Origin of the sequence: Paenibacillus sp. FSL H8-0260 (assembly GCF_045040625.1) — a bacterium.
GTDB lineage: Bacteria > Bacillota > Bacilli > Paenibacillales > Paenibacillaceae > Paenibacillus_AQ > Paenibacillus_AQ odorifer.
Genome location: NZ_CP150298.1, coordinates 403,700 through 461,370, shown reverse-complemented (window position 1 = coordinate 461,370; position 57,671 = coordinate 403,700). Strand labels below are relative to the sequence as shown.

At 46.2% G+C, this 57,671-nt stretch carries 47 protein-coding genes (2 of these 47 running past the window's edge); 7 read left to right on the top strand and 40 right to left on the bottom strand.

The window, feature by feature from the left end; translation table 11 throughout:
- From MHI51_RS02035 to MHI51_RS01990, 10 genes are all read right to left on the bottom strand, one after another.
- Window positions 1-517, bottom strand: the 5' end (the start) of a protein-coding gene (locus MHI51_RS02035) for an extracellular solute-binding protein (protein WP_076124659.1). The gene continues 1,094 nt to the left of window position 1, outside the view; only the first 517 of its 1,611 coding nucleotides appear in the window; the start codon lies at window positions 515-517; its stop codon lies off the left edge, out of view.
- Window positions 518-894: 377 nt separating this feature from the next.
- Window positions 895-3,144, bottom strand: coding sequence for a helix-turn-helix domain-containing protein (locus MHI51_RS02030; RefSeq protein ID WP_405173533.1), 2,250 nt, complete (start codon window positions 3,142-3,144; stop codon window positions 895-897).
- Window positions 3,145-3,425: 281 nt separating this feature from the next.
- Window positions 3,426-4,322: a myo-inosose-2 dehydratase gene (gene iolE / locus MHI51_RS02025; RefSeq protein ID WP_405173532.1), complete on the bottom strand. Its 897-nt coding sequence runs from the start codon at window positions 4,320-4,322 to the stop codon at window positions 3,426-3,428.
- Between the two features lie 39 nt (window positions 4,323-4,361).
- A complete protein-coding gene (gene iolD / locus MHI51_RS02020; RefSeq protein ID WP_405173531.1) occupies window positions 4,362-6,326 on the bottom strand; it encodes a 3D-(3,5/4)-trihydroxycyclohexane-1,2-dione acylhydrolase (decyclizing) in 1,965 nt (654 codons plus the stop codon).
- Between the two features lie 26 nt (window positions 6,327-6,352).
- On the bottom strand, window positions 6,353-7,813 hold the full coding sequence (locus tag MHI51_RS02015; protein WP_339246029.1) for a CoA-acylating methylmalonate-semialdehyde dehydrogenase: 1,461 nt from the start codon (window positions 7,811-7,813) through the stop codon (window positions 6,353-6,355).
- Between the two features lie 115 nt (window positions 7,814-7,928).
- Window positions 7,929-8,939, bottom strand: a complete 1,011-nt coding sequence (gene iolC / locus MHI51_RS02010) for a 5-dehydro-2-deoxygluconokinase (RefSeq protein ID WP_341165186.1) — start codon at window positions 8,937-8,939, stop codon at window positions 7,929-7,931.
- 262 nt (window positions 8,940-9,201) lie between these two features.
- A complete protein-coding gene (locus MHI51_RS02005; protein WP_076124669.1) occupies window positions 9,202-10,212 on the bottom strand; it encodes a LacI family DNA-binding transcriptional regulator in 1,011 nt (336 codons plus the stop codon).
- 181 nt (window positions 10,213-10,393) lie between these two features.
- The gene (gene iolB / locus MHI51_RS02000) at window positions 10,394-11,224 is read right to left on the bottom strand and encodes a 5-deoxy-glucuronate isomerase (RefSeq protein ID WP_076219003.1); all 831 of its coding nucleotides are present in this window, start codon (window positions 11,222-11,224) and stop codon (window positions 10,394-10,396) included.
- Between the two features lie 42 nt (window positions 11,225-11,266).
- Window positions 11,267-12,313: an inositol 2-dehydrogenase gene (iolG, locus tag MHI51_RS01995; protein ID WP_405173530.1), complete on the bottom strand. Its 1,047-nt coding sequence runs from the start codon at window positions 12,311-12,313 to the stop codon at window positions 11,267-11,269.
- 128 nt (window positions 12,314-12,441) lie between these two features.
- A complete protein-coding gene (locus tag MHI51_RS01990) occupies window positions 12,442-13,557 on the bottom strand; it encodes a glycoside hydrolase family 105 protein (protein ID WP_076275971.1) in 1,116 nt (371 codons plus the stop codon).
- A gap of 190 nt (window positions 13,558-13,747) precedes the next feature.
- Between MHI51_RS01990 and MHI51_RS01985 the strand changes: the two genes are divergently transcribed.
- Window positions 13,748-14,659, top strand: a complete 912-nt coding sequence (locus MHI51_RS01985; RefSeq protein WP_405173529.1) for an AraC family transcriptional regulator — start codon at window positions 13,748-13,750, stop codon at window positions 14,657-14,659.
- A gap of 606 nt (window positions 14,660-15,265) precedes the next feature.
- On the opposite strand, the gene MHI51_RS01980 is transcribed toward MHI51_RS01985, so the two are convergent.
- The 3 genes from MHI51_RS01980 to MHI51_RS01970 all read right to left on the bottom strand — a co-directional run bounded on the left by MHI51_RS01980 (window position 15,266) and on the right by MHI51_RS01970 (window position 18,978).
- Window positions 15,266-16,510: an OFA family MFS transporter gene (locus MHI51_RS01980; RefSeq protein WP_076124755.1), complete on the bottom strand. Its 1,245-nt coding sequence runs from the start codon at window positions 16,508-16,510 to the stop codon at window positions 15,266-15,268.
- Window positions 16,511-16,648: 138 nt separating this feature from the next.
- Entirely contained in the window at window positions 16,649-17,377 is a 729-nt protein-coding gene (locus MHI51_RS01975) for a LytTR family DNA-binding domain-containing protein (protein ID WP_076275969.1), read from the bottom strand.
- Window positions 17,374-18,978 carry a sensor histidine kinase gene (locus tag MHI51_RS01970; protein WP_280513476.1) on the bottom strand — a complete coding sequence of 535 codons (1,605 nt, stop codon included), beginning with the start codon at window positions 18,976-18,978 and terminating at the stop codon, window positions 17,374-17,376. The genes MHI51_RS01975 and MHI51_RS01970 overlap by 4 nt, the downstream gene beginning before the upstream one ends.
- A 261-nt stretch (window positions 18,979-19,239) precedes the next feature.
- Here MHI51_RS01970 and MHI51_RS01965 point away from each other — a divergent pair, with 261 nt between their 5' ends.
- Complete coding sequence (locus tag MHI51_RS01965; protein ID WP_076220146.1) at window positions 19,240-19,755, top strand: nucleotidyltransferase family protein; 516 nt, start codon at window positions 19,240-19,242, stop codon at window positions 19,753-19,755.
- 75 nt (window positions 19,756-19,830) lie between these two features.
- On the opposite strand, the gene MHI51_RS01960 is transcribed toward MHI51_RS01965, so the two are convergent.
- On the bottom strand, window positions 19,831-21,345 hold the full coding sequence (locus MHI51_RS01960; RefSeq protein ID WP_076220144.1) for a methyl-accepting chemotaxis protein: 1,515 nt from the start codon (window positions 21,343-21,345) through the stop codon (window positions 19,831-19,833).
- Between the two features lie 234 nt (window positions 21,346-21,579).
- Here MHI51_RS01960 and MHI51_RS01955 point away from each other — a divergent pair, with 234 nt between their 5' ends.
- Window positions 21,580-22,674: a GGDEF domain-containing protein gene (locus tag MHI51_RS01955; protein ID WP_076275968.1), complete on the top strand. Its 1,095-nt coding sequence runs from the start codon at window positions 21,580-21,582 to the stop codon at window positions 22,672-22,674.
- A 119-nt stretch (window positions 22,675-22,793) separates the two neighbouring features.
- On the opposite strand, the gene MHI51_RS01950 is transcribed toward MHI51_RS01955, so the two are convergent.
- Complete coding sequence (locus MHI51_RS01950; RefSeq protein ID WP_405173528.1) at window positions 22,794-25,916, bottom strand: EAL domain-containing protein; 3,123 nt, start codon at window positions 25,914-25,916, stop codon at window positions 22,794-22,796.
- Window positions 25,917-26,221: 305 nt separating this feature from the next.
- On the opposite strand from MHI51_RS01950, the gene MHI51_RS01945 reads away from it, so the two are divergent.
- Window positions 26,222-26,365 carry a hypothetical protein gene (locus tag MHI51_RS01945; RefSeq protein ID WP_167348483.1) on the top strand — a complete coding sequence of 48 codons (144 nt, stop codon included), beginning with the start codon at window positions 26,222-26,224 and terminating at the stop codon, window positions 26,363-26,365.
- 175 nt (window positions 26,366-26,540) lie between these two features.
- On the top strand, window positions 26,541-28,823 hold the full coding sequence (locus MHI51_RS01940) for a TPM domain-containing protein (RefSeq protein ID WP_405173527.1): 2,283 nt from the start codon (window positions 26,541-26,543) through the stop codon (window positions 28,821-28,823).
- Window positions 28,824-28,916: 93 nt separating this feature from the next.
- Here the strand turns inward: MHI51_RS01940 and MHI51_RS01935 are convergent, their stop codons facing one another.
- The 20 genes from MHI51_RS01935 to MHI51_RS01840 all read right to left on the bottom strand — a co-directional run bounded on the left by MHI51_RS01935 (window position 28,917) and on the right by MHI51_RS01840 (window position 48,890).
- A complete protein-coding gene (locus MHI51_RS01935) occupies window positions 28,917-30,533 on the bottom strand; it encodes an ATP-binding protein (protein WP_405173526.1) in 1,617 nt (538 codons plus the stop codon).
- Between the two features lie 192 nt (window positions 30,534-30,725).
- Window positions 30,726-31,514, bottom strand: coding sequence for a formate/nitrite transporter family protein (locus MHI51_RS01930; protein ID WP_076124688.1), 789 nt, complete (start codon window positions 31,512-31,514; stop codon window positions 30,726-30,728).
- Window positions 31,515-31,974: 460 nt separating this feature from the next.
- A complete protein-coding gene (locus MHI51_RS01925) occupies window positions 31,975-33,075 on the bottom strand; it encodes a toxic anion resistance protein (protein WP_036687432.1) in 1,101 nt (366 codons plus the stop codon).
- Window positions 33,076-33,086: 11 nt separating this feature from the next.
- Window positions 33,087-33,794, bottom strand: coding sequence for a hypothetical protein (locus tag MHI51_RS01920; protein ID WP_405174033.1), 708 nt, complete (start codon window positions 33,792-33,794; stop codon window positions 33,087-33,089).
- A gap of 34 nt (window positions 33,795-33,828) precedes the next feature.
- Complete coding sequence (locus MHI51_RS01915; protein WP_076185601.1) at window positions 33,829-34,884, bottom strand: ATP-grasp domain-containing protein; 1,056 nt, start codon at window positions 34,882-34,884, stop codon at window positions 33,829-33,831.
- Complete coding sequence (locus MHI51_RS01910; RefSeq protein WP_036687429.1) at window positions 34,881-35,714, bottom strand: HAD family hydrolase; 834 nt, start codon at window positions 35,712-35,714, stop codon at window positions 34,881-34,883. The genes MHI51_RS01915 and MHI51_RS01910 overlap by 4 nt, the downstream gene beginning before the upstream one ends.
- Window positions 35,711-36,862, bottom strand: a complete 1,152-nt coding sequence (locus MHI51_RS01905; protein WP_076101184.1) for a cysteine protease StiP family protein — start codon at window positions 36,860-36,862, stop codon at window positions 35,711-35,713. The genes MHI51_RS01910 and MHI51_RS01905 overlap by 4 nt, the downstream gene beginning before the upstream one ends.
- Entirely contained in the window at window positions 36,843-38,285 is a 1,443-nt protein-coding gene (locus tag MHI51_RS01900; RefSeq protein ID WP_081386325.1) for a phosphoribosyltransferase family protein, read from the bottom strand. The genes MHI51_RS01905 and MHI51_RS01900 overlap by 20 nt, the downstream gene beginning before the upstream one ends.
- Window positions 38,230-39,438 (bottom strand): HpcH/HpaI aldolase/citrate lyase family protein, encoded by a 1,209-nt coding sequence (locus MHI51_RS01895; protein WP_232061116.1) that lies wholly within the window; start codon window positions 39,436-39,438, stop codon window positions 38,230-38,232. Before MHI51_RS01895 ends, MHI51_RS01900 begins: the two co-directional genes overlap by 56 nt.
- A gap of 225 nt (window positions 39,439-39,663) precedes the next feature.
- Window positions 39,664-40,404, bottom strand: a complete 741-nt coding sequence (locus MHI51_RS01890; protein ID WP_036687425.1) for a TerC family protein — start codon at window positions 40,402-40,404, stop codon at window positions 39,664-39,666.
- A 27-nt stretch (window positions 40,405-40,431) separates the two neighbouring features.
- Window positions 40,432-41,712: a TerD family protein gene (locus MHI51_RS01885; RefSeq protein ID WP_405173525.1), complete on the bottom strand. Its 1,281-nt coding sequence runs from the start codon at window positions 41,710-41,712 to the stop codon at window positions 40,432-40,434.
- A 133-nt stretch (window positions 41,713-41,845) separates the two neighbouring features.
- Window positions 41,846-42,427: a TerD family protein gene (locus MHI51_RS01880; protein ID WP_076275963.1), complete on the bottom strand. Its 582-nt coding sequence runs from the start codon at window positions 42,425-42,427 to the stop codon at window positions 41,846-41,848.
- Window positions 42,428-42,484: 57 nt separating this feature from the next.
- A complete protein-coding gene (locus tag MHI51_RS01875) occupies window positions 42,485-43,060 on the bottom strand; it encodes a TerD family protein (protein ID WP_076134803.1) in 576 nt (191 codons plus the stop codon).
- 29 nt (window positions 43,061-43,089) lie between these two features.
- Complete coding sequence (locus tag MHI51_RS01870; RefSeq protein WP_076134802.1) at window positions 43,090-43,686, bottom strand: TerD family protein; 597 nt, start codon at window positions 43,684-43,686, stop codon at window positions 43,090-43,092.
- Window positions 43,687-43,809: 123 nt separating this feature from the next.
- Window positions 43,810-44,256 (bottom strand): tellurite resistance TerB family protein, encoded by a 447-nt coding sequence (locus MHI51_RS01865; RefSeq protein ID WP_076134801.1) that lies wholly within the window; start codon window positions 44,254-44,256, stop codon window positions 43,810-43,812.
- Between the two features lie 156 nt (window positions 44,257-44,412).
- On the bottom strand, window positions 44,413-45,135 hold the full coding sequence (locus MHI51_RS01860; protein WP_076276053.1) for an amino acid ABC transporter ATP-binding protein: 723 nt from the start codon (window positions 45,133-45,135) through the stop codon (window positions 44,413-44,415).
- 10 nt (window positions 45,136-45,145) lie between these two features.
- The gene (locus MHI51_RS01855) at window positions 45,146-45,796 is read right to left on the bottom strand and encodes an amino acid ABC transporter permease (RefSeq protein ID WP_076124698.1); all 651 of its coding nucleotides are present in this window, start codon (window positions 45,794-45,796) and stop codon (window positions 45,146-45,148) included.
- 93 nt (window positions 45,797-45,889) lie between these two features.
- On the bottom strand, window positions 45,890-46,705 hold the full coding sequence (locus tag MHI51_RS01850) for a transporter substrate-binding domain-containing protein (RefSeq protein WP_076275962.1): 816 nt from the start codon (window positions 46,703-46,705) through the stop codon (window positions 45,890-45,892).
- Between the two features lie 227 nt (window positions 46,706-46,932).
- Window positions 46,933-47,808, bottom strand: a complete 876-nt coding sequence (gene aguB / locus MHI51_RS01845) for an N-carbamoylputrescine amidase (RefSeq protein WP_076107380.1) — start codon at window positions 47,806-47,808, stop codon at window positions 46,933-46,935.
- Window positions 47,809-47,861: 53 nt separating this feature from the next.
- A complete protein-coding gene (locus MHI51_RS01840; RefSeq protein WP_076302297.1) occupies window positions 47,862-48,890 on the bottom strand; it encodes an agmatine deiminase family protein in 1,029 nt (342 codons plus the stop codon).
- Window positions 48,891-49,190: 300 nt separating this feature from the next.
- Here MHI51_RS01840 and MHI51_RS01835 point away from each other — a divergent pair, with 300 nt between their 5' ends.
- On the top strand, window positions 49,191-49,490 hold the full coding sequence (locus tag MHI51_RS01835; RefSeq protein WP_341000961.1) for a hypothetical protein: 300 nt from the start codon (window positions 49,191-49,193) through the stop codon (window positions 49,488-49,490).
- Window positions 49,491-49,503: 13 nt separating this feature from the next.
- Here MHI51_RS01835 and yfcE read toward each other — a convergent pair whose 3' ends face one another.
- The 5 genes from yfcE to MHI51_RS01810 form a co-directional block, all read right to left on the bottom strand.
- Window positions 49,504-50,052, bottom strand: coding sequence for a phosphodiesterase (gene yfcE, locus MHI51_RS01830; protein WP_340398162.1), 549 nt, complete (start codon window positions 50,050-50,052; stop codon window positions 49,504-49,506).
- 125 nt (window positions 50,053-50,177) lie between these two features.
- Window positions 50,178-51,662 (bottom strand): glutamate synthase subunit beta, encoded by a 1,485-nt coding sequence (locus MHI51_RS01825; RefSeq protein WP_076275959.1) that lies wholly within the window; start codon window positions 51,660-51,662, stop codon window positions 50,178-50,180.
- A 250-nt stretch (window positions 51,663-51,912) separates the two neighbouring features.
- Window positions 51,913-53,868 (bottom strand): type I pullulanase, encoded by a 1,956-nt coding sequence (pulA, locus tag MHI51_RS01820; protein WP_076220532.1) that lies wholly within the window; start codon window positions 53,866-53,868, stop codon window positions 51,913-51,915.
- A 107-nt stretch (window positions 53,869-53,975) separates the two neighbouring features.
- A complete protein-coding gene (locus tag MHI51_RS01815) occupies window positions 53,976-54,599 on the bottom strand; it encodes a C39 family peptidase (protein ID WP_076275957.1) in 624 nt (207 codons plus the stop codon).
- On the bottom strand, window positions 54,596-57,100 hold the full coding sequence (locus MHI51_RS01810) for a PAS domain-containing hybrid sensor histidine kinase/response regulator (protein ID WP_076275956.1): 2,505 nt from the start codon (window positions 57,098-57,100) through the stop codon (window positions 54,596-54,598). The genes MHI51_RS01815 and MHI51_RS01810 overlap by 4 nt, the downstream gene beginning before the upstream one ends.
- A gap of 280 nt (window positions 57,101-57,380) precedes the next feature.
- Between MHI51_RS01810 and MHI51_RS01805 the strand changes: the two genes are divergently transcribed.
- On the top strand, window positions 57,381-57,671 hold the 5' end (the start) of the coding sequence (locus tag MHI51_RS01805) for a hypothetical protein (RefSeq protein ID WP_076275955.1). It continues 525 nt past the right edge of the window; only the first 291 of its 816 coding nucleotides appear in the window; the start codon lies at window positions 57,381-57,383; the stop codon falls past the right edge of the window.

Below are 57,671 nucleotides of genomic sequence, written 5' to 3'. Positions count from 1 at the left end.
CAGGGATCGCATACTGCTGGCCTTCAAGCTGGCCGAACGCCAGCGTATCCTCGCCAATAAACTTTTTCAGATTCGGGCCATATTCATCGAGAATTTCTCCGACATCAGTCAAGCCACCTTGCTGGGCATACCGATAAAACACACTGGAATCATACGTAAATACGATATCGGGCACATCCGTATTGCTCGCCATCAAAACATTCAGCTTGGTAACTTCCTCAGAACGCTGGATAGGTACAAATTCTACATCAATGTTATTCGGATCTCCGAACTTTTCCTGCACTAGTTTAGTTAAGTAGTTATTGGTAATGGTATGAGGGGCTGGGCTGTTGCCGCGGTCAAACACTTCCACCTTTAATGTAACGCGCTTGGCACTTTCGCCGGCTGGGGCACCCTCGGATGCTGTGTTGTTTTTAGAATCATTGGAACAGCCTGCTAGCAGAGAAACGCCCATTATTGCGGTTAATCCGATCCCGATTGCTTTCTTCAGAACTCCTTGATGTACGTTCACTGTCATTTTTCCATCCCCTTCGCCCTTGCAGGCTTTAATGGTGTATTTATGATCCCCTAGCCTTAACTCTATCCATCCCCAGCGGAATCCATATCACGTGATGCTTTTTACTGCCGTGCTACTGGGTCGCTTGTTGTTCTGGATGCCCACAGTATTTCATGAATTCCGGCAGTCTGACAATAAACCTCTTTCGGATGCTCATATCCCAGCAAAATCGGACTTCCGGTTTATCCATACAACCATTTTCGTAGAATAAACCGCTTTCAAAAGTGTGAAAATAAAGACCGCATCGGTGTTCGCGCCCTCATCATAGAGGTTGGCGTGCACAGATGCGGTTATAAAAACTATTGTTCACGTGCTATTGGATTAATAAAGTCGGCAGCCTATAATCTGGAGCTCCCGCGCCCGCGCTTTAAAGAACGGTAGTCACCCGGCGTGATTCCTAATACTCGTTTGAATACCCTGCCGAATGTAATTGCATTCGCATACCCCACCTGAAGTGCGATATCCTGCAGCGAACATTCCGTTTCCACTAAAAGCTTTTCGGCTTCCTTCATGCGTAGCTCTGTAAGAAAATCAACAAATTTCATTTTAAATTCTGTTTTAAATAGATAGCTGGCATATTTGCCGGATACCTGAAACCGGTCGCTCAAATGCTTTAGGGAAAGATCGGGATTTGTAAAATTCTCTTCAATATAATTCTTCATCTCGGTTACCATCGCCCGGTAGCTTTTAGTTTCACTGACAGAAACATAAGTGCGGAATAAATCAGTCAAATACTCAAACAAAATCCCCTTCATTTCATCTATGGATTCTGCCTCTTCCAGCCGCTTCAGCTGCTTCTCCGCATTTTCTGCTGACAGCTCATCCTGCAGCTGCTCAGACATGACAGCCACTTCCCGGCTCAGCATCTGCAGCATGGCCTGAATTAGAGAGCGAATATCATCATCTTGTAAATAATCCTGTTTAAAACCATCAAAAACACCTTCCAGCAGTTCCCGCCATTGGCCGCTCGACATCCGGAACTGCTTAACAAACTCAGCGATCATTTGTAGATACTTGAATGTCTCAAGAAGCGGCTGGCGCGTTTCTCCAAATTCCGTTAAAGCGATGTCTTCGTGCATTAAAAGCTTGTGCTGCATCACATTCTCCGCTGCCGCATAGGAATCCCGGATCTCCCCTGGCCCAGCCGCCACTGGCCCGATAGCGAAGCTTAAGGAGAGGCGCAAGTTCTGCTCCACCCAGGTGCGGCAGTCCTCAGCGAATACACGGATTTTCTCTGCCATCTCTTCATCACTTCCTGTGGTCAGGAAGAGAATTGCCGCCCGGTCAGTCCCTATCCACTCCGCCCAAGCTTGCAATTCCGCACTCCGCGCCAATTCTTGAAAGACATTCATCAGGGCAAATTTAAGCGTGTTCTGATCTCCCCTTGTATACCGATCTTGAAAAACCTTGTCGTAGCGGTTGATTTCGCTTAGCACAACCATAAAGCGGGTTGTGGAATGAGCTCCGGAGAGCGGCGACAGCTCTTCCATCCGCTGAACGACATTGTCCAACCGCTCGCTTTGCAAGAGATCGTTGAAAAGCTTGCTGCGCTGTAACAGCAAATTCTCTCTGCTTTTCTTATCATAATCCGTCATATGGTTGATTAGATCTTCCAGCACCCCGTCAATGAGCATCATTTCGTCCGGTCTGTCGCTGGATTGGTCCAGCTTGCGAATTTGATGACCTTCAATCCGGTTCATAATCACCTGAATTGGCTTATAGTTCCGCCGCGTAACATAGATCAGGTAAAAAATCGCGCACACAACCGTACCTAAGGCAATAGCTACCCAAAGGTAAGAAATCACTGACACCCAGCTGAATAGACTGCCCGTTTTGATCCCGCTGGAAAACGTCCAGCCAAGCCTTTCCATATATAAAGTATTCAACTGCTTCCCATTCTTGGCACCTTCACTGTCCGAATGCGCCTGATAGACCACCTGTCCATCTGCACCAAAGATGGTCAGAAAGGACAACTGTTCATTGACCATACCGTCAACGATCTGTTCCATTCCGCTCATTTTGAGATTAATTACGAGCACTCCCTCCGAGCCGAAGGGCAGCGGCATACCTTTATTTATGGTAAGCACACGTATAGACGTACGCTGAAATTCATCTTTGTATTCCCTAACAGGCTGCCAGCCTTCCGATAAAGAGCCGGAGGTGATGCGGCCAATCCAATCCTCGTCTACAAATCCTGAAAGGTCCTTTAATCCAGTTTCTGTTAAAACGCTTTCATTTCTCTTGTCATAAAGATAGATGGACTGAATATAGGGCGATTCACGCGTCAGGTTGCGTAGATTCTGGGCAACAGCGTAGACGGTCGCCATATCAATCTGGCCTTGATTGTTAAAATAACGTTTATAAGCATCGCTGCGTTCAGCAGCCTCCAGCACTGACAGTTCAGCTTCCTTGATCGTTCGGTCCACATTATCCATAAGATAACTGGCGGTGATACGGTCCGCTTTTTTAGTTTCCATTCGTGAAATATCATTAATAAATACAAAAGAGGCAAAAATCAGTATCGTCACAGTAAGCAAAAAAATAGGAAAGTAGGACAGCAGCAATCGGCGATACCAGGAACGGAACAATAGATAACCCCCTCTGTACAACCGTTAGGATACCCGGCCACGGTTCAGCCGTTAATGCACGAGTAGTTCATAGATATTTGGCTGCACCATCATGGAAATGGAAACTCTTCCGCCTAATTTGCTGCCATTATAACACATACAACATGAGCCCGACCAACGAAGCCATTCGTATTTTACACCTGCTCATTAAAAAGGCGAGGTGCGCACAGCCATAGCCGTGAACCCCCGCATATAAATCTGTCCGAGCAGCCGCCAAGCACCTAGTGGTAGTCCTCCTCGGCCTATAAACCACTCAGATCTCTGATATAACGGCGCGCCTTGATCGCATATTCCAGCGGATCGGCAAGTGCCGGATCCTGCTCCGCTTCCACTACAAACCATCCCGTATAAGAGTAACTTGCCAATTCGCTGAAAATCTCCGCAAAGGATATACATCCATCGCCAGGTACGGTGAATGCGCCCGCTTTTACAGCCTGGAGAAAACTGAGCTGATCCCGCAGCACACGCTGAACAACCTCCGGACGTATATCCTTTAAATGGACATGTTTAATCCGAGGTAAGTGGATGCGCAACACCTCTAAGGGATTCTCACCGGCAAAAGCTAGATGACCGGTATCGAACAGCAGAGACACCTCTTCCGGTTCCGTGAGCTCCATTAGCTTAGCAATTTCGGCCCCAGTCTGCACCCCTGTCCCCATATGATGATGGTATACAAGCGCCATACCTTTTTCAGCAGCCAGCCGGCCAAGCCCACCCAGTCCATCGGCAAGTGCGGCCCACTCCGCTTCTGTGAATACAGGTTTATTAGCAAACAGCGGCGTATCCATTTGTCCCTGAATACTCCGCCCTTGCTCTGAGACGACAATCACCTTCGCACCCATCTCATATAAAAAATCACGATGCGCGCAAAAAGCCTCCACTGTCTCCTCATATGGCCGCACAGTCAGATACGCGCTGAACCAAGCGCTGGCAATCTCAAGTCCACGAAGCTCAAGTGCCTGGCGCAGCCGTTCCGGAGAGCGTGGATACTTGTTGCCCACCTCGCTTCCCTGAAACCCGGCAAGCGCCATTTCGCTAATACACTGTTCAAAGGTATTGTCTACTCCCAGTTCAGGCATATCATCATTAGTCCAAGCGATAGGAGCAATCGCCAGCTTGACCGCATGTTCTTTGAACATCCTCGATTCTACCCCTTCCGTTTCACAGTATTACTAATACTAATAACTGCGGGCCTTTCCAAGCTGTTCAAGCTTCTGCTCGTAGGCAGCCCAAACGGCTTCACTGCCGGACACTTCTGGAACACCAACATTCCACCAGGCTCCGTAACCATGTGTCATTGTCTTGGGCAGCACCTTAATGTCAATTAGGGTGGAACGATCCTGCAGCAGAGCCTCCCTCAAAGCGTCACGCAACTGCTCAGCCGTTGACGCACGGAAGGTCTTCACTCCATATCCCGCGGCACTTGCTGCATAATCTATGCTTATCAGTTCGCCGCTCAGCTGACCTTCCGGGCCCCGGTAGCGGAATTCAGTCGCCATGCTATCCAGTCCTTGCTCCATCTGCAGGTTGTTGATACAGCCGAACCCCATGTTATCCAACAGAATGACGTTGATCTTCTTGTTCTCCTGAAGGCTCGTCACTAGTTCCGAATGCAGCATTTGATAGCTGCCATCGCCCACCAATGCATATACCTCCCGGTCCGGCTCCGCCAATTTCACACCGAGTGCACCGGAGATTTCATACCCCATACACGAAAAGCCATATTCCATATGGTAAGTATCCGGCACAGTGGAATTCCACATCCGCTGCATGTCGCCCGGTAAGCTGCCTGCGGCTCCTATCACAATGGCGTCTTTCGGAAGATATTCATTGAGGATCCCGAGTACCTGTGTTTGCGCCAGCGAAGTGTTCAACTTCGCCGCATATTCAGATAGCTTCTCGTCAAGATGTCCGGCAACTTCCGGCACGAAGGAAACTGAAGAACGATCTGGACGATCTGCCTCCTGATTCACCGTATACTCCACGTCAGATAGACGCTTTCTTTCCACTTCCCATGCCTTTTTTGCCACTACAATTTCATCTGTATAAGCGGTGCGGTAACCGCGCTTCTCCAACGTAGCAGACAGCGCCCTAAGACCTTCGGCAGCATCACAGACCACAGCCAGCGCATCCAGCTTGGAGGCATGGTAAAGGGAAGCGTTAATTGTCAGGAACTCCACCTCGGGATGGGCGAACAAACTCTTCGAACCTGTCGTGAAGTCCGTAAACCGGGTACCCACACCGATCACCAGATCCGCTTCTGTGGCCAGCGCATTGGCACAGCCATTCCCGGTAACTCCTATGCCACCGAGATTGTAGGCACAGTCGCTTGCCACGGCGCTTTTTCCAGCTTGCGTCTCACCGAATGGGATGGCGAATTTCTCCGCAAACGCACGTAATTCCATTCCTGCATCCGCATACCGGACTCCCCCCCCACAGACCAGCAGAGGTCGCTGTTTACTGGCAATAAGATCAGCTGCCGCAGCAAGCTCATCCGGATGCGGAGTACGGGAAACGATCCGGTGGATGCGCTTGCGGAAGAACTCAAGTGGGTAGTCCCAGGCCTCCCCTTGCACATCCTGCGGCAGCGCAATCGTAACTGCCCCGGTATCTGCCTGATCAGTCAGCACACGCATCGCGTTCAGCAATGCCGTCATCAGCTGCTCTGGCCGATAAATCCGGTCCCAATATTTGCTCACCGCTTTGAAGGCATCGTTGACCGTTATCGACAGATTGTAGGTGTGCTCCATTTGCTGAAGTACCGGATCCGGTTGACGGGTGGCAAAGGTATCGCCGGGGAGCAGCAGCACGGGAATCTGATTCGCCGTCGCAGTGGCAGCGGCTGTCAGCATATTAGCTGAACCCGGTCCTACCGAAGCGGTGCAGGCCATGATTCGCCGTCTGCGGCTCTGCTTGGCAAAGGCAGTCGCCGCATGCACCATTCCTTGCTCATTCCTCCCCTGATAGACCGTCATCTCACCCGGCGCTTCCTGAAGTGCCTGCCCCAGTCCAAGTACATTGCCATGGCCGAAAACGGTGAATATACCGTGTACAAAACGCTCCGGTCCATTGTCAAAGTCCACATATTGCTGGTTCAGAAATTTCACCAGCGCCTGCGCCGTCGTTAATCTAATCGTATCCACGTGAAACCTCCCTTTCGCCGTTTTTGTTACTGCCAGCGGGCAGTGACGACTTTTTTGCGTGTATAAAATTCAACCCCGTCGCTTCCATTCGCATGCAGATCGCCATAGAAGGAATCCTTCCAGCCGGAGAAAGGGAAAAAGGCCATCGGGGCTGGCACTCCGACATTGACACCCAACATGCCTGACTCGATATTTTCCCGGAAATAGCGCACTTTCCCGCCGTCATTCGTAAAAATACAAGCCCCGTTGGCAAAACGAGAGGTATTGGCAATTTCAATCGCCTCTTCTACATCCTTGACACGGATCACTGCCAGGACAGGCGCGAAAATTTCCTCCTGCCAGATTTTCATTTCCCGGGTCACTCCATCAAACAACGTTGGGCCGATAAAATAACCCTGTCCCTGCACCGCAGCATCCGCCCGGCCGTCTCTTAGCAACTTAGCGCCCTCGGCCATGCCTTGTTCAATATAAGCGACCGTTTTGTCTTTATGACTTTGGCGGATAACCGGCCCAAGAAACGTGTCGTCGTCCAAACCATCGCCGATGGTCATCTGCTCACATTCACGCAGGAGGATGGAGATCAGCTCATCAGCAACCTCTTCCTGCACCGTTACCACGGAGCAAGCCATACAGCGCTCTCCCGCAGAGCCGAAGGCTGCGTTGACAATCTGTGTTGCTGAAGCCTCAAGGTTCGCGTCTGCCAACACAATAGAATGATTTTTCGCCCCTGCCAACGCCTGAACCCGCTTCAAACACGCCGTTCCCTTCTTGTAGACATATTCGGCCACCGGCTGTGAGCCAACGAAGGAAATCGCCTTCACATCAGGATGCTCCAGCAGGCCGTTTACCACCTCATGTGCACCGTTAACCAGATTGAGCACACCTTTCGGAAGCCCGGCTTCCTCTAACAATTCGACCAAACGTGCTGCCAGCAGCGGTGTGCGTTCGGAGGGCTTCAGCACAAAGGTATTCCCACAGGCGATGGCCAACGGGAACATCCAGCAAGGCACCATCATCGGAAAATTAAACGGTGTAATCCCGCCGACTACACCGATGGGATAGCGATACATCCCAGACTCGATGCCTGTCGCGATGTCGGGCAACTGCCGGCCCATCATCAGCGTCGGCGCACCTGCCGCAAATTCCACACACTCAATGCCGCGCTGCACCTCTCCGTAGGCCTCTTTGAAGCTTTTTCCATTCTCCAGCGTGATCGTCTTCGCCAGTTCATCCCAATGGTCCACCAGCAGCTGCTGATATTTGAACAAGATCCGCGCTCTGCGCGGCACCGGTGTCTTGGACCAGCCTGCAAAAGCCGCCTTTGCCGCCGCCACCGCCCGATCAACATCGACTCTGCTGGACAGCGGAACCCTTGCCATCTCCTCTCCAGACGCTGGATTGTATACCGTTTCTGAGTGCTCCGTAGCCGCCTCTACCCACTGCCCGTCAATATAGTTGTTCAGCACTTGCACGGTTTGCTGTGCCATTCTACTCACTCCTTCATCTCTATTAATGCGATCCCGCGAATCTAATCTAATCTAATCTTGCATAGCTATTCGATCTGGGGTTGTTTGAGTTGTGTCCTCTCCAACCTCTGCCTACTTACTCTGCACCTGAAGTGATTTCCTCGTTAGACAATAAAAACGCTTCCAATTCGTCCAAGGTTGGCATGGCATCCGAACAGCTGTGGCGGGAGATGACAATGGATGCCGACGCGCTGCCGCGGCGCATGGCCTCACCGACGCTTTCTCCCCGCATTAGACTGTGAATGAAGGCTGAGGCGTAAGAATCTCCGGCTCCAAATGTCTTCAATACTTTAGCGGGAAAAATACCGCTCCGATGCTTCTGCCCATCCGCCGTGTAGGAGATTGAACCACTCCCGCCATGCTTGATAACGACCAGCTTTGCTTGGTGCGAGAACCAGCGGTTAACTGTTGCTTCGTCATCTGCATCTGTCACATTGTACAGGCTCTCCATCATATTAAATTCCTCACGGGTACCGATGATACAATCGCATTTCTCAGCTGCCAGATTATAATAGACCGCTGTTTCTGCGGCTGACTTCCAAGTATAGGGGCGATAATCCAGATCAAAAAATACAGTGACATTGTGCTTGCGGGCGAACTCCAAAGCGACAAACACAGCCTCACGGGACGGACTTTGTGCCAGTGCAGTACCTGAGATCAGCAGTGCCTTGGACTTCCGAATATACTCTTCCGAGATCTCCTCCGTACTCAGCAGCAAATCAGCCACATGATCCCGGTACATCAGAATGCTGCACTCCTGAGGACTCTTTATTTCAGTAAAAGCAAGCCCAGTCACTGCACCGGTCTGGTCAACACTCACCTGGCTATCGTCAATGCCATTCCTTTGCAGATAAGTTCGGATAAAACGGCCCATCTGATCATCGGATATCTTACCGATAAAGCCAGTGCGCATCCCTAGCCGTGCTGCTCCAATTACGATATTGGCGGGAGAGCCGCCGACATATTTGGTAAACGTCAGTGTCTCTTCCATTGGTCTTCCGGTTTCATTAGCGTTTAAGTCAATACAGAGCCGACCGACAGCAATTAAATCCAGCGGTCGTGCAGGATCGAACTGTAAACCGTTCATTATGACGCCTCCTTGAGAAAACTTCAGTAAAATGGATTAATGAGATACAACAACATCGGGGGATGGGTTAAGCGCTTAACCTAATTTCCATTAGTATAGTTTAGAAATTGGAGTTTGGCAATCCTGAACTTAAACGAAGTTGGGAACTGAACCCATGTACCAGAAAAAAACAAAGAAAAGACCTGTCCCTCGCCGCTAAGCGAGGGACAGGTCTTCAGATAGGAGTCGGCGTTCTTACTCCGTTTGTAGAGTTTGTGTCTTCCTAATGCGGTGCCGGTCCGGTGGAATGGCGGACTATCAGTTCCGGCATCAGCATGATCTTGCGCTTAGGACTATCGGGATTGTCGATAGATTCGTTCAGCAGAATCATCGCCTGTTCCGTCATCTCACGCAGAGGCTGAGCAATGCTGGTCAAGGTGGGATGGCAAATTTCAGCCAGCATTGTATTGTCAAAACCCACCACGGACAGATCACGGGGTATTGACAAGCCTGCGCTGCGCGCCTCCTTCAATATCCCAATCGCGAGCAGATCGTTGCAGGCGAATATGGCGGTCGGCCGGTCTTCCTGCGCCTGAGCCAGCATCGCGGCAGCCGCTTTGCGGCCGTTCTCCAGCGTGGCTGAAGTATGCGTGAGATTAGCCGGATTGTCAAAGCCAACACCCGCTGCCTTGAGCGCATCCATAAAGCCTTCCACGCGCAGCTTACTCCCCGGTAAATTGTCAGAGATAATGCCGAGCCTGCGATGGCCCAACGACAACAGATATTCTGTCGCCTGATAGCCTCCCTTATAGTCATCCACCGTGACGCTGTTGCTCTCCATCCTCCGGATATCAGCCGAAAATAACACAAGCGGTACGTGATCAGCCAGCAGGCGGCGGACCATATCCGGATTCCCTGTATGAGAAGCAATGATTATACCGTCCACCCGTTTGCGCAGGAGCAGTGAGATATACCGGGCCGCCTTCTCATCATCCCGGTCTGTACTGCATACAATCAAGTCGCTTCCCTGCTCCTGGGCATAATCCTCAATACCTCGGGCCGCCTCAGCAAAAAAAGGGTTGGAAATATCGGGAATCATCAGCCCGATCGTTCCCGTTCGGCGACTCGTCAGCGCAGAGGCCACCAGACTCGGCTGGTAATTCAGCTCCTCCATGATCCGATGAACCTTCTCCCGTGTCTTATCGCTAATTCTCCCGTTCTTGTTCAACACCTTGGACACCGTAGCGATGGAGACTCCCGCTTCCCGTGCCACATCATATATCGTAGGTTTCATCGTTAGTGAGCCCGCCTTTACGTTCGTACAATCCTATACCTAGATTATAAGGAACTCTTCTGACAGTGTCTATTCAGCGGTGCAAGAGACTCTGTTACTGTGGCGATCATTTGGTCAATACATCGACACAAAGAAGGAGCCTCCGCCTTGCGGAAGCCCCCTTTTCGTGCGTGCTGCTACACTATTTCTTCTTATCCTTCTGGTGTTGCTGCATCTCGAACAGCCATTCATGTTCCGGATCATTATGAAAAACCCATGTGCGGACCGGACCTGCCATCACATTGAGATAATAAGAATCATAACCCGGCGGAGCCGATACAGGATGATAGCCCTCAGGAACCAATACAATACTGCGGTCAGACACGGCCATCGTCTCATCAAGGCTGCGATCGTCATTATACACCCGCTGCACTACAAAACCATGAGCCGGGTTAACCCGGTGGTAGTATGTCTCTTCCAGGTAAGACTCAGCAGGTAGATTGTCACAGTCATGCTTGTGCGGAGGATAGCTGGACCAATTGCCGCCACCCGTACGTACTTCCACGACCAGCAGGCTCTCGGCTTCACTCTGCTCAGGCAAAATGTTGACCACTCGCCGTGACATACTGCCAGAACCGCGGGCTTCGGCCACAGTATCGCACGGAGCGATCAAACGCGGCGCATATTTGCCCGTTCCTGGTGCAAGGCAAACCGCAAGTTCCAGCTCCGTCAAGGCCGTAACTTCATAATGCCCTCCCGCCGGAATATACACCGCATACGGCGGCAAATCCTCAAATACAGACATACGTTCACCGATCCCGGCGAACAACTGGGCGCCTGCTCTCACATCCGCCTTGCCCGCCAGCAGCACCAGACAGATTTCATTCCCTTCCGCGCTGCGGCTCAGCGTATCCCCAACCTGCAGCTGGTACACTTCAAAACCTACATACTCCCATCCAGCGCTCTCCTTGCTAACTGCCGCTACAAGTCCATCTTTGCCGGGTGCTCCGGCTTTTATGATTAGATTGGACATCTTCACAGACCTCCCCCATCTTCCTTCAGCATCTGCATCCGCTTACAAAGCTTGTGTTGCCGATATTCCCTCTCCGGCACAAGAAGACAACTTGACCGGAAGCCCGGTAAGATAGGATTCCTTAGCGGCTTCGGCAATCCGTTCCGCCTGTTGCCCGTCAAGCCCGCTGCAAATGATAGGCTCCTGCAGGCGGATTGCCCGGGCAAACGCGGCAACCTCCTCTACGAAAGCCTGGTTATACCGCTCGAGAAAGAAATGAAGCGGCTGATCGCGTGTGACCGAAGCAGCGGTTGAAACCTCTACAGTTGTTGGACGGCAGTTGTCGGCGGTGGCTGAGCCGCAGGAACCGAACACCTCCACGCGTTGATCATAACCATATACAGCCTTACGGCTGTTATCAATGACGCAGATTGCGCCACTGGCAAAGGTCAGCGTGATGACAGCTGTATCCACATCATCGCAGCGCCCAAACATCAGATCAACGAGATTGGCACCTCGGGTATAAACTTCTGTTACTTCCTCACCCATCAGATAACGGGCCATATCAAAATCGTGAATCGTCATATCCATAAACATCCCGCCGGAAGACCGCACATAAGCCTCACCCGGAGGCTGCGGATCACGTGATGTGATCTTCACAATATGTGGACTGCCTAGCTCTCCTGATTGAACCAGTTGCTTAAGTTTGCGGAAGCTAGGGTCCATTCGCCGGTTGAAGCCGACCTGTAGCAATACACCCTCATCCTCCACTATCTTCAGTGCCTGGTGGGTAAACTCTGACGACAGGCTGATCGGCTTTTCACAGAAAATATGTTTTCCAGCCCGGGCCGCTAGCTCAATCCAAGAGGCGTGGGTATCCGTAGGTGTGCAGATAAACACAGCCTCAATCTCAGGGTCATTCAGAATGTCTTGCCCATTCACAAATGCAGAGCCAAGATTCCGGCTCTCTGCCCAGACCAGCAATTCCTCACTTACCACAGCCTCCGCAATGGATTTCAACTTAAACGACGGCATCACACGCAGATTATCTGCATGAAGCCGGCCAATTCTGCCTGCCCCAATAATGCCAACTACGATCGGATTTACCATGTTTGCTTATCCTCCTTCAAGGTAAGCGCTTAACCATCCCGAAAATAGTATACTCCAAGCACAAGTGAAGTTACAAGCAAATATTTCTCCAGCTTTTTTTAACTCTCTCCTTAGCTATCTACTCCTCCTCAACAGTAATGTAACGCTTCACCTAGTGCGACTAAAACCATGGCCTGCCCGTAGGCCATAGGGGCAATAATGATTTCCTTATAATCTTCTTTTGCAGCACCAATCGGAGTGCCGCCGGATACACCAAGCACCGTGCCTTCATCGTCAATTCTGTCCAGCACCGCCCGGATCGCTTTCAGGGCATGATCTGCATACGATTCCGGCAACAACCCCCTGCGTACGCTACGCAAAATACCCGCTGCGATAGCTGCTGAGCCTGACGTTTCAGTATAACTGTTAGAGTCGTCCAGCAGCGTATGCCATAATCCGTCTCCGCTCTGGCAGGCTAATAAAGCTGTTGCCTGTGCGTTCAGGATCTGTTGAAGATATTCAAACACTCCACTGTCCAGATACGGCCCCATCAACTCCAGGTATTCAGGCAGGCCGAGTGTAAACCAGCTATTGCCCCGGCACCAGAAGGCTTCGCTGAAATTATGCCGGCCGCCAAAATGCCAGCCATGAAAAAACAGCCCCGTCTTTTTATCATACAGGTATTTGATATGCAGCAGCAGTTGGTAAAGCGACGCTTGCCGCCATGCGGAATTATCGTATTTGACACCCATTTTTGCCGTGAACAAAATAGCCATAAATAACGTATCAATCCAGATTTCATTATCATTGAGCGTAACTTCATCCTTGCTCGCTCCTGTTGTAACATGCTGATAACCAGACTCCTCCGTCCGCGGCAGGCCATGCATCAACCACTGTACCCATTCCAGGCTTAATTCCTCCGCTTCCTTCAGTTCCATTAATGACAGCAGCGGTGCTGTTGTATTGATATTCCGGCTCGGCAGTCCCTTGCCCAATTGCTTGCTCATCCAAAGCTTGGCATATTCTTGATAACGCTCATCCTTGAAATGCTGCTCGAGCTTTTGAAGTCCGTAAAGCCCCACTCCCTGCGGCCAATCCCATTCCTCCATGCCAAAATCACGGGCAAAATACCCCCGTCGTCCCGCATCCTCCCCTAAATTTTGCAGTTCGGCTTCGTTTTCCGGCCGCTCCAGCTTCAGCAGCTTATCCGTCACGCGGTTCAGCTTTTCAATGATCTCAACTTTACTAATCCGGCTGTTGTTCATCTGTTTTGCGCCCCTTCGCCTGCCATTTTGGGTCTTCCCTCATGTTGGGTAGTTCCATTCACCCGTAATATATCAAACCATTCCATACAAAAACTACTTTATATTTGCTGTAATAACCCTCATATATTGCAAATCTTGCTTTTCTGAACCTATAATAAGTGCATATTACAGAATAAGGCGGTGAGAGCATTTGCTTGAAAGCGACTTACTGTACGAACAAGGGTATAGCGTACGTATCAACACGCCCGTAGATCCCCTTTTTTATTATTTTGATTATGACCAGCGTTCTCACGATATCAATATGGAGTTTCAGCATTTTCATGATTTTTACGAGATTCATATCTTGATGGATTCCCGAGCCACTCATATTATCGATGGGAATGTCTGCGCCCTCCAGCAGTATGACATCGTGCTCCTGCGTCCTTATCGGTTGCATAAGACACAATATCCGGAAGGGCCGCCGTTTAAGCGGCTGATCATAAACTTCGCCATGCCCAAGGATATACCCGGTTTAGATAACGCTTACAAAAGTATGTTTCTCTCATTTTGGGAAGAAATACCGATCTACCGTTTGCCAAAAGAGTTGCGCAAAGCCGTGTTTGATCCTCTTAACGCTATCTTCACCTTATCACACAGCACTTCACCGTTAAATCCAGTACTGATTCACAGCCTTTTCCAACAGTTCCTCTGTGCTTTATACCAGCGTAGAGACCAGAACAGCTATGTCCCAGAGGAGATCGGAAATGCCATTATGCAAAAAATCTACTCGATCACCGCATACATCCATAGCCATTACAACAGCGAGTTGTCCCTTGATTTCCTCGCTAAAGAGTTCTTTATCAGCTCCTATTACTTATCACACCAATTTAAGTTAATTACCGGCTCCACGCTGACAGAATATATTCAGATGACCCGGGTCCGTAATGCCCAGCAATTGCTGATCTACACCCGCCTGAAGATTTCCGAGATCGCCGGGCAATGCGGATTCAACAGCTTCTCCCAGTTCAACCGCATATTCAATAAACTTAGCGGGATGTCCCCATCCGAGTTCCGCAAGAATCAGGTCATGTCCAACACTGCTTCGACCACATTTTCCTATTGATGTACTTGCTTACCTAGTTACAAAAAATCCGCTGTGCGTCCGACAAATCTATCTACCCTCTAAGTAACTATATTGAGCAGTAACAGAGGCAATGTTTAGACGCAAAAGAGAGCCGAAGGGAAAGGGATAGCAAAAGCGATGGTGCAAGCACACACATGTTGGGATAGATGCAGGTACTGGTGTAGGTGCTCGTAGTGATGTAGGTGCTGGGGCTGGGGCTGGGGCTGGGGCTGGGGCTGGGGCTGGGGCTGGGGCAAGGGTAGTCACATTTAACTGTATTTCATACAACTATTTTTTCACGCATCACGCCACCATTAGATATAGCTGTATTTGGTGCAACTATTTCCTTGGTTTTTTCGCCTTTAAGCTACATCTCGAGTTTTTAGTTGTACAGAATACAGCTAAAATCCGAAGATTCACTATTTCATACGGAATAGTTGCACAGAATGCAGTTACTTCTCAGATCCCATCAAAACTCCTTCTCCCAATTGAAGATAATCCGCCCAAACAAGTCACAGCTCAGCAAGCCACCACAAATCAAAAAAACCAGGCAGCGATTCTCCACTAACGGGAGAATCACTGTCTGGTTCTAGCTTCAATTACATCTTAAGCCGTACGTTCCGTTGCTTTGAGACGCAGCGCTTTTTTCTCTTTCGACTTCGCCACTGGCGGTTTCAGAGAAATCGCGATGATGCAGGCCAGCAGGCACAAGAGGCCAAAGATAACAAAGGTTGGTTTAAATCCGCCTAGGAAGACGGCGATAAACGAACCGGAAAGGGCACCAATACCAAAACCTTGGTAAACGATTCCGTAGTTCTTACTGTGATTTTTCAGTCCGAAGAAGTCGCTGACAATGGCGGGGAACACCGTGATATTCCCGCCAAAGCAGAACGCAATGGCTGCTACACAAGTGAAGAAAAGTCCGAAATTCAGGGTCGCGTAGCTGAGGGTCAGCATAGCCGCCGCAGTTACAGCAAGCGATGCGCCTACCAGCTTCAAGCGACTCATTTTGTCAGATAAAGCACCCAGAATTAAACGTCCCGCTGTATTAAAGATCGCAATCATAGCCACCGCACTAGCTGCTGTCTGTACATCAAGTCCAGCCAGCTGCACGCCGATATCTTTTACAATACCGATCAAATACAGACCACACATACAAGCGGTGAAAAAGATGATAAATAGCAGATAAGCTTCTTTTGTCCTCAGCATTTCTTTGACCGTATAGTCTTTCGGTGAACTCATTACTGTAGCTGTCGTTGAACCCGCTGGTGCTGGGGCCGCTTGAACCGGAGCTTCTCTTACGAGCAAGGAACCGATTACAATCATGCCCATAACAATCAAACCCCAATACATAAATGTATTAGACACACCCACTGAGTCAATCAACCCGCCGTTAATATATTTAAAGATCAAACTCCCCGTTCCATAAGCACCAACGGACACGCCGGAGATTAAACCTTTATTATTCGGAAACCATTTAATTAAATTAGATAATGAAGTGATATAAGCTGTCCCATCCGCAAAACCAACGATCACCCCAACCAATAAATAGAACATGAAGAGTGAATTGGCTTGAGAGCTAAGAATCAATCCTAGTCCGAGCACAATCCCAGCAGTAGCAGTCAAACGGCGAAGCCCGAAACGATCCTGCAGCTTCCCTGCGAACAAAGTCGCGAAAGCGAGTGCAAAGCTCGTTATAGAAAAAGTAATCGAAACGGAGTTAAGCTCCCAGCCAAATTTTGTTACCAGATGCGCATTAAATAAACTCCATGTATAGATGGTACCTAGGCCCATTTGCATAATTACTGTACCTAATACGATTAGCCACCGTTTGGTGCTTTTGCTGTCCATTGTCGTAGTCATGGTCTTTTCCTTCTTTCTCTCTCGTTGTCTGCTACAAGAGCTTCTATCGCCTCTTTATTGTAGCTAAACCAGCCGATGTTGAGAGAAATCCGGCATGAGATGACGGAAATGAAGAATGAATTGCATTTATAAGCGCATAATCTGCCTGAATTCCTTTACCTTACTACGACTTACCGGCACTTCAAAACCTAAATCATGCAGGCGCAGCAAATACGTATTGTTGAACCACGGGATGATTTCCTTGATCTTGGAGAGGTTAACAATATAGGAACGATGGCAGCGAAAAAAACGATCCTGCGGCAGCCGCTGAAAGAAATCGCTAATACTAAGTGCCATGCTGTATTCCTCACCTTTAGTCATCACACTTGTACTTTTTTCCTGCGCGGAGGCGTAATAAATATCGTCGGCATTCACTACGATAATCTTTTCATTTTTCCACAGATTAACCTTGTCACTGACCGGATTACGCTCTTCTTCCCCCTGTCGTCCACGGCTGGCAAACGCATTTTCCAGCTTGTGCAGCATGGCTTTGATGCGTACCTCGCTATAAGGCTTAAGAATATAGTCAAAAGCTTCAATCTCAAACGCCTCAGCGGCATGCTCCTTATACGCAGTGATGAACACTATGTAGGGTTTTACCGAGAATCTACTGATATTTTGTGCCAACAGCACCCCATCGATGGAAGGAATATTAATATCCAGAAAAATCACATCTACCGTATCACTCTGCAAAAATTTAAGCGCGTCCAGCCCATCTTCAAACTGTGCCGTTATATCGATCCCGCTGTGCGTCTCTATTAAATAAGCCAGCTCCTGTCTTGCCAGCTCTTCATCCTCTACGATGATCGCTCTCATTGGTCCTCCTTTTTAACATCAAAAAAGATGTTCGTCCCTTTATCCAATCTCTGAATGGTAAGTCCAGTCCCATAGATCAGCTTTACCCGTTGGTGTACATTAAACAGCCCGATTTTATTCTCCGGCATATCGCCAGTATAGACCTTCTCTATCGTTTCCTCGCTGATGCCAGCTCCGGTATCGCGAATGCCCACCCGTACGGTATCCCCGTGGTCTTTTACAGAAATCGTTACTGTTCCTGTCCCTCTTACCTTCAGTATGCCGTGTATAATCGCATTTTCTACAAGCGGCTGAATGATCAGACTCGGAATCCGAACCTGAACCTCATCAATATCATAAAGCACGTTAAGCCGGCTTCCAAAACGCGCCTTTTCGATCTCTACGTATTGCTGGACCTGCTGTAGCTCTCGTTTGATATCAATGAATTCATCGGTAAGCTCCAGATTGTATCTCATATAACCGGACAGATTCACAATCAGCTCGCGTGCCTTATCCGGGTTAATTCGAATCGAGGACGCAATCGCATTCAGTGCATTGAACAAAAAATGCGGGTTAATGCTGGTCTGCAGTGCCTTCAGCTCCGCTTTGTTCGCCATTTCCTTAATGCCTTCCACCCGCGACACTTCCATCAAGGTAGAGATCATTTGCGACAGACCCACGGCCATAGCTTGAAGCGAGTAGGTAATCTTGTGGGCTTTGGTGTAATAGATTTTGAGCGCTCCCGTCACCTCACCCTTTTCCTTCAAAGGAATAATGATCAGCGACTTGATCTGCGGATTCACGTAATCACTATCATCGTTACGGATGGTAATTTCACCACTGGACAACGTTACTTTAGTTTCCTCACTGATAATATCGTTAGTTGTCTCATAATCCTCCTCACCCACGCCAACATAGGCACGAATAAACCGAGTATCCGTAATCGCTACAGCGTCTGCACCGATATCCTCTTTGATGATCTGGCAGATGGTGTGCAGCGACTCCTGATTAATATTGCGAAAATACGGCAAGGTCTTATTGGCAATATCAAGCGCCAGCTTGGACTGCTTAGCCGCGATCCGTTCCTTCTCACCTTCCACGCTCTGCACTAGCACAACAATCAGGCCGACACTAATCTGGCTCATAATCATCGGAAAAGCGATCTTGGACACGATATCCACACCCAGCGACATCGGCTGAGCCATCGCTAGAATGAGCAGCATCGTCAGTGCCTCACAGGCCATTCCCGCCAAAATCCCTGCTATCCAGCGACGTTCACCAGAGGTGCGGCGATAGATTATCCCAGACACTATGCCTGCGGTGATACTCGTAATCAGACAAGGAAGAGAGGTTACCCCTCCGATATCAATCAGAAAACGGTGAACCCCTGAGATGATGCCTGTTATAAGTCCAACCCATGGTCCGAACAAAATCCCGCCAGATACGATGGCGATAATTCGCACATTCACAAGCGAACCTTCCACATTAATCCCGCTATAAGTGCCGAAAATGGCAAATAAGCTGAAGATCATCGTCGCAATAGCAAGCTCTTGCGGAGCGTAACTCCCTTTTTGAAAAACCTCTTTAAACCGCGGCAGACGAGTCAATACAAACAGACACATCAGCAATAACGCAGCTCTTTCCAACAATTGCAGTAATATAGTAAACGTATATTGCACGGTCACCGCCTCCAAAGGTCTCGATGTCGATTCATTATAAAGATAGTTCATGCCTCTGTCCATTCAGCCTGTCCCTTTATACCTCTATTGAAACTCTTGTTGTATGATATTAACAGATTGGAAGCATGAATATTCGGAGGTGGCAGTTTGCACAAGATAGAACACGAGGCAGATATCATTCAGCTTGTACATAATGACCCCTGGATGATGGATATTTTAGAAAATGCCAGATTGCTACAGTTACCTGACTGGTGGGTTTGTGCTGGGTTTGTACGTTCAAAAATCTGGGATACCTTACATGGCTTTGAAGAGCGGACCCCTTTGCCAGATATTGATGTTATTTATTATGACGGCAGCAATCTTCATGAGGAAGTGGAAAAGCATTGGGAGGCAAAACTAAGAAATTTAAATCCCCATGTGCCATGGTCCGTTAAGAATGAAGCAAGAATGCATACCATTAACAACCTTGCGCCCTATACGTCATCTGTAGATGCCATCTCCAAGTTTCCGGAAACAGCTACAGCGCTTGGGCTTTCCTTAGATGAATACGGTAAGGTTATCCTAACCGCTCCGCATGGGATTGCAGATGTTATTAATGTAGTGTTACGGGCTACCCCTCATTTCAACAATAATCCGAACTTACTACCTATTTATGAAAAACGAATGGCACAAAAAAACTGGCAGGCAACGTGGAAGCAATTGCAGGTCAGCGCTACCTAAAGCTAAGTTGTGTTAGCATCGGAATAAAAAAGACAGCAAGCCTCTGCTACAGAAGGGCTTGCTGCTGTTGCTTTATCACACCGCTAAATCAATACCAACCACGCCTACTACATCTCCCTGACGATTCCGGATTGCTCTAGATAATGTAATACAAGAACGTTTCGTAATCGCGGATACATAAGGTTTAGAGACATATTCACCCTCATTCATGGCCCCATTCCACCAATCACGCCGCTTAGCATTCAACAGGCCAGCCGCTGGCTCGGAGTAGATAAAGGTTCCATCCGTCCGATTGGACCAAATGGCTTGTACATCTGGAATTTTCTTAATGTAAACTTTCAAAACACCTTGATGAACTTCAGTATCTGGAGCGTAAAGTTCTTCCTTGGCGGAAATCGTCTCCAAGAGACTCTGCATTTCCTGAAGCCGGGCTGCATATTGGCTCATCTCAATTTCCGCTCTGCCCGCAATGCTAGTAACCGATTGCTGCAAGGATTGCGACTCCGCTAACAGATTGGCGCTGACTTCGTTCAGCTGCCCAATTTGATCCCGCTGCCGTGTCACCTGCTCCAGCGTAAGGTCTACATTGGCAATCGTCTCATTCACGATAGCCACCGCACCGCTCAGCTCCGTTGTCACTTCTACAATCAGCTTGCCCTGCTTCGCGGCAGCATCGATTGTTTCCGTCACGGCGCTGCCTACTTCATCTACTCTCGACGCGATATCATCGAGTCGAAGCTTAACCGTGCCGACCTCGTTCACCCCACGCTCCACTGAGACTTGCTCTTTCGTAACGGATTCCAGCACCTGCTGTACTCCATTATTAATGTCAAGCAAGATGCCTGAGGAGCGGTCTACCGAGCTCTTGCTTTGATCAGCCAGCTGCCGAATCCGGCTGGCCACTACTGCAAATCCGCGGCCCTGTTCACCGGCCCGGGCCGCTTCAATAGAAGCATTCAGCGCGAGCAACGAGGTCTCATTCACAATGGAGTTAATCAATGTATTGATCTCCTCTACCATCGCAATATGATTACTCAGGGTAGTAAACTTAGCTAACATGTCCCCACTCTGTGTTTGCAGATCCTTCATCACCACATCTGCAATGCTCAGGGAATCTACCATTGCTGTCATTCCTTGCCGAGCATATTGCATATTCGAGCCTAGTTTTTCCGTCAATTCTTCGATATGTGCTGTAACTGAGGCTACACCGCCCATCGTCTGATAAGCCCCTTCAATATTGGCTTTAGCTTCGTTGCTGCGAATCCTTAAATCCGTTTCATACGCGTGTGAATAATCTGCCGTCTGCTGCAGCTGCTCTGTATGGCGGCTGATTTCTTCAAGCGCACCATGCAGCCGATCCGAGGTAACTACAATCTCATTGCCAAGAAGCTCCACTTTGTTCTGTGAATCCTTCAGCAGCGTTTCTTTGCGATAACCGTAGCGGGATGTATTCAGCGAGAACCATCCTAGAGAACCCATAAGCAGAATAATCACCAGCTTATGCATCCAGAGCATATCAATCAATAAGCTGTACACACTGACAAGAAGCAACAGGACGACTACGAAAATCTGGTTTCGACGGATCTGCATCTTTACTTCCACTCCACTCGATTGATGTTATGTATTCTAACATTATATCAGCAGAGTTAATTAAAGGAAATACTTTCCATAGTATTCCTTTTCGATCAATCATTCCCCGGGCCAGGCAATCTCCCCTTATAAAGATGCTTGTTGATCTCCCGCTTCCAAGAAAGCCATCAAGAGGAAACCTGAGCTTATTGTCGAATATATAAGCATATTGCCACTGGAAAAGAGGATCACATTATGCGCGCCACACCTCAAACTCCTCGTCAGACCTATTGGAATCGTGTGCTTCTCAATTCATTCTGGATCATCCTGATTGTGTATTTAAGTATTCAGTTCATTGTTTCTCTATCCTTATGGAGCCAGCGTCCGGAAACCCCAACCAGGAACGATTATATTGAGCACTCGTTGATTTCTGATTCCATCATAGTGAGTTTGATCATTATTCTAGAAGTAATCTATAGATGGAGGCCTCTGTGGGCCCAACTCGCCATTACGGTTGCAAGCCATCTATTTGCGGTTTTGATTATCGTCAATCTCAGCAATGAGTTGCATGTTAAATCATTAATTATGCTGTTCCCGCTACTAGTCTCGATGATCTATCTGAAGAGCAGTTATATGATAGCCACTTCTGCTATTTCTCTACTGTACACGATCATTTTATTCACCAAGACATCCATTCACGAGTACTTCCCGATCACCCAAACAATCATTATCGCTCTTATTTTTGCAGGCACTGCTTTGGCAGGTTTTGCAGTAATCGTTCGTGGACGTGATTTGATGCAATCCCTGCAGAACTCCGTCAAGTCAGAACAGGAATTACGCATTCAGAATATAATCATGGATCGTCTATCTAAGATAGATCCCCTGACTGATCTGTATAACCACAAGACTTTTCACGAATATTTGGGTTGGCTAATCGAGCATCAGCAGAGTAATCCATTCTCCATGCAGCTTGCAGTTATGGATATCGATAATTTCAAAAAAGTAAATGATTGCTATGGACACTCCGTTGGAGATGTCGTATTACAAAAAGTCGCAGCGATCCTGCTAGAGTATATCGGTCCTGATGATTTCGCCGCGCGGTACGGGGGCGAGGAATTCATTGTCATTCTGACAACCAAAACCTTTGAGCAATCCTATGAAATCATGCAACAGATTCTAGCCAAAGTCGCCGATACCCCTTTTGCCGAAATGGAAGGGAAAAGCATAACCGTCAGTATCGGGATGCATGATTACACAGGTGCAGACTCCAAAAATTCTACTTTTCAGCAGGCTGATGATGCACTTTACGAAGCTAAAAACACCGGGAAGAACAAAATTGTCATCAGCTAGTGACAAGCTCCACAGACACTGTTTATCTGTCGGAGCTTGTTTTCTTTTGCAAAGCCTTAATTTCAGAAGCATTTCATACCAAAAACCCCCACCTTGAGATGAGGGCTGTGTATCCACTGCTATATTCCGTAACGCTTCTGCGGTTCCAAAAGCTCCACCACTTCCTGCTTCGGAACAGGTCTGCTAACCAGATATCCCTGTACCTTATCGCAGCCCGATTTTCTGAGGAAATCCAGCTGGCTGATCTCTTCCACTCCCTCCGCAACGACCTCCAGCCCCATATTGTGGCCCAGCTGTATAATGGTCTGCACAAAAGACTGGCTGTAAGCTTTTTCCGAAAGCGAATCGATAAAGGTTTTATCCATTTTAAGCGTAGAAATCGGCAATTGCTGCAAATAACTAAGAGATGAGTATCCCGTTCCGAAATCATCCAGCGCAATACGAATGCCTTGGGATTTGAGGAATTGAAGCTTATTCACGATACTCTCAAACGATTCCATAAAAATAGACTCGGTGATTTCCAGTTCAAGACAACTAGGCTTTAGCCCACTTTCAGCCAGACTTTCCTGCACCATCTCGACGAAATCATCCTGCAATAGTTGAATAATGGAAATGTTAACTGATATCTTGTAAGGAATGCCCATACGATCTTGAATGCCCTTCATAAAGATGCACGATTCCCTAAGCACCCATTCTCCAATATAAATAATCAGCCTGGAATCCTCGGCGATTTTGATAAAGGAAAGTGGAGATACAAAGCCCAGCGTTGGACTATTCCAGCGAATTAAAGCCTCAAAACCAGAGATTAATCCAGACTGGATATCCACCTGCGGTTGATAATATAACTCAAACTCATTATTATTCATGGCACTGCGCAAATGTTTCTCTATATTCATCCGTTCATTAAACGCAGTATGCATAGATTTGTCATATACCACATAAGTCCCCTTACCATCCTCTTTTGCCCGGTACATAGCGACATCCGCATTTTTTAAGATTTGCTCGGTGGTCTCACCATCTTCCGGATAAAAGGAAATTCCGATGCTTACGGAAACGTACAAATAACTCTCTCCGATTAAAAAGGACTGCCTGAACGCTCTCATGATACGCTCCGCCAGGTCTAGCACATCCTCGTGGTTTTCTATATCCTTAATAAAAATCACGAATTCATCCCCGCCGAGCCGAGAGAGCATATCTCCTTCCCGCACCACCGACTGCAGCCTTTTGCTAGCCTTCTGAATAAGAACATCACCGGATTTATGCCCTAAGGTATCATTGATGTATTTAAAATTATCGGTATCTACGAACAACAGCGCCGCCTTGCCTCCTGAACATTGCAGATATTTCTCCATAGATTCCAGTAGACATACACGGTTGGGTAGATTACTAAGCTCATCCACATAAGCTAGACGATGCATGTGTTTTTGATTCTCCACCAGCATATCGTATTGCTCTACAAGCTCCTGCTGTGTGGCTGTAAGCTGTTCATAGGTTGCCTCAAGCTCCTGATAACTGTTGCTCAGCTTTAGCTCTACCTGCTTCCGCTTACTAATATCAATCAGCGAACCGATAAATAACACAACTTCATTCTTTGGATCAACGATAGCTTTACCACTTACCTCAAACCAGACGAACTGATTATCTTTTGTCCGCATGCGGTATTCCGTCTCGTAGATAGGTGTTAAACCTGCCAGATGATCATGTCTTGCCTTTTGGGATGATGGCTGGTCATCGGGATGAATAATACTAAGCACCCCATTTTCGAAAGAATTGATTTCATCCTCCGTATAGCCCATGAGCTTGTACCAGCGATCCGATAGATTATACAGTCCTGTCTCCCAATCAAGCTCCCACATGTATGCACCAGAACCCTCTGTCGCGAGACTGAACCGTCGTTCACCTACTTGCAGCTTAGCAAATTGCTCCTGTAGCTCGACCTCTGTCGCTGACAGCTCTTCGTAAGTAGCTTCCAGTTCCTCATAACTTTGCTGAAGCCTTAGCTCATTTTGTTTGCGCTCATTGATATCCACTCCTACAAGCACAAAAATATCAGCTGCCTGCTTATCCAATCCTTTCAACAAGGTGGTCCGAAATGAAAAATACCGCGCTGCTGGCGAATTGTCCGGAAGTTTATGCTCGATATTATCAACATAGTCAAGCTGTACGGCCCTTTCCAGCAGATTCCGAATAGCCGCCGTACTGCCTGTCAGCCCCTCTATATCCTCAATGTTTTTGCCCACTACTTCATTCTCGCATAGGCCCGTCATTCGCTCAGCGTAATTGTTAAACCGAACTACCTTTTTATCCGCCTGCACAGCCCAAACCACCATACCGCTATGCTCTATTACATCCTCAAAAAATTGCTGTTCCGAATAAACCGCCCGCCGTAAGTGATTAATATACATTTTTAGCAAAACCGCACTAATGATCAGAAGGCCGAGCAGAATAATGGCTCCCACAATAAATCTATTGCGCATCATAACTTTATAATAATCCGAATGAACGAAGAAATAGTGCTGATACAGCTCTTCAAAAGCACCTGAACGATGCAGGCGATCCAATCTCTCGTTAACATAAGTCACTAGCTCCGGAGAGGATTTACTTATTGCAAAAGCGACATCCCTAGGGTAGAGATTGCTCATTTTTTTGATAATACTCCCCTTCAATTTCTGCTCTGCAATCAGATAATCAATCACTTCCTGATTCTCAAATAGAAGGTCGATTTCCCCCTTTTCTAAAGCCTTCAAAGCTTCAGGAGTCGTTGCATATTCTATGTAATTTGTAATCCCCACCTTGCTGTTCAGCACGGTTGCAGAATACTGTCCATTCCCTAACCCAATCTTATAACTTCCCAACGTCTTTAAATCGATCTCATCCTCAAGCTCTCGCCTTGCATAGATGGAAATATAATTCTTAATAACTGGATCTGAAAATAACACCTCTTGGTTACGCGACTCCGTAATTGCCATAAGACCTGCTATCTCAATATCTCCTTGAATCAGCCGACTGTAAACTTCATCCCATTGCCCAGTACTGTAGTGAATAAGGTAATCCTGCTTCTCAAAAATCATCGTGCTCAAATTAATATCAAACCCGGTCAAATACCCGTTTTCTACATATTTATAAGGTGGATATTCCAGTTCTACTTGGTACCTTATATCCTCTCTTTCGGCGTGAGCGGCTGTAGGAGGTACGAGCAAAAGCAGAAAAATAATCAGAAGCAACATTGTGCACCGCTTCATTGCCCAATTCCCCTTTTTGCTAAAATTTAGAATTTAAAGCATTATTCTAAAAAGTATTCGACAAAATATGGTAAGATTCCTGCTAATTCTTTCCTAAAACCACACATTATACGCAAATCCCCATCTTTCGATGGACTCTTTTATTTGTAAATGATAAAAGTTACGAAGTCTTGATTTTTATATTGCTTTTTACATAGAAAATGTGGATAATAGCAATAACGACAAACGATGATAATGATTATCATTATTATAAGCGTTAATAATTTCAATTTACTATATTTAAGTTAAAAGGAGACTGATCACCCATGAACGTTACCTCTACCCGAACAACATTACAGGTTGACGATTATCTGGATCTGCTCAATCTTGCCGTTAAAGTTGGAGATTTGAAATGGCAAAAAGAAATTAAATCCAGATTGCAATACATTCTCTGTCTGCCGACAAGATAATGCTTCCGATTATACGCCATGTTCCCTTATTTAGGGGCATGGCTTTTTTTGTTGGTATGCAGACATAACTATATAATAATTGGAGTATCTCCAGGTCACCTGATGGTTAATGATATAGTATAATTATCAGCATAATACATTGAATAAAAAGTCCTTCAGATCGGAGCGTGTCAGCTTGAAAAAGTATATAGCTTTATTCTTAATGCTCAGCCTGTTATGGGTACCTGGTGCATACGCCGCTGGAATTCCTGCACAGCAGGGATTTGTTACCGATAACGCTGAAATGTTCAGTTCCGCAGAAGCCGCGTCTATTTCTGCTACCGCCACTGGAGAACTCATGACCATCCATGTACTCACTGTAGATTCCACAGACGGTACTCCAGCTGATAAGTATGCAGACAAGGTTTACGACTCGTGGAAACTGTCCACGCGGGATCTTCTACTGCTGATCTCCGCTGGTGACCAGTCCATTGAGCTAAATTTCTTAAATCCAGGCTTTCAAAGCTCGTTAAATACTTGGTCTAAGAATCAGGGAGGGTCCTCGGGAAGTTCAGCCATCCAAAAACTGCTCGACACCTATTTCATTCCTTATGCCCAAAAAGGGGACTTCGCTGGCGGGACAAAGGCTTTGATTAATGCCATCCATTCCATCGGAGATCGTGCCGGCAATACTGGAGGAACCGCAGGAAGCGGGAGCGCAGCCGGGGTCGGGAATGATGTAAACCGCTCCAGCAGCTCCATGTTTATGATTGCAGCGATTCTTATCGGAGCCCTTCTAATCCTCCTTCTACTCTTTGTAATGGTTACAGGTCTGCGTCGACGCAAGCAGCTTAGCGAGCAACAGAAACAGTTATCTAATTTAATGGTCCAGGCAAATCGGGCACTGGAATCGCTAAACCCTTTTCAAGGGATCGTTCAAGGGAAGACGGGAGAGCTAGTCGAAGGTATTTCCAAGCGGCTGTCCGCCAAGCTCGTTGAAATCTCCGCACTACAAAGTGAAGTTCAAGGCGTTCAGCCAGCATTTTATCGTTTGGCTGCCCTCAAGACAGCCGTGAAACAATTGCAGCAGACCGAAGCTGCCTTCCGCACAGCGCTTGAAGAGGAAGAGAAACACATAGCTGTCATTAGCGAAGCTGACCGCAATGTCAAACAGCGTATTACAGAGCTGAAAGAGGATACGCCAGAGCTTGAAGAACAGCTGCAAGGTGCAGTTAAAGAAACCGGATATGAGCTTCAAGAAATTGTAGAGGAACTTAAGGAGCTTGCGGAGGAAACTGCTAAGGCAGACCAATTGGAGCTTTTTGATCCCATTGCTGCACAAGAGGTTACCGAGGATGCACAGGAACGTCAGGAAAAAATCGAACAGGATCTGAAGGATGTTGATCTCTATGATGATAAGCTAAACAAATTTCCTACGGTATTAGCTGCGGCACGTGCCAAAATCACCGGGATCATTGAACAGAATTCACTGCACAATATGAAGGTTAAGCCATATGACCACCTGGAGCAGGCCCGCGTAGAATCGTTGACTCTTGAAGCGCCGCTGCGTATAGGAGATATGGATGAGGTGCGCAGAATCGGCGCCAGTCTAGATCTGCTTCTGGATGAAGCTGTTGCTATGACAGAGCAGCAAGCACTGCTGCGGCAGAATAACCGCAGAGATCTAGAGACATTCCGCACCACATGGAGCCACTTGAAGCAGCGGCGAGACGAGCTGCAGGCCCGAATTACAGAAGCACGTGTACATTTCGAAGAACAGCATATAGTTAGCGTAGAGAACATTCTGACGGAGTGGAGCACACGTCTTCGGGAAGGCGCAGGTGAAGTGGCGCAAATTGAGAACTGGACCAGTGATGAACGGGGCGAATATGACAAGGCCCACGATGCGCTGGAGCGCTTGCTGTCCTTGCAGGATGAAGCTGGCCGGCAATATGACGGCGTCTCTGAAAGTCTAAATGCATTAAATGAAAGACTGGATAAAGTACAACGTCTCTTCTCCGAAGGACAAAGTCGGGTAGAGACGACCCAGCGAATGCTGCACAGCAGAGGCTTATCTTCCAGAATCCGCTTTGAGTTATCCTTACTGCCGGAATATAGCCAGTTGGAGCAACGGTTGTCATCCCGGCCTTACAACCTGGAGGAACTGGAATCGATTGGCCGCGCTTATGACGCTCAGATCACTTCCTTTGTGAATGAAGCGAACCGAATCGTTCGCCAAAAAGAAGAGGAAGAACGGCTTACCCAGCTAGCCATGATGAGAGAGCAACAGCGGCGTGCGCAAGCCCGTAAACGGATGTCCTCCGGTCCTCCTTCTTCAGGCGGATTCGGTGGGGGACGTTCCTCCGGCGGCTCTTCCTGGGGTGGTGGCGGCAGTGGCGGCAAATCCTCCGGCGGCTCTTCTTGGGGCGGTGGCGGCGGCAAATCCGGTGGAAATTCATCGGGTGGCTCTAAGTGGTAATTCCTCACCATTAGATGCAAATGGGTATACAAAAAGACTCTTTCGCTTATATAGGCGGAAGAGTCTTTTTAATTATGAATTATTATTGCTGTTTCATTTGTGGTATGAATGTGCCATTGGAAGATAAATTGTAACGGCCGTGCCCACTCCCTCTTCACTAGCTATTGCCACATATCCTCTGTGGGCAGTCACGATTTTTTTGACAATCATGAAGCCAAGTCCATTCCCATCGCCTCTGGTCGTGTGAAAAGGCTCTCCTAATTTCTCCAGAATTTCCTTGTTCATACCCTCTCCATTATCGGTGAAGGTAATCACCTGAAATTCATCCTTCACATCAAGAGTCACTGTAATGCTCCCGCCAAAAGGCAAAGCTTCCATTGAATTTCTTAGGATATTGAGGAAAATCTGCTTAATCTGATTGCGGTCACATTCGATCTCAGCATCATAATGGATCTTTGTATTTAACACTATATTATTCATTTCCACCTGAATCGCGAAGATATTCAATACTTCCAGCAGGATCGTGCTACATTGTTCAGTCATATAATGCGCAGCCTGCGGTTTACCCAGAATAAGAAACTCGCTCACAATAAGATTCATTCTTTCCACTTCAGACATAATGAGATCATAATGCAGCAGTCGTGAATCTTTATTAGCCAGTTGAAGCATCCCTTTCACCGTAGTCAGGGGATTACGGATCTCATGTGCAATGCTCATAGCCAGTTGTCCTGCGACCACTAGCTTTTCTGTATTGCGCAGCACTTCTTCTGTTCTTTTCATCTCCGTGATGTTGCGCAAACTTCCAATCACACGCGCTAAGTAACCATTCGCATCGTAAACGGGTAGTACATCTAACATATAATGCTCGAACAACCCGTTTTTCTCCTGAATCACTTCTAACCCGGCACATGCGACATGATGTATGATGACATGTTGAAAGTATGCGCCCACATTCCTAATTTCAAAGACACTAGTTCCAACCACAGAGTCTTGATGCTCACCACCCAAATGAAGCATAGCTAAACCGTTCTCATTTATATTCACGACTGTTCCGAATTGATCTGTTATGATTACCCCTAAGTAATTGGTCTCTAGCAAAATCCGATTTAATAATTGCAGCTGAGAATTCCCTCTCCGCAACAAAATCTCACGTTCAATCGAGTCAGCCATCGTACAGAGCAGAGGCAGCAGATGGGGATGGGCTACATCTATATCTGCCATAAATGAAATTGTACCTAAAATTTCTTGCCCATTTTCTTTATAAAATGGAGCTGTACAGCATACTAAATGATGCAAAATATGATGGAAATGGTCTCGTCCTGTCAGCTGGAATGGCCTCTGATATTCAAGGGCTAAAGCGATTGAATTGGTACCCACCTCTTTATTCATCTGCACGCCTTCTTTGATGCCTACCTGTCCTACGAGATCAATAATCGTCGCATCTCCTTGGAACGCCAATAGATAACCTGCATCATCCGAAATCGTAACTAGGATCGGGTTCCCTTTGACTGAGGAAAGAAATTTTTTGACAAAAAATTCGATAACCTCAATCACTTCACTATATACGCTAAGCTGTGCCCCCAATTCATCAGTAGAATATCCCTTTGCAAAGACAGGCGGTTGCTCAGGATCAATTCCCTGGTCTATACAATGCTGATTGGAAGCCTTAATAATGGTCTCATCCGTCAGTATCCCTGTTGTCTCATCCAAAGCCCTTACCCCATTCTGTATGAATCTTCAATTTTGCATTGCATAATTATGTATTCTACCTCTCTCCCTCTAATCCTTTTCAATCCTTAAAAATCAAATAATCCCAATGTTAAAAAATAACTTTCTGCACAAAAAAACTCCACCCCTATACAAGAGCGAAGTTTTGGAGAATTATTATTTTCTATTTTTCAGTTAATGCTTAGTATCATCCAAAAAAGGTTTATTCACATAATAATACATTACCCCCATCAGTACGCCACCGCCAATTAAATTGCCGATCGTAACGGGGACAAGGTTATGCACCACGCCATACCACGATACCGTTCCGGGATGATCAAGTACAAGCGCAATCGCAAAGGTACACATATTGGCAATACTATGTTCATAGCCGGAGATGAAAAAACAGAATACGAATAAGACCATGGCGAACATTTTGGCCCCATCGCCTTTCATATTCATCGGTATAAAAAAAGCCATACAAACGAGCCAGTTACAAAGAATAGCCCGAAAGAAAAGCTGACCTGCCGGGGCTTCCATCTTATGCTCCACTACATATAGCAAAAAACCGTTTACATCTGAGCTATAGAACAGTCCTGTCAAAAAAATCAGCAAGGCAAAAACGGCAGCCCCAAGAATATTACCGATATAACTCATGATCCACATGCGGACAACCTCAGACCATTTCATTTTCCGTCTTAGTGCCGTGTATGTGTAATAAAAAGTATCTCCGGTGAATAAATCCCCACCACCAAAAGAAATTAGAATAATAGCCGCTCCGAAAGTAATCGCAGCCATTGGATATGCAAAGGGGGATTGCTCCATAAAGAAATAGTTGCCTGTCTTAAATGCTACAATTACACCGAATCCGATAAACATACTGGCCAGCATGGCTCTGGCAATATAGCGCATTACGCTTTGCCGGAATATCTTCTGTTTCTTAAGTGCTAATTGTTCAACCTGAAGCAGTGCCTCGTTCTCCATGTGACCTCCTTAGGGATTTTGGTATTTCCAGCTGATTATGGGCTAATCGACAGCCTTGCGTTATTATACCCAATAACCCGCTGGAAATTACTTGAACCAACTCGCGGCAAAAAATCCCTGAATACTTACGGGGAAGCGAAGCTACCTCTTGCTAATTGTCTTCATTCATTTTAGCAATGGCTTCTGCTTTTTCACTGCTGGCGACGATGATAAGCACGAGTATCAAACAGCCTAAAACCATAGCCTATCCCCACTTCCTCCACATGTAGTCTTGTGACAACTTATGTATGTGGATAGGGCTTTATGTTTGGCTACAGCAAACTTCATTTGATTAGATCACGTTTACGCCTATGCAGTAGTTGAAGCAAGCTACTTCATATCCAAAAAAAGCAGAGCAGCGAACCCCCAGAAATGAAGGCTCACTGCTCTGCTATATTTTTACGGACTTTTTTAAAAATAATTAGTTCAAGAAGCTGCTCAGTTGGCTCTCTGCTTCACCTTGTTTCAGCGCCTCAGGCTTGTCCGCTTCATTGAGTCCTAGACGATTGCCCAGTTGGGTATTGATCGTCGTCATTTTGGATGTATAATCCTGGCAGCTTTCGATAATACGACGGTTTGACTGTTCCGAAGTATCCAATGCGCTAAGCAGATCGCCGATCGCTTGATTCACGGCTTCCATAGACATGGAAGGTTTGGATAGAAGCTCGGTCGTTTTTTCTGTAGTCGTACGCAGCAAGCGTGCATTTTCTTTAAACTGATCTTCAATCGTCTTATTTGTTGCTTCTACAGCGTTGATAACATTCTCCTGATCGGCCAGCGACATCGCAATCATTGCCGACACTGTAATCAGATTAGAAGTTTTATCAATCGCATTATTTACGGAATCGATCAGTTTATCATTATTGTCATTGATGATATCTGTAGCAGCAATCGCTTGATTGTAAAGCAGAATCATCTCTGTCATGGACTGAATACGAACCATCACTTTACGCAGACCACGCTCCAGATAAGCTTTACGGAACTCATTCTCAGGCTTCGCAATCTCCACCTCGAACAGCTCTTTTAGCTTATTGCCGAAGGCAATTTTGGTTTGAAGGTTATAGATCTCCTCCATAGAGGTACGTTTCAGCTGGCGCATATTTACAATACTCTCTTCGAGGGTATCTCTGCCGTCGCGTAGACCAGTAACAATCGCATCAATATTTGTGCGGACAGACTGATATTTGTACACATAGTTCTTCATCGGACTCTTCCGCAGCATTTTGCCGAAAAAGCTAACATTCTTACTCTGTTGCAGATTTTCACACTCATTCCGCAGCTTCATAATCATGTTAGGCACTTCAACACGCTTGCCGGACATCAGGTCATTTACCGGACGATCCAGCAGCTTGAGCGTTTGGCCTGCTTTTTCCTGCGTCTTCACCCCAAGCTTCCCGATATCATCCATTAAAGAATCCAACGTGACTGTATCTGTCTGGGATACCTTCTCGATCAATTGTGCGGCTTCTTCGACTACCTTTTGTTCATCTTCTTTTTTTAATTGGATCAACTGCGTGGACATGGGTTTCCCTCCTATAATTCGGAACTGCTATACCGCTGATGAATCAGTTCCGCCTTCGTCTGAAGTTCCATCAGGTCTTTATGTTCGATCGTCGAAGCAATATCCGATATTTTGGAATCAACATCTCTTAGACCGTTCAGCAGCGTTCTCCGATTCTTCGTCTTCGCTTCACCACTTAGGCGCAAAAATGGGTTAATCACACCATTTAAATCCTTCAGAATCAATCTGCGGACCGTATGATTAATATCGCCATTATTGAGCTCCTGCAGCAGCGGAATTACACGTTGAAGTCTCGCAAAAAGCGCCAGTGATTTCTCGACAATTTCATTGTCCAGTGTATCCTTCTGCCCCTCGGAGATAATCATATCTTCCAGAATGCTAAGGTACTCAACTACTGGAGCAAATTCCGTTCCAATCTTCGTTGGTTCGGCCTCAGTTCTACCACTATTGCCCGGATTACCTGGTGCAGCATTATTTGCCGCACTAGGTAATTGCGGAGCATTTGCAGAGGGAGCTGGAGCAACAGGCACCGTCTCTGGACCTGCTGGCAGCACCTCAGCCGGAAGGTTGGTTCTTGGACTTCTCGTTGCAAGAACCCCTACCGCTGCACCCGCTACAGGCAACAGCAAGGAGAGTAACTCAGGCAAAAAAGAACTCGTTAATACAGCGACAACATAGCCAATACCGGCATACAGCAATATTTTCGATTTAAATTTAATTTTTCTCACCTCTTGTGAGCGAGATTGCGAACGCTCAATTCACGGGATCCGGAATTACGGATTCGCCGTTTATTTTCATAATTAGCGGCTGCTCTACATGGCTGGCAAGCACATTATCGCCGAACTCCGCAGGCTGGACCTCTCCGCCGAGTGCACTTTTGACAGCCAGGTATGGAAAGTTAATTCCAGACAGACAAGAAATATGAAGACCTCCAGACATCCGGGGGTTAATCTCCAGCAGTTTAGGAATTCCACCACTATACTTCATTTGAATATTGAAATTGAAAGGTATTTTATATACCTCTGCTACCCGGGAAGCGATCTCCTCCAGCTCCGGAATATGCTCCATCAGCCGCAGACGACCGCCAGCTTTACGACGGGGTACAGCCGCTAACAGCCTGCCATTCTCATCTGACAAGCAATCTATACTGTATTCATAACCTTCCAGCAATTCCATCACCATAAGTTCAGGGAATGTAGGTTCACTTCCCAGAATACGATAGGCCTCATCGAAGGATATCAGCGGAGTTACATGACCAAACAGCTCCTGTAAAGGACTACGTGTGTTATCAATGATACGGAAGCCAAGGCCTCCCTCTGTCTCCGTGGGTTTAAAGCATACGTGGTGTCCTTTGGCTACAAGATCATGATAAGCCTCTTTGAACTGCTCTGCTGTACTCACCACATGATAATCAGGAATTGTCATAATCCCTGTTTCCTTAACACTTTCGTAGAACTTCCCCTTATCCATGATGGTCTCCAATAAGTCCAAATCTCTACAGACCAGAACCTTGGTGCCAATCGCATCAAACATAGCAGCATGCAAAGCTATATCCAGCATATGTAACCGTGGAATGAAGATATCGATCTCATTGCGGCGACAGAAATCCACGCAGAATTGAACATATTCTATTCCAGTCAGTGCTGGTTCAGTCCCAGCAACATCAGCACCTTGAAGGGACATATGGTGAATATCAGGATGCGTGGCGAAGATTTGTACAGGAACGCCATCCTCATTATTGCGGATGAGATTCATATAATGGTAAGCGACGGAAAACCAGCGATTGAAATAAATGTTTACCTTTTTCATAGTGGCCCAACTCCCAATACGGTTAAGTTATTATAGATCATGTTTACATACTGTAGAATTTCATCACCAGCAAAAACACCCGCTTGCTTCGTAAAGGGATACCTTGATTTTACAAGACCACTCTGCTGCTCTGCAAATATTTCTCCATGACAAGGAGCAATCGCATAGTCCGCACTTTCTAGTAAACTCTTATCCAACAAGGAATCTCCCGATGCTACCATCGGTTCTGAACGAACCGTCCGGCGCACATGAACAATCGCATCACTTTTATTCACAGCGGCAGGAACGACATATAGCTTGCGTCCTTGTAAGGATACCCGCCAGCCCAAATCGTATAATCGCTCTGCCAGATTCGTGATCTCATCCATAGGTAATAAATCACGCACTACTACAAAAGTATAAAATAAATCATCACAATACCGCTCACTAATGATCCATTCCTCGTGCACTACAGACCTAACGTGCATTCTAACTTCTTCTGCCGCAGCCGATTCGTTTTGAACAAGCCTGCCCACCGAAGCTCTCCAGCTCTTATCTACTTCGCCACCAATCAGAATATTCCCGCCATTACTAGTAATCGCGTAGTCTGGAATAATCGTGTCTTGAAACAGATTAATACGCTTATACTGCGCTATGGTACGTGTTGTAACGGGCATAAAGATAATACGGGAAGTAAGCTCCATCAGATCAGCTAATGCTTTTTGGGAAATGTATGAAACCGTCTTGCCATCCACAACCTCCGCAGGAACCAGGCCCGGAGTATTCTCCGGGACACCGATTGCATTTAGGGAATAGATTAACGTTCGGTCCAAATCACTGGCATAGATCATTCCGTCTCACCTCTCAGCGGCTTAATAATCCCGCAACAGGAGTAGGTGAGTCCAGGGAATACCTCTACTGGAACCCCTCTATCCTCTGCTAAGAGAATAATATGACGAAGATTTGGATTATCCATAGTATCGACAAGAATCTTCCACGGTACTCTGCGCAGCAGCACTCGGGTAGTTTCTCCGACTCCGGGCTTGACCAAATTGATGTTATCTATGCCGAACACTTCTTGAATACTCTGAATATCACGCAGGCCCTGCCATGTAATTTCTGGCGGGGATTGCTGCATCTGTTCAGCAATCGCTTGCGCTTCTTCCGCAACGGAGGAGAAATACGGGCAGATCGCCGCAATGAATACATTAGATACATCCGTATCGAGCCATTCCTTGTAGAATTTAGCCCCATGGAATTCTTCCGGACCGATTAAATCATCGCGCAGCACTGTCCGGCTCATCAATCCTGACACCGTAGAATTGAGGCATGCACTAGGAATAAGATAATCCTCTCTAGTCCCGAACGTGCCTGAACAGTTCCCGGGATCAGCCAATACGGCCAGGTCATCATTTAGCCGAATGCCATATTTCTCATATAGGCTGTTGCACGCCTCAATCAATACCTGGCGAATAGCCCCTTTCCCCGTCCATCCGTCGACAAACTGCAAATCAGCGTCAAGCCCATGCTTTTGCAGAATATAGAGGATTGCGTTCTCATCAATCCCCTTGCCCCGAATGATAGAGATACTATAATGCGGCAGATCAGCATCATATCGCTCTTGGATATAACGCTTAATCAGTACACCAATTGGTGTTCCCGCTCTTGCCAAAGAGACTAACACCGTATCAAGTCCCCGTTGAGCGACAATCATCTCAGAGACTACCGCTACTGCTAGAGCAACCTTCTCCGCAGATTGCTCCAGCGTCTCGTGAAATAACTCAATATACTGCTCAGTAGGCTGATATTCCACGGGCAGCATCTCAGAGTAGTGTACGCCTGATTGAATGGCGGCCTCTCTTTCGTCAGTCGCCCGCTCCAGTGAAACATCGCTCAGATCCTTAAGCAAAAATATAACATCTGACGGAGAATAGCTGCCTAGCGGAACCGGTTCGGCTATACTTCTGTTTAGAATTTCTTCAGTTACTGTTCCCTTCATAGGTAGGGCCTCCACTTCTTCTTTCCGAGGTCAGTACAATAAGATGCACTTTATGGCGGGCCAGTTTCTTCAGTATATCAAGCATAGGTTTCATACGCTCATGCGGTACATCACGCTCAATCAGCACAAATATATCATCGTATTGACCAGGAGCTATATTATAAATAAAGTTTGTGATTTCCGGGTCACCAGCTGAAGGATACGCAGCAGCACTATGTACCCCATAATCCGGCCGACGCTCAGGGTGGATCGGACTTCTAGTGGAAGACTGGTAAGCAATCCCTTCCCCCATTTCCGCCGCCACTCTCATCGGAAGATACATAAATTCTCCTACACCCATTACCAAGGCTTTCGGTCCTCTACGCAATTGCCGCAGCTGCTCAGCTATTCGTTTCACACCCTGATCAAGCTCCAGATTATCCTGTGACTCCATTCCGAACCGTCCACTATATTTCATATACGGCGCTGTGTTGATCTCACCATAGGAATCGATAGAGGATACCTCCAGTCGTTCCATTCCATCTTGAGCATAAGTAGTTACAACCTCACACTCAAAAATGGCCTCTCTATCCAGCTGCTCAGTATCCTTATTAAACACCGGTGAACCTATCACTTCAATATTCCCTTGCAGCAGACATAACGACTTAATGCGAATCCCCAGCTCCTGCTCAAGCTCACTATAGTGTTGAAGATTGCTGCCGCTTCTCCAATCCAGAAGAGAGACTACCACATATTCCTCCCGCGGGAATTTTGACTGAATATCTCGAATCGTATTGATCGCGGTTTTCCCGGTCGTAATCTCGTCATCTACCAATATAATGGGCTCTGTCCCAGATAAGAGTTCGGTATCCAAGGCATAACATAGATGATCAACTGCATGGGAATGCTCTTCTACAAAACTTACAACAGACTCCAAATCAGGAATATGCTCACGCGTAGTATGAATATAGGATGCCTGCTCAGCAAAGATGTTGTACACACTGTGACCCAGTGCAGTTGCCGTTTCTGCGAATCCAATAAAAACCACAGGCTTGGGCAAAACCAGCCGGGCCGCTAGTAAATGCTGATAGGCTTCCTTAGCAAATTCAGGATGAATCAGCCCATGAACCGCCATATCCAATAACTTTGTCATACGATCACTATCCACGGAATCGCCGTTCATCTCCTGATATAACAGCAGCGCCAACGCTGCTCCGCTTAGAAGTGAAGTATACGGATCGACGGGGATATGCTTGCCAAGCACCTTACTGACAAACAGAAAAGTTCGTTTTTTATTAATTCGCGCCGCCATAGAAAATAAAGAATCCAGAGGCATATGAAAGGGGTTAAAGGTTTCGGTTACATTCACTTGCAGGTTCTCGACTATGTTATACGTGCGTAAATTCGTTTTCGGGTAATAATCCGACAAAATGCTGTTGTTCATGTAACACCCCGTATATTTGAGATCGTAGTAAAATTCGTCTTGCCCAATTCAGATGGGGCTTAATTTCGTTCATTTTATTAAAATATTGACTCTTAAACACGCCCAGACTGCCATCATTACTTTCTACAATGCTTAAAGCGTCGACGTATTCCTCATGCATCACTGTATACATCGCCTGAACAGGTCTGAGATGAGAAGGATGGATAATCGTCTTACCCACAATTCCATTCTCTTTATCCAAAATAACCTCACGAATTAGCCCGTCCACACTGCTCGAGATATAGCTATTCCGCATATCACGGCCGTTTTTGCCGTAAGTATCCTCAAATGGCGTCTGCCGCAGCTGCGGCCGGAGAACTCGATGACCTTTATTCGCAAAATACTCCCAGACAGGTCCTGAGATCACATATCCCTCTTCAACCCGCCCAAACACATTGATAATGTCCGAGATACAGTCACGGATAGGAGTAAGATCATAAATACTAACATCAGGACTGCGACGCAGTCCGAACAGGCTGGAGAAATCCGTTGCCCCAATTCTGACGTTTAGGACAAGCTCACGGTAATTACGGAGTAAATCACGGATAGATAGCAGACTGTCCACTCGACTTTCCCGATAAATAATAGGTGCAGTTTCCAAGATTGGCATCCCGTAAAGCACAGGATCATTATAACCACGCGTATTGTTGTACTCAGCTAACGTTTCAAAATATTGAATTCCATTGTCCACAGAGAACTTAGGAAATACAAACCCTGTTAACATCGTTACCAAGGATCCCAAGCGGAAAATCATTTGCCGGAGTTGGTCCGGGTTACGTACTCGTATAAAAAGAAGCGGGAGGCTGTTCGATGAATCCAGCTCATTTTCTGCGTAAGCAGCTAGGTAAATAAGATGCTGGATAATAGATTCCTCTGCATTGTCAACCTGGTCATCTCCGATTGCGTCCTCCAGATCTATAATAACCGTCACTAGACCTGCATTCTTGAGCTTAATGATGTCTTCTGCAACACTTGCACGGGTAGCCGGCATATAGAGGGCAGCGCCGACAGCGTAGGCTAACAGTTCCTTGTTCGTGGTATGATCAAATGAGATAGGCGGAGTGTAAAACAAAGAGATTTCTTGTTCTTTCGTCAGGTAATCGAAGTATCTCAAATCGGTTCCCCCTTATAGTTTTGCGAAGCCAAGCAAAACAAGCGTAGACCTCTCCTCATAGAGAGTGTCAGAACCGGCAATACTCTCCCTTGGGGATGGCATCTTGGCTCTCTCAAATATAAGTGAAGGCCTACGCTATAACATATACGATTACCTGAAAGAAGCAGGCGTTTCTATTCTTGCATGATCGGCTCCGACTTCTCTATGGTGCAATTACTTTTTTAATCATGCACTTTTATGGGCATCTTTTTTCTTACGTCTAGCACTATAGAGGATCGTACCCACGAATACCGCTATAAGGATTGTAAAGAATACGACATGCGGCAATTCAAAACCAAAAGCACCCGCTAGCATCTTACCCGCAATAATGGCGATAAGCAGGAACGCTGCCTGTTCCAATTCAGGGAATTTATCAATAAGCTTCAAGAATACCTGCGCCACTCCGCGCATCATCAGAACCCCTAAGATACCACCCATAAAGAGAACCCAAACCTGATCGCTAAGTCCAAATGCTGCAATAACACTGTCAATACTGAAAGCAATATCCATTAATTCAACAAGGAGAACCGTCTTCCAAAAAGAAGTGCCTTTATTCTCCGTATGCTCTTCGCCACTACCTTTAAATAAACCTTTATATGCGATATAAAAGAGATACAGTGCACCAAGAACCTTAACCAAAGTAAACTTAATAAGAAATGTCCCTAGTCCAATGGCCAGGAATCTGAACAAATAAGCCCCTAAGATACCGTAGAAAAGCGCCTTTTTCTGCTGCTCCTTAGGTAGATGCTTAACCATAACGGCAAGCACAAGCGCATTATCTGCAGAGAGCAAACCTTCTAGTAGAATTAAGCTCCCGATAATCCCCCAGCTCACAGGATCAGAGAGTGTACCTACTACATCACTCCATGAGAAAAAATGCCCGTAATTCTCACTAATATTTCTAAAAAAATCTGCGAACCAATCCATTACACTTTGCGCCTCCGGTAAAATCGATTATTTGCTGCCCGCAACCCAGCGCAGCCCCCAGCCATAGGCTTCATCCATCTCACGATGACCACTGTAATATTGCACCAGCCGTTCAACACTAAATGTTTCATTGCTTACATTCCGGAATAACGCAATGGCACACATCCCTTTTCGGTTGTTATGCTCGTCCAAATTTACAATGATATCAGGTCCTCCGCCTTGTTTGATGGTGACAACCCCATCGGCCTCCGACCAGTTGGTTACCCCTTTATAAATAAAGGAAAACACTAGAATGCGTTCAATCTCGGAAATTTTGATACCATTTATACGCAAATTCTCACCAGTAGTTACGGAGCCTGTCCGATCATCCCCATCAAGCATGACATAAGGAGGTTGATTCAATGAGCCAAAGGCATTGCCCAACGCTTGTACCACTCCTTTACTGCCATTCTTCAGTTCATACAGACAAGCAAGATCTAGATCTACGCCATTTTTACGACTAAAGAGTCCGCCCTGTTTCTGGTTCCAGTTGAGATTAATCAACACTTCCCCTAGATCACCACTGGCTGATTTTTTTAAATTAATGGAATCGCCTTTTTTCTTCAGCTCGATTTTCTTCAAGTTGAGATTCATTGGCGAAGGCGGAGGTGTGGGTGGAGAGCTTTCTTCACGTTTCACTGGCTGCGCAGGCGGCGTTGCGAAGATTTGTGGTGGAATCTGCGGCTTAACCTCCGGCTGTGGAGCAGCAGGAGCAGGCTCCTCATTCGCTTCAATACCGAAGTTACTGCATATCTCTTTCAAACCTCCGGCAAACCCCGCTGCAATGGCACTGAACTTCCATTCACTGTTATATCTATATAATTCCCCTACCACAATGGCCGTTTCCACGGAGAAAAGATTCTCGAGATCACATCGGAGCAGTTCCGCACCTGTCACTTGATTGAGAATCCGAAAATAGGCCTGACTAACTTGCCCAAAACTTTGACCCCTTTTCTCCCCATCATAAATGGTAAGCGTAAAGGCAATCTTCATCACATCGGAAGGAATCTTATCCAATTGAACTTCGAATTGCTTGCGGTCATTGAATCCTGGCACATCCTTATACCTAATATACGATGTGGCTGGATTATTATAAAATATTAAATCCTCGTCTTTACTTACTTTACCCTCTGATCCAAGCAGGAAAGCAGAGCTATCAATCTCCAGAGCAGCCTGAGCATTCCAGCCGATCTCTACGATTATAGAATGAAGTCCAGCATTGCCTTTGGTCAGATCAGCTTTTTGCCCTTTGACTACGTTAACACTCATTCTTACGCCACCTTTATAAATGGAGTAAACCAACTAATAATTTTGTAAAAAAGAACCCCACAAAGTGGAGTCTGTACTGCTCTAAATATTTATAAAAAGGGCAGGATCGGTAATGACCCCGCCCACTTGGATGTTATTGCGCGTCCAGTCCATAGTTTCTGCATAAAGCGCTTAGACCGCCGGCAAAGCCACTTCCAATCGCCTGGAACTTCCAATCCGCACCATTGCGGTAGAACTCACAGAATACAACAGCTGTTTCAGTTGAAAAGTCTTCACCTAAATCGAAGCGAAGCACTTCACGATCATTAGAAGCATCTACTACACGTACAAAAGCATTGGAAACCTGTCCAAAGTTTTGTGCCCGAGTTTCATAATCATAGATCGTTACCGTTATTCCGATGCGCTGAATATGAGCAGGGATTTTGCTGAAATCAACAACAATCTGCTCGTCATCTCCATCACCCTCACCCGTACGGTTATCACCTGTATGAGTCAGGGAGCCATTTCCACCCGATGGATTATTGTAGAATACAAAATCATCAGAGCCCTTGGCCTTGCCATCTTCATGCAGTAGAAAGGCTGAAGCATCAAGGTCAAAATCTTGGCCGCCGCTATACTTATTAGTATCCCAGCCCAATCCTACCACTACCTTCGTCAAACCCGGATTAGTCTTGGTAAGATCAATCCGTTGCCCTTTAGAGAGACTGATCGTCACTGACAAAACCTTCTTTCATTTATGAATTCAATTCAACTTTAGCATGCAGAACGAAATTTATTGCAGGCCGTAGTCGCGAGTCAAACCGCTCAAGCCGTCTTTGTAGCCACTGCCGATAGCATTGAACTTCCATTCTGCACCGTTACGATACAATTCGCCTACAACAACACCAGTTTCAATAGAGAAATCCTCACCGAGGTCGAAACGAATCAATTCTTCATTGTTCAGATCGTTTACGATACGTACGTAGGAACGGGAGACTTGTCCAAAGTTTTGGCTTCTTGCTTCAGCATCATAAATTGTGATAGTAAAAGCTACTTTGTCCACATCAGCAGGGATGTTCTGAAGATCCACTTGAACCTGCTCATCATCACCATCGCCTTCACCTGTACGGTTATCTCCGGTATGAACAACAGAAGCATTCTCATTTTGCTTGTTATTGAAGAAAATGAAGTTGGTTTCTTTATCAACTTTACCACTAGCATTGGTCAAAAAGACGGATACGTCCAAATCGAAATCTTTTCCGCCGTCGTATTTATTAGTGTCCCAGCCAAGACCTACAGTGATTTTGGATAGACCTGGGTTGCCTTTTGTTAAATCGATCTTTTGACCTTTGGATAAATTAATTGCCATGATTACATACCTCTTTTCTTATATTTGGATTATACGTAGCGTTCTGCAAGTTGATTGATATGAGCGGCGTGGCTGCCTTCACCAATTGCAGCGAACTTCCATTCTCCACCTTGGCGGTAAAGCTCTCCACAAATAAGTGCCGTAAAACCTGTGTAGTTGTCTGACAAGTTGAATTTAATCAACTCACTATTCCCGGCAGCATTTATTACCCGAATATACGCTGATTTGATCATTCCAAAATCCTGTTTGCGATTCACCGCATCGTAAATGTTAACGACAACCAGAACCTTATGAACATCGGCAGGAATAGCTTTCAAATTAACCATGATTTGCTCGTCATCTCCGTCGCCTTCACCCGTCAGATTATCTCCGGAATGAATGACCGAGTTGCAAGGACTTTGCTTGTTGTGGAAGCAGATCAGGTTACCCTTCTTAGTTAGCTTGCCATCCTCATTCAGCAGCAAAGCTGAAGCATCACAATCAATGTTAGCCTGCTTTTTGACACCGAAAAATCCCTTTTTAGCCTCTACCGGATCCCAGCCTAAGCCAACTATTACATTGGACAAGCCCGCATTACCTTTAGTCAGATCAATCTTTTGACCTTTTACCAGATTAATTCCAGCCAAATCAACGTACCTCCGTTTCCGATAAAACTATTATCTGTTAGTCTAGCTTTTAGGTGTTATATCAGTGATACGATAAAGAATAAATTACGTTTCAACGAACTTTTATCTATGACTTCACCTAATTTATAAACTGAATTCGCTAGGGTTTAATCCTAAGACACCACAAATATTCCGCACAACTGCTTTTTCATAATCATCAAAATCACCATCAGCTGATCCAATTGCCGAGCATACGCCCACGATCAGACGGCCCGCTTCTGGTTTGCTGCTAAACTTAGCGATCGCTTTCAAAGCCTCTTGTTTCCCTATTTCCGGAGAGAACTCGAAGTTACTAACATAATGGTTGAATTGAGCAATGACATCTCTCATGTCAAATACCTTCAATTCATTACTTAGATTTATATAGCCGACCATTTTATTCTTCTCTGCATCTTCTATTTTACCGTCAGCCGCAGCAACCAAAGCGCAGCCTGCAACTATCGCGTTCATGAAGTCTTTATTTTTGAATTTTTTCACTTGATCTGTTAGTCCGTTTTTGGTTGTGTTTAACCAGTTTTTAAATGTGCTCATCGTATTTCTCCCTCTATCACTGCAAGATTATGATAACAAAAGATATCCCCAGAGCCTCCTCTCCACGTTCCGACAGATTTTGCATATAAATCCCTGAATTAACCGTTACTCTTCTAATATACCTGATAAAATAACAAGATTCTACTTTCCACTAAATTACAGCACCTTTGATAGAAAGGATCGTGTCCGTTCTTGCTTAGGATTTCCGAACAGCTGCTCCGGACTTCCTTCTTCCACAATCTCACCTTGTTCCATGAACAGCACCCGATCCCCCACCTCACGCGCAAAGCCCATTTCATGTGTCACCACGACCATCGTCATCCCCTCACGGGCCAGTTCCTTCATCACCGCCAGCACTTCCCCCACCATCTCCGGGTCAAGCGCTGAGGTTGGTTCGTCAAAGAGCATAATTTGGGGCTCCATAGCCAGCGCCCTTGCAATCGCTACCCGCTGAGCCTGCCCCCCAGACAATGAGGCTGGATACATCTCTGCTTTTTCACTTAGACCTACTTTTTGCAGCAGCTCAAGCGCTTTTTGCCGCGCTTTATCCGGAGACCATTTACGCACCTGAACCGGCGCCAGCATAATGTTTTCTATAACCTTCATATGAGGAAATAGATTAAACTGCTGAAACACCATCCCAAGCTCTGTACGGATATCGTTAATCTTCGTACTCGCCGCCATCAAAGAAGTGCCTTCAATTACAATCTCGCCCCCCTGCGGCTGCTCCAGTAAATTAAGGCAACGCAAAAAGGTGGATTTACCCGATCCGGACGGCCCAATAACCACCACTACCTCCTGACTGAAAATATCGATACTTATGTCGGCCAGCACCGTATTTGTTCCAAATGATTTATGTAAGTTCCGTACTGAAATCATAGGCTCCATCCTATTTCAGCCTCCGTTCAACGTAATTCAGCAGCTTGCTAAGAGAATAGGTAAGAATGAAATAAATAAGTGCCGCTGTCAAATAAGGCTCCCATATCCGCAAATATTGCCCTTTCATCGTGTTGGTCCAATACATTATTTCCGGTGCAGCCACCAAAGCCAGAAGAGAGGAGTCTTTCACAAGCACAATAAACTCGTTACCAAAAGCCGGAACCATCCGTTTGATCGCTTGCGGTAAAATAATAAATCTCATCGCTTGCCGACTAGTCATCCCCAGTGAAATAGCCGCTTCCCGTTGCCCACGATCAACCGACTGAATGCCTGCCCGAAAAATTTCAGCCGAATAAGCAGCCGAATTAAGCGACAGAGCAACAAACGCAGTAATTAGAGCATTGGTTTTGCCGTAAAGCGGGGGAATCACTCCAAAGTGAACAATCAGAATCTGCACATACAATGGTGTTCCTCGAAAAAAATTGATATATGAATGAAAAGGCCAGCGCAAATACCATTTTGGGGCCATTTTGCCAAATCCGATCCCCAGTCCCAAAATAGAGCCAAATAAAATAGAAACTACAGAAATACCGATAGTCAGCAGTGTCCCTTTTAAAAGGACGGGCAAATAATGAATAATAATGTCCATTCTAAAATCCATAGGACTCTCCCCTTCTCTTCTTTATGTCATCTCTCTTTAAAAAAATAAGCATGCGCAATAGCTATCATTACGCATGCTTATTAGGTTTTTTCCTTATTTTGCGTTCAATAAGCTATCCAGGTTAGGTTCTTCGCCGAACCAAGTTTTGTAGATTTCCGCGTACTTTCCGTTTTCCAATACCTTCTTAATAGCCGGATCCAGTTTCGCTTTTAACTCACTGCCCTTAGGGTAAAGAATGCCGTAATATTCCGCTCCGAAGTTCTCTGTGTCTACAATCCCCACCAGTTTCTGCTTAGGATTGTTTTTCATGTACTCACGTACAATGGCAATATCCGCTACAACCGCATCGGCTCCGCCGCCATTCAGTTCCATCAATGCCACCGCATTGCTGTCAAAACGTTTCAAGTTAGGGTTGTCGACACCCATTATTCCGCTCATCAGGTCATCTGCAGTTGTGGCCCCTTGTATTGCAACTACTTTATCTTTAAGATCAAGTGCGTTTTTGATGTCGCTGCCTTCTTTAACCATAATCATATTGGTAGATTCGAAATAAGGGATGGAATAGTCATAGGTTTCTTTACGTTCATCCGTAATCGATACTGAAGATAGCCCTGCTTGATACTCCGTTCCCTGCTTCACACTTTGCAGCATCGTTTCCCAGCCTGTGTTCGTTACGTCATAGTCTATTCCCGCTTCTTCCATAACTGCCTTAATGAAATCGATGTCGAATCCTTTGATTTTATCCGTGTCCATATACTCCATAGGAGCGTAGCTGGCATCACTGGCAAACTTAATTTTCTCCGCTGAGGATTCATTACCAGCTTTACTGTTATTTGCTCCACAACCTACCAATGCAACCACCACAAATGATATAAAAACTGACATTAAAACACGACTTTTTATTTTCATATCCCCATTCCCCCTATTTTCGAAAATAACTTAAAGAGATTTTAACAGATTAAAGGATTCATGACAATTAACTTTTCTAAATTATGTAAGGTTTTATAACACAATATTATTATTTTATACGTTTTATGCGTACATCACTCTCAAAAAAATTCATCAAACACAAAAAGGCACTGCCAGAGATTGTATTCTCTCTAGCAATGCCTTTAGCATATTTAACTTTAAACCTATTAAAGTGTGATATCTCCATCATAAGAACCGATCAATTTATACAGATCCGGCCGGCGGTCACGGAAGATTCCCCACTCGATCCGGCCAACTTCCAAAGCATCCAGATCGAATTCGCTTACCAGCACGGTTTGCTCATCACGTCCAGCCTCAACGATTTTATTGCCCTGAGGACCTGCAATGAACGATGAGCCGTAGAAATTAATGCTCGAATCCTCATCAATTTCCTCACCAATACGGTTGGAAGCCACGACTGGAATAAGATTCGCAGCCGCATGTCCAAGCATACAGGTCTGCCAATGATCCTTGGAATCGATCGATCCATCCTGCGGTTCAGACCCAATAGCCGTTGGATAGAACAGAATTTCTGCTCCCATCAGGCTCATTACTCTAGCCGCTTCTGGATACCATTGATCCCAGCAGATGCCTACACCAATCTTGGCATAACGAGTGTTCCATACCTTAAAGCCAGTATCTCCCGGATTAAAGTAGAACTTCTCTTCATAACCTGGGCCATCTGGAATATGACTCTTGCGGTATTTGCCCAGCACCGTTCCATCAGCATCAATTACAGCAAGTGAGTTGTAACGCGCGTAATTCTTTTTCTCATAAAAACTAATCGGCAGTACCACTTGCAGCTCCTTGGCTACTGCTTTGAAATGATTAATCGCCTTGTTATGCTCAAGCTCTGTTGCGTATGCGTAATAATCAGCTTTCTCTTTTTGACAGAAATACGGAGTCTCAAACAGCTCCTGGAGCAAAATAATTTGCGCACCCTGTGCTGCCGCTTCTCTGACCAATGTCTCGGCTTTGCTGATATTCTCCTCAATATTGCTGGAACAACTCATTTGTGTCGCAGCTACTTTTACATTTCTCAAGTATCTGTCCTCCTTGTATATAAATGTCCCTTTGGACGTCTAGTTTCCTTCAATTATAGCTGTGCAGGCATTTGCTGCGTAGTGCAGTGGACATTTCCGCCTTCGGTGATAACGGCCATTCCGTTAACTGTACGAATCTTGCGATCCGGGAACAAACCAGCCAGCACTTTCTCAGCAAGTGTATCCGTTTCTGTCGCGGTGCCGCCAAACACAGGCAAGATAATTCCGCCGTTCACGAAATAAAAGTTCAAATAACTGAGCGTCAGACGACTGCCGTCATGATCGACCCGTGGTGGCTGCTGAATCTTGATAATCTCCAACTTACGCCCTTTGGCATCTGTAGTGTTCTCCAGAATACGCAGATTCTCTTGCGTAATCTCATAGTTCTCATCCTGCGGGTCCTCACAGACCTGGATAATAACTTTGCCTGGTGCAGCAAAACAAGCAATATTATCGACATGACCATCGGTTTCATCGCCACTAAGGCCACGTCTCAGCCAGATAATAGCTTCTGTACCTGTATAGTTCCGCACGTACTCTTCGATCTCTTCGCGCTTCAGCTCCGGGTTGCGGTTTAGGTTAAGCAGACACTCTTCTGTAGTAAGCAAAGTGCCTTCTCCATCCGTATGAATCGAGCCACCCTCCATCACAAGCGGTGCATCAAAACGGGTGATCTGCGCATGCTCCAGAATCTGCGGAGCCACTTTGTCATCCAAATCCCAAGGTGAATATTTACCGCCCCAAGCATTAAACTTCCAGTTCACACCTGCCATTTGTCCTTCTTTATTAACAATAAAGGTAGGTCCGTTATCACGCAGCCAAGCATCGCTATGCGCAATAGGCAGCAGCGTTACATTCGGTCCGCCGACCAAATGTTCTACCCGCTCCACATCCTCCGGGTTCACAATAACCGTGATCGGTTCAAACTCGGCGATGGCTGTGATAATGTCAGCATAACCTTGGCACACTGACTCGTGGTTATCCGGGAAACACATAGATTCCTGCACCGGCCAGGAGATAAAAGTACGTTCATGCTTGCCCCATTCCGGTGGCATTGTATAGTTCAAATCTTTAGGATTCATGTGTTAACTACCTTTACTAATATATTTGGAGCCAGTCCTACCCTTAAAACTCCTTCCTCATCATACAATAATATGTTCTAGTGCTCAATTCCCTGGGACATTAATAATGTTGGAAGGAATTTTTTTGTGCGCAGCCCCCATTTTACAGTTAAAAAATTTAAGTTTTCATCCGTTACAACGAAGCTAAATTTAATTATTTTAATATAAATCAGGATATCATTTAATAATTTTACTTATTTTAGTGATTCTATTTTCATTTCTAATGGATTTTATATAATTAGCTTAAAGGAGTGGGTTGCAATGGATGACATCGATCTTCAAATCTTGGAATTACTGAAAAGCAACGGCCGCATGACCAGTTCCGCATCTGGCGTCCTTCTGTCTCATAGCAGCTCCAATATGCCGTTTCTAGTTAGCGGCGTCTTTCTGGGTTCCGCATTATGGTGGATAGGTTTGACAGGGAGCACCGCTTTGTTCAGAAACAACATAATGTCAGGACGTTCGAAACAGCTCATGTTCAACAAACTGTCCGGATTGGTAATGTTGTCTTTCGGCGTTGTCTCCCTTATTCAATCTCTCAATCTTCAGGAGTTCCTTTAAACGATATCTCTCACTATACGGTAATCTTTTTTACCACATTGCCTTCAAAATCCTTAACGATAAATTCCCCGCCCTCTAGAATAGCATAGGAATTCGGATTATTCTCTTTAGGCAGCGATATGGAGCCGGGATTCAGCACATACACTCCCTCTTTTACATCGGCAACTGGTATATGGGTATGTCCCTGAATAAAAATATCCTTCTCGGAAAGCGCCGGCAAATGCTCAATGCTAAAGCCATGACCATGTGTAGCGTAAATCCGTCTGCCTTCGTGCAAAAGCATAACATAATCGCCCATCATCGGGAATTCCAGCAGCATTTGGTCTACCTCGGCGTCACAGTTTCCACGTACTGCGGTTATCGGCTTGTTTTTGTTATATGCATTAAGCTTATTAGCAACCTCTTGTGGGTTATAGTCCTTCGGCAGCGGATTTCTTGGACCATGATATAAAAAGTCTCCTAGAATAATAAGACTGTCCGGCTGCTCTTCTTCCACCTTTTCCAAAGCCCGTTCCAGCCAAAATAAAGATCCGTGAATGTCGGAAATAAACATTAACTTCATCATGTATTCTCCTTTTCAACTTAACTTAATTAAATATGCGCTTAGACAATAATCTTAACCTTGAACATACCACAACGCAAAGCGGACGTTCCCAAAGGAACGCCCTGTTTGCTATATCTTAACACTCACGGTAAATTCGAGGATCCCATCAAAAAGCGGTCTACTTCGCGCGCAGTCTGACGCCCTTCGTCAATAGCCCAGACTACAAGGCTTTGCCCGCGCCGCATATCGCCTGCTGTGAACACACCTTCTACATTGGTTACTTGTGCTCCGAACTCTGCTTTGGCGTTCCCCCGCTCATCGCGTTCCACCCCAAGCTCGCCCAGTATAGTTTCTTCGGGTCCTGTGAATCCCAAAGCCAGTAATACCAGCTGCGCTTGCAGGGTCTCCTCACTGCCCGGCACTTCGACCGGTACCCTTCGTCCCTGTTCATTATGAGTCCATTCAATGCGCACTGTACGCAGCTCCTGCACTTGCCCACCCTCATCGCCGACAAACCGTTTCGTCGAAACCAGATAACGGCGCGGATCTTCTTGATACAGTGAAGCGGCCTCCTGCTGACCATAGTCCACTTTAAGCACCTTTGGCCATTCCGGCCAAGGATTGTTAGACTGACGTGTCAGCGGCGCCTGTGGCATAATCTCAAGCTGAGTCACACTGCGGCAGCCGTGACGGATCGAAGTGGCTACACAGTCTGTTCCAGTATCCCCACCGCCGATTACAACTACATCCTTACCTGCTGCTGATAAAAATTCCCCATCGGCAAGCCCTGAATCCAGTAGGCTCTTTGTATTCAGCGTTAAAAACTCCATAGCTTGATGAATCCCACGCAAATCGCGTCCTTCTATCGGCAGATCACGTGCCTGTGTAGATCCACCACACAGTACTACAGCGTCATGCTCTGCCTTGAGCTGTGATGCCGGGAGATCTCGGCCGATCTCTGTTCGAGTTACGAAGGTAATGCCCTCAGCTGCAAGCAGATCCACCCGGCGCTGTACAGTCTTTTTATCCAGCTTCATGTTGGGAATACCATAGGTAAGCAGACCGCCAATCCGGTCCGCCCGTTCATACACAGTCACCGTATGTCCTGCCTTATTAAGCTGTGCCGCACAGGCAAGCCCCGCCGGACCTGAACCCACTACAGCTACCTTTTTACCCGTGCGATGAAGCGGCGGCTCAGGCACAATCCAGCCTTCTGCAAAACCTCTATCTACAATCGACTTCTCAATAGATTTAATGGTGACAGGTTTGCCATTCATCCCTACCGTACAAGAGCCTTCGCAAGGAGCGGGACAGACACGGCCTGTAAATTCAGGAAAGTTGTTAGTCTTATGCAGACGTTTCAGCGCTATCTCCCAATTTCCACGATAGACCATATCGTTCCATTCAGGAATCAAGTTGTGCAAAGGGCAGCCGGAAGCCATACCAGACAACAGGCGTCCTACATGACAAAATGGCGTACCGCAATCCATACAACGCGCCCCTTGCTCGCGCAGCTTTTCTTCATCCATAGGTATCGAGAATTCATTCCAATTCTTAATTCGCTCCAATGCCTCACACTCGGAGGGTGTCTGTCGTTCAAACTCTAAAAATCCGGTTGCTTTCCCCATCTCTTTCATCCTCTCTACCAAAGAAAAGTACTCTCTGTCACTTTCTGCTGTTATGCCACTCTAAAGCGCCAAAGTAAATGCCTTAATATTAGCACCCTAGATCTTTAACGAAAATGAGTAATGTCACCTTTTTATGTAAAATAAGAGCATCCATTCAAAAGAAAGTTCCACACAAAAAAGCACGCGGAGTACTGTACTCATTGAGCACAATACTCTGCATGCTTTTAAAGAATTCTCTGTAAAAAAACATCTAGTTCACCGTCAGTACTACCATTCCAATCCCGCTTACAGTTAGCTTATTACCCGTCAGATTCTGCGCAAGATCGGCTCCAAAAACTGTTTTCCATGCACCAAGCTGTGGCAGAACCAAAGCCGTCTGTTCTACATTAGCATTAAAAAGCACATAGATATGCTTCGCCGCATCGCCTCCAGCATGGCCACGCAATGTATACGCTACCGAACTTACCGGTGCTTTTTCAAATACTAGATGATTCCGAATGTCATCTGCCGTTCGCATACGGAAAGCCGGATGTGCTTTACGCAAGGCAATTAGCTGCTTCAGATAAACCACATCATCTTGATGAGCAGCGCACAGTTCCCAATCCAATTGGTTGATCTTCACCGAGGATTTATAGCTGTTCTCTACCCCGTTTTTCGTGCGCATAAATTCCTGACCCGCATGGACAAAGGGGATTCCCTGACTCATGAACACTATCGCAGAAGCTAACCTATGCATAGATTGGCGCTGTTTGTCCGTCTGCCCTTGTGTGGACAGTAATATTTTATCCCATAACGTATGATTATCATGACATTCCACATAATTGACGGTTTGCTGAGGCTCCACGGCAAATTGCCCAATGCCTGGGGCATAAGCAATGCCTCCCGCGACCCCTGCCTTTATCGCAAGCTCCAGTCCCATCATTCCGCTGATGAAGCCCGGTTGATCATGCAGAAAAATATTCCCTTTAATGGCATCCCGGAAATCATCATTAAAATGTCCGATTCCCGGCAGAAGTGCAGCATTCTTCTGATGAGCGAGCCGCTCCATCGGCAACTCTGTCCCCATCATCCAACCTTCACCAATCGTCATGATGGACGGGTCAATCCCATCCAGACGACGCCGGATTTCATCCATCGTGTTGAGGTCAATCAAGCCCATCAGGTCAAAACGAAAACCATCGATATGGTATTCTTTGGCCCAATAAACTACGGATTCCACGATGAAGCTGGACATCATCAAGCGTTCTGAAGCCACGTCATTCCCGCAGCCAGAGCCATCCGACAGGCTTCCGTCTTGCTTGTAACGCAAATAATAGCCGGGAACCAGCTTGGTGAAATTCACGCGATAGCCATCGTACACATGGTTGTAAACCACATCCATAATGACGCGGAGACCGCGATCATGAAGTGCTTGAATCATTGTTTTTAGTTCCCGGATACGCAGTCCAGGCACATATGGATCTGTAGCATAGGAGCCTTCTGGCACATTATAATTCTTCGGATCATAACCCCAGTTATAATGCGGTTCATCCAGCCTCGTCTCATCTACACTCTCTGTAGAATAATCATAGACAGGCAATAGCTGCACATGGGTTACACCGAGGTTCGCGATATGATCGAGTCCAGTGAGAATACCCTCCGGTCCGCGGGTTCCTTCTTCCGCCAAAGCAAGATATTGTCCTTTATGGGTCATACCGCTTGCTGGATGAATGGATAAGTCACGCAAATGAAGCTCATAAATGATGGCATCCACAGGATCATCCAAGGGTGGCTTATCTTCCGTCCACCGTTCCGGATCTGTTTTGCGTAAATCTAAAATAGCTCCCCTATCACCGTTCACTCCTACAGCACGTGCATAAGGATCAACCGCCTCATTCCACTGTTCTCCAAGACGTACTCGGTAGGTATAGAACTTGCCATCTAAATCACCGTCAACTGTAATTCTCCACGTTCCCCGGACATCACGGACCATAGAATACTTACACTCTGCTGCTCCCTGCCATGAATTATAGAGTACCAGCTCCGCTTCTTGAGCGGTGGGCGCCCATAAACAAAAAGCTGAACTCCCCGGTGAGTACGTTAGGCCAAGATCGTCCCCATCATAGCTGAATAACTGATCAAACTCCTGAGCAAACACGGAAATCCCTCTAGTAGCCGCAGGATCCCCATAATAAATGGGTTCCTTCATTTCCCTTTGTACGGACAAAGCACCTATCCCCTTTTCCAGTTATTAACTGGATTATAGTATGATCGTCTAAGTAGTGCAAACGTTTGGACTCGAATTTTTCAAGCTATTTTGTCAGGACAATCCCTCTACCTCGATGCATCTGCAATATCTAGCCCGACCATCGTAATAATGTCTTTATTCGCAAAATACGGAATACGCCGTTCTTTCCCTAGAGTGACTCTACCGTCCTTGTACCGCACACCATTATCGTGGACAATCAGGGTAGCACGCTCTCCGTCCTCAAATCCCTCATATCCTATACCTAGTACCCAATGGTAATCGTAAGTAAACTCACCTCTCCACCGCAGACGAAACCACTTATCAAATTTAACAGCCACAGGCCGGCCGGCATCAATTTCTGTTTTATATACTTCAAAATCATTAAACGTAGTAATATGTAACTTTTGCTGATCCTTAGGTAAAGTCACTGAATGGATATAGTTCTTCAGTCCTTTGGTAAAACGGCGCACACTCATCCCCCAAGGTCTTCCACCGTGATGGCTGTATATGTAATTAATATGAGCGGCTTTGGAAGGAAAATGACCTTTGCCCCGAATAAAGTCCGCTCCTAAATGGGTGTTCCAATACTCCGCTAACGCTGCCATCGTAGCTGGGCCACATGCAGAGGACGGGGATTCGACCCCAACCTCCCACTGTGTATATGGCTCCGCAGGCAGTTTCTTGCTAATCCGAGGCTGTCCATGCTTCATTCGGATAGATCCCCTCTTAAAGGGCTAGACTTAGGAGCACAATGTGGAGTTGCCTCCGGAAGTAGAATTACATTTGCACCGGCATCCAATTCTCCTTCTGCAGCTGCTGCCCCTTCCATTGTTGTCTCCCGTTCTTCTATCTGCACTGTATCTTCCACATTTATCTCAGATTTACTACTATCAGGATTAATCTGCAGCGTGAAATAGAAATTAGAGCCCTCTCCTTCACTGCTCTCTACTGCGATAGCTCCGCCCATCAGCTCAACGAGCTTTTTACAAATCGCCAGCCCCAATCCGGTCCCGCCATATTTGCGATTAAACGAGGAATGCAGCTGATAAAAGGACTGAAACAGCCGATGCTGCTTCTCTAGAGGAATGCCAATCCCCGTATCCCTAACATTAAATTTCAAAGTTAATTTCTTTTGATCTGCGGACAGCTTCTGCTCTACGTAAATACTGATACTGCCCCGATCTGTAAACTTGATTGCATTGCTGACCAGATTGACCAATATCTGACGCAACCGCCCGGCATCGCCCATAATCAGTGGCGGGACTCCAGGTGCCATACTGCATGATAACTGAATATTTTTCTCCAAAGCCTTAGCTGTAAATAGATCGATTACGCTGTCCAATACGGCTTGAAGCTGCACGGGCTCATTTACAATCATCATTTTTCCGGCTTCAATTTTGCTGTAATCCAGTATTTCATTCAAAATAGATAGGAGCGAGCTGCTGCTCTCCTTAATAATGTCAGTATATCCAAGCTGTTCTTCATCAAGCTCCGTCTCCGCCAGGAGATCCGTCATCCCTACAATTCCGTTCATCGGCGTACGGATTTCATGGCTCATAATAGCTAAGAACTCAGACTTAGCCTGGTCTGCTTTTTCTGCGGATTCCTTCGCCCGAATGATTTCCTTCTCATCCGTGATGTCCCGAAACACTACAACAACACCCTTCGGCTCCCCTTTATCAAACAGAGGGGTTACCTGGTACTCCGCAAGAAAGCTAGAACCGTCCTTACGCCACAAGACCGCATCTTTACTCTGATAAGATACACCTGACTTAATAGCCTTCATCAGTGGGGATTCCTGCGGCCGATAATGGCTCCCATCAAGCGCTATTTGCTGAATATGATCCAAATAAGGATGGCCCATAATTTCATCATGTTCATAGTCCAGCATTTGCAAACCTGCAGGGTTAATGAACGTCACCTTCTCCTCCATATCGAGTCCAAAGATGCCTTCTGAAACCGCATTTAAAATAAGGGTATACTCATTGCTAAGCTTCTCAATTTGTTCTGTATAACGGATGCGCTCTGTAATATCACGGGAAATCCCATACACACCCACTACTTGGTCATCTACAATGATCGGAATATTGGTAGTATTAATTTCTACAAAGTGTCCGTCTTTATGAATAAGCGTTAGATCATAGCTTTGAGGATAACCCTGGGCGGCTAAGTTAAAATGATACAACGTCTTCTCTATGTCCTTCTCATGCACAATGGGGCCAAAGTACATTCCGATCAGTTCCTCCAGCGAATACCCGGTCAACTTCTCCAAATTCGCATTGGCAGTCAAATAGTCTCCATGCAAATTCATAGAGTACACAGCAGATGGATTGTATTCAAACAATGATTTATACCGTTGCTCGCTCTCCTTAAGCTTGAACTCGAACTGCTTGCGCTCCGTAATTTCCCGCCCAATCGCTATAATCTCCATGACATTTCCCTCATCATCATAGGTATAACGACTGCTCGACTCGAACCAGACATAGGTGCCATTCTTATGGCGGTAGCGGTAAGCTACAGCCGGAATAACGCCAGAGCTGCGGCTCTGCTCCATTAAACCTTGCATCATAACTAGATCATCGGGGTGAAGATAATTATAGGCGCTTGTCCCAACCATCTCTTCAGGTTCATAACCAAGCAGGGTACGGCTAGCCGAAGAACAATATAAGAAAACACTGTCTTTGACCGCATGACGCGAGATTAAATCCAGCGAATTCTCAGACATCAATCTATAATTGCGTTCACTTTGGCGAATTTGTTCTTCCATTTGCTGCTGCTGATCCCGATGATCCACCGTTTCCTGAGCTGCGATCTTTAGTTCCGTAATATCCTCGGCGTATACTATAATATACGAAGGGGCTTGTCCTTCTTCTGCTCCTAATCCAGAGAACATGAGAGACAGGCAAACGGGTTGACCTTCTTTGTTTAAAAAACAATGTTCCTTCTTCCAGCTGCCCGCTGGCGATTTCTGAAGCTCGTCCATTACTAATCTATAGGAGAGCTCTTTTGAATGTGCCTCTCTATTTTCCGATTCTGTAAAAAGAGCCCCGGCAAGAAACTCGGCCTCCGTAAAGCCAAGTAGATTGCAAAAAGCCGGATTGACTTTTATCCAGTTGAAATCGCCGTTATTCGAAAACAGTACGGCCATTCCTTCTGGAGACCTCATAAATGCATGATCCAGAATTGCGTTAAATTCTACCGAGCTGCCCATTTAAGCCAGACCTCCTTTGTTGCTAGTGCTAAAGCTCTCATACCTTCTTATGTCAGTATACGATAAGAGAACTGGGGAAAGAAATGTCTAGCGCATTATTTTAAATTGGAAATATTTAAATTTAAATTATTGACACAAGCAAATAAACAACTTATATTTAAGAATAAATATATCGTTCGTGACCTATTACGATGGAAGCACCCGTAATAAAGGCTTTTGCCTTTGCTACGGGTGCTTTTTTGTTGTCTTCAGGGATACGGACAAAAGGAGGAGCGAATTAATGAACGCACTAAAGTCATTCCCCTTACTACTACTGGTGATCCTGCTATCGTTAAGCACATCAACGGAAGCTTTTGCTGCAGCAACGACTGAATTAACACCCTCTATTCAAGCGGCTTTTGATCTAACAGCTGCGACTGCCGACGGTCCTACAAGGATAAAGATGACTAATCTGTACAATGATTTATCTACTTTAAAGATGCAATACAATAATCGTGAGGAGCAGATCCGAACCCTTCACTATAATAATGAGCAAACACTGATTGCAGTACGTAAGCAAATTAAAGAGATT

Excerpts from the sequence above, each read along its gene's own strand:
- MHI51_RS01955 (WP_076275968.1), top strand. The coding sequence starts at position 21,580 with ATGCGCGCCACACCTCAAACTCCTCGTCAGACCTATTGGAATCGTGTG.
- MHI51_RS01860 (WP_076276053.1), bottom strand. The coding sequence starts at position 45,135 with ATGATTTCAGTACGGAACTTACATAAATCATTTGGAACAAATACGGTG.
- iolB (WP_076219003.1), bottom strand. The coding sequence starts at position 11,224 with ATGTCCAATCTAATCATAAAAGCCGGAGCACCCGGCAAAGATGGACTT.
- MHI51_RS01810 (WP_076275956.1), bottom strand. The coding sequence starts at position 57,100 with ATGGGCAGCTCGGTAGAATTTAACGCAATTCTGGATCATGCATTTATG.
- MHI51_RS01970 (WP_280513476.1), bottom strand. The coding sequence starts at position 18,978 with ATGTGTCTGTTTGTATTGACTCGTCTGCCGCGGTTTAAAGAGGTTTTT.
- MHI51_RS01835 (WP_341000961.1), top strand. The coding sequence starts at position 49,191 with ATGGATGACATCGATCTTCAAATCTTGGAATTACTGAAAAGCAACGGC.
- MHI51_RS01915 (WP_076185601.1), bottom strand. The coding sequence starts at position 34,884 with ATGAAAAAGGTAAACATTTATTTCAATCGCTGGTTTTCCGTCGCTTAC.
- yfcE (WP_340398162.1), bottom strand. The coding sequence starts at position 50,052 with ATGAAGTTAATGTTTATTTCCGACATTCACGGATCTTTATTTTGGCTG.
- MHI51_RS01975 (WP_076275969.1), bottom strand. The coding sequence starts at position 17,377 with ATGAGAGCGATCATCGTAGAGGATGAAGAGCTGGCAAGACAGGAGCTG.
- MHI51_RS01855 (WP_076124698.1), bottom strand. The coding sequence starts at position 45,796 with ATGGATTTTAGAATGGACATTATTATTCATTATTTGCCCGTCCTTTTA.
- MHI51_RS01980 (WP_076124755.1), bottom strand. The coding sequence starts at position 16,510 with ATGGACAGCAAAAGCACCAAACGGTGGCTAATCGTATTAGGTACAGTA.
- MHI51_RS01930 (WP_076124688.1), bottom strand. The coding sequence starts at position 31,514 with ATGGAGAACGAGGCACTGCTTCAGGTTGAACAATTAGCACTTAAGAAA.
- MHI51_RS01875 (WP_076134803.1), bottom strand. The coding sequence starts at position 43,060 with ATGGCAATTAATTTATCCAAAGGTCAAAAGATCGATTTAACAAAAGGC.
- MHI51_RS01960 (WP_076220144.1), bottom strand. The coding sequence starts at position 21,345 with ATGCAGATCCGTCGAAACCAGATTTTCGTAGTCGTCCTGTTGCTTCTT.
- MHI51_RS01825 (WP_076275959.1), bottom strand. The coding sequence starts at position 51,662 with ATGGGGAAAGCAACCGGATTTTTAGAGTTTGAACGACAGACACCCTCC.
- MHI51_RS01840 (WP_076302297.1), bottom strand. The coding sequence starts at position 48,890 with ATGAATCCTAAAGATTTGAACTATACAATGCCACCGGAATGGGGCAAG.
- MHI51_RS01850 (WP_076275962.1), bottom strand. The coding sequence starts at position 46,705 with ATGAAAATAAAAAGTCGTGTTTTAATGTCAGTTTTTATATCATTTGTG.
- MHI51_RS01950 (WP_405173528.1), bottom strand. The coding sequence starts at position 25,916 with ATGAAGCGGTGCACAATGTTGCTTCTGATTATTTTTCTGCTTTTGCTC.
- MHI51_RS01815 (WP_076275957.1), bottom strand. The coding sequence starts at position 54,599 with ATGAAGCATGGACAGCCTCGGATTAGCAAGAAACTGCCTGCGGAGCCA.
- MHI51_RS01965 (WP_076220146.1), top strand. The coding sequence starts at position 19,240 with ATGATGGATATTTTAGAAAATGCCAGATTGCTACAGTTACCTGACTGG.
- iolG (WP_405173530.1), bottom strand. The coding sequence starts at position 12,313 with ATGGTAAATCCGATCGTAGTTGGCATTATTGGGGCAGGCAGAATTGGC.
- MHI51_RS01865 (WP_076134801.1), bottom strand. The coding sequence starts at position 44,256 with ATGAGCACATTTAAAAACTGGTTAAACACAACCAAAAACGGACTAACA.
- MHI51_RS01900 (WP_081386325.1), bottom strand. The coding sequence starts at position 38,285 with ATGAACAACAGCATTTTGTCGGATTATTACCCGAAAACGAATTTACGC.
- iolE (WP_405173532.1), bottom strand. The coding sequence starts at position 4,322 with ATGTTCAAAGAACATGCGGTCAAGCTGGCGATTGCTCCTATCGCTTGG.
- MHI51_RS01905 (WP_076101184.1), bottom strand. The coding sequence starts at position 36,862 with ATGAAGGGAACAGTAACTGAAGAAATTCTAAACAGAAGTATAGCCGAA.
- MHI51_RS01890 (WP_036687425.1), bottom strand. The coding sequence starts at position 40,404 with ATGGATTGGTTCGCAGATTTTTTTAGAAATATTAGTGAGAATTACGGG.
- iolC (WP_341165186.1), bottom strand. The coding sequence starts at position 8,939 with ATGAACGGTTTACAGTTCGATCCTGCACGACCGCTGGATTTAATTGCT.
- MHI51_RS02015 (WP_339246029.1), bottom strand. The coding sequence starts at position 7,813 with ATGGCACAGCAAACCGTGCAAGTGCTGAACAACTATATTGACGGGCAG.
- MHI51_RS01990 (WP_076275971.1), bottom strand. The coding sequence starts at position 13,557 with ATGAACAACAGCCGGATTAGTAAAGTTGAGATCATTGAAAAGCTGAAC.
- MHI51_RS02005 (WP_076124669.1), bottom strand. The coding sequence starts at position 10,212 with ATGAAACCTACGATATATGATGTGGCACGGGAAGCGGGAGTCTCCATC.
- MHI51_RS01885 (WP_405173525.1), bottom strand. The coding sequence starts at position 41,712 with ATGAGTGTTAACGTAGTCAAAGGGCAAAAAGCTGATCTGACCAAAGGC.
- MHI51_RS01925 (WP_036687432.1), bottom strand. The coding sequence starts at position 33,075 with ATGTCCACGCAGTTGATCCAATTAAAAAAAGAAGATGAACAAAAGGTA.
- MHI51_RS01910 (WP_036687429.1), bottom strand. The coding sequence starts at position 35,714 with ATGATCTATGCCAGTGATTTGGACCGAACGTTAATCTATTCCCTAAAT.
- MHI51_RS01945 (WP_167348483.1), top strand. The coding sequence starts at position 26,222 with ATGAACGTTACCTCTACCCGAACAACATTACAGGTTGACGATTATCTG.